This window comes from Achromobacter sp. F4_2707 (genome assembly GCF_047501535.1).
Lineage (GTDB): Bacteria > Pseudomonadota > Gammaproteobacteria > Burkholderiales > Burkholderiaceae_B > Yanghanlia.
In genome coordinates, this window is the sequence record NZ_JAZDRJ010000008.1 from 1 (window position 1) to 56,943 (window position 56,943).

At 56.7% G+C, this 56,943-nt stretch carries 54 protein-coding genes, 1 other RNA gene and 3 pseudogenes (1 of these 58 only partly in view); 42 read left to right on the plus strand and 16 right to left on the minus strand.

Annotation, left to right across the window (positions count from 1 at the left end; genetic code table 11):
* Positions 1-175: 175 nt before the first annotated feature.
* Together VRY85_RS09000 and VRY85_RS09005 are read left to right on the plus strand one after the other, a co-directional pair.
* On the plus strand, positions 176-523 hold the full coding sequence (locus VRY85_RS09000) for a cupin domain-containing protein (RefSeq protein ID WP_414598259.1): 348 nt from the start codon (positions 176-178) through the stop codon (positions 521-523).
* Positions 524-617: 94 nt separating this feature from the next.
* Positions 618-1,049 (plus strand): hypothetical protein, encoded by a 432-nt coding sequence (locus VRY85_RS09005; RefSeq protein WP_414598260.1) that lies wholly within the window; start codon positions 618-620, stop codon positions 1,047-1,049.
* 228 nt (positions 1,050-1,277) lie between these two features.
* Here the strand turns inward: VRY85_RS09005 and VRY85_RS09010 are convergent.
* Positions 1,278-2,784 (minus strand): annotated as a pseudogene (locus tag VRY85_RS09010) (IS5 family transposase).
* Between the two features lie 126 nt (positions 2,785-2,910).
* On the opposite strand from VRY85_RS09010, the pseudogene VRY85_RS09015 reads away from it, so the two are divergent.
* Positions 2,911-3,108: pseudogene (locus VRY85_RS09015) on the plus strand (integrase core domain-containing protein); the annotation flags it as partial.
* Positions 3,109-3,202: 94 nt separating this feature from the next.
* Here VRY85_RS09015 and VRY85_RS09020 read toward each other — a convergent pair.
* Positions 3,203-4,186, minus strand: a complete 984-nt coding sequence (locus VRY85_RS09020; protein ID WP_414598261.1) for a restriction endonuclease — start codon at positions 4,184-4,186, stop codon at positions 3,203-3,205.
* Between the two features lie 48 nt (positions 4,187-4,234).
* Positions 4,235-4,756 (minus strand): hypothetical protein, encoded by a 522-nt coding sequence (locus tag VRY85_RS09025; RefSeq protein ID WP_414598262.1) that lies wholly within the window; start codon positions 4,754-4,756, stop codon positions 4,235-4,237.
* Between the two features lie 467 nt (positions 4,757-5,223).
* On the opposite strand from VRY85_RS09025, the pseudogene VRY85_RS09030 reads away from it, so the two are divergent.
* A pseudogene (locus VRY85_RS09030) lies at positions 5,224-5,494 on the plus strand (transposase); the annotation flags it as partial.
* A 305-nt stretch (positions 5,495-5,799) separates the two neighbouring features.
* On the opposite strand, the gene ssrA reads toward VRY85_RS09030, so the two are convergent.
* The 4 genes from ssrA to ompA form a co-directional block, all read right to left on the minus strand.
* Positions 5,800-6,163, minus strand: a transfer-messenger RNA (tmRNA) gene (gene ssrA / locus VRY85_RS09035).
* A 115-nt stretch (positions 6,164-6,278) separates the two neighbouring features.
* The gene (locus VRY85_RS09040) at positions 6,279-6,944 is read right to left on the minus strand and encodes an HAD family hydrolase (RefSeq protein ID WP_414598263.1); all 666 of its coding nucleotides are present in this window, start codon (positions 6,942-6,944) and stop codon (positions 6,279-6,281) included.
* On the minus strand, positions 6,941-7,681 hold the full coding sequence (gene ubiG, locus VRY85_RS09045) for a bifunctional 2-polyprenyl-6-hydroxyphenol methylase/3-demethylubiquinol 3-O-methyltransferase UbiG (protein WP_414598264.1): 741 nt from the start codon (positions 7,679-7,681) through the stop codon (positions 6,941-6,943). Before ubiG ends, VRY85_RS09040 begins: the two co-directional genes overlap by 4 nt.
* A 118-nt stretch (positions 7,682-7,799) precedes the next feature.
* Positions 7,800-8,384 carry an outer membrane protein OmpA gene (ompA, locus tag VRY85_RS09050; protein ID WP_414598265.1) on the minus strand — a complete coding sequence of 195 codons (585 nt, stop codon included), beginning with the start codon at positions 8,382-8,384 and terminating at the stop codon, positions 7,800-7,802.
* A 403-nt stretch (positions 8,385-8,787) separates the two neighbouring features.
* On the opposite strand from ompA, the gene gyrA reads away from it, so the two are divergent.
* From gyrA to cysM, 14 genes are all read left to right on the plus strand, one after another.
* Entirely contained in the window at positions 8,788-11,508 is a 2,721-nt protein-coding gene (gyrA, locus tag VRY85_RS09055) for a DNA gyrase subunit A (protein WP_414598266.1), read from the plus strand.
* Positions 11,505-12,635, plus strand: a complete 1,131-nt coding sequence (gene serC / locus VRY85_RS09060) for a 3-phosphoserine/phosphohydroxythreonine transaminase (RefSeq protein WP_414598267.1) — start codon at positions 11,505-11,507, stop codon at positions 12,633-12,635. Before gyrA ends, serC begins: the two co-directional genes overlap by 4 nt.
* A complete protein-coding gene (gene pheA / locus VRY85_RS09065) occupies positions 12,628-13,713 on the plus strand; it encodes a prephenate dehydratase (protein WP_414598268.1) in 1,086 nt (361 codons plus the stop codon). The genes serC and pheA overlap by 8 nt, the downstream gene beginning before the upstream one ends.
* A gap of 9 nt (positions 13,714-13,722) precedes the next feature.
* On the plus strand, positions 13,723-14,625 hold the full coding sequence (locus VRY85_RS09070; RefSeq protein ID WP_414598269.1) for a prephenate dehydrogenase: 903 nt from the start codon (positions 13,723-13,725) through the stop codon (positions 14,623-14,625).
* Positions 14,622-15,944: a 3-phosphoshikimate 1-carboxyvinyltransferase gene (gene aroA, locus VRY85_RS09075; RefSeq protein ID WP_414598270.1), complete on the plus strand. Its 1,323-nt coding sequence runs from the start codon at positions 14,622-14,624 to the stop codon at positions 15,942-15,944. Before VRY85_RS09070 ends, aroA begins: the two co-directional genes overlap by 4 nt.
* Entirely contained in the window at positions 15,941-16,609 is a 669-nt protein-coding gene (gene cmk, locus VRY85_RS09080) for a (d)CMP kinase (RefSeq protein WP_414598271.1), read from the plus strand. The genes aroA and cmk overlap by 4 nt, the downstream gene beginning before the upstream one ends.
* A gap of 167 nt (positions 16,610-16,776) precedes the next feature.
* Positions 16,777-18,492, plus strand: coding sequence for a 30S ribosomal protein S1 (rpsA, locus tag VRY85_RS09085; RefSeq protein WP_414598272.1), 1,716 nt, complete (start codon positions 16,777-16,779; stop codon positions 18,490-18,492).
* 4 nt (positions 18,493-18,496) lie between these two features.
* A complete protein-coding gene (locus VRY85_RS09090; protein ID WP_414598273.1) occupies positions 18,497-18,847 on the plus strand; it encodes an integration host factor subunit beta in 351 nt (116 codons plus the stop codon).
* A gap of 166 nt (positions 18,848-19,013) precedes the next feature.
* Positions 19,014-19,340 (plus strand): lipopolysaccharide assembly protein LapA domain-containing protein, encoded by a 327-nt coding sequence (locus VRY85_RS09095; protein ID WP_414598274.1) that lies wholly within the window; start codon positions 19,014-19,016, stop codon positions 19,338-19,340.
* A 27-nt stretch (positions 19,341-19,367) separates the two neighbouring features.
* The gene (lapB, locus tag VRY85_RS09100) at positions 19,368-20,654 is read left to right on the plus strand and encodes a lipopolysaccharide assembly protein LapB (protein ID WP_414598275.1); all 1,287 of its coding nucleotides are present in this window, start codon (positions 19,368-19,370) and stop codon (positions 20,652-20,654) included.
* Positions 20,651-21,580, plus strand: coding sequence for a D-glycero-beta-D-manno-heptose-7-phosphate kinase (gene rfaE1, locus VRY85_RS09105; protein WP_414598412.1), 930 nt, complete (start codon positions 20,651-20,653; stop codon positions 21,578-21,580). The genes lapB and rfaE1 overlap by 4 nt, the downstream gene beginning before the upstream one ends.
* Positions 21,577-22,566, plus strand: a complete 990-nt coding sequence (gene rfaD / locus VRY85_RS09110; RefSeq protein WP_414598276.1) for an ADP-glyceromanno-heptose 6-epimerase — start codon at positions 21,577-21,579, stop codon at positions 22,564-22,566. The genes rfaE1 and rfaD overlap by 4 nt, the downstream gene beginning before the upstream one ends.
* Before the next feature lie 155 nt (positions 22,567-22,721).
* A complete protein-coding gene (locus VRY85_RS09115) occupies positions 22,722-23,210 on the plus strand; it encodes a ComEA family DNA-binding protein (protein WP_414598277.1) in 489 nt (162 codons plus the stop codon).
* Between the two features lie 87 nt (positions 23,211-23,297).
* A complete protein-coding gene (cysM, locus tag VRY85_RS09120; RefSeq protein ID WP_414598413.1) occupies positions 23,298-24,209 on the plus strand; it encodes a cysteine synthase CysM in 912 nt (303 codons plus the stop codon).
* Between the two features lie 61 nt (positions 24,210-24,270).
* Here cysM and mltB read toward each other — a convergent pair whose 3' ends face one another.
* The gene (gene mltB / locus VRY85_RS09125) at positions 24,271-25,497 is read right to left on the minus strand and encodes a lytic murein transglycosylase B (protein ID WP_414598278.1); all 1,227 of its coding nucleotides are present in this window, start codon (positions 25,495-25,497) and stop codon (positions 24,271-24,273) included.
* Positions 25,498-25,508: 11 nt separating this feature from the next.
* Here mltB and VRY85_RS09130 point away from each other — a divergent pair, with 11 nt between their 5' ends.
* The 7 genes from VRY85_RS09130 (at position 25,509) to VRY85_RS09160 (ending at position 32,080) form a co-directional block, all read left to right on the plus strand.
* On the plus strand, positions 25,509-26,435 hold the full coding sequence (locus VRY85_RS09130) for a histone deacetylase family protein (protein WP_414598279.1): 927 nt from the start codon (positions 25,509-25,511) through the stop codon (positions 26,433-26,435).
* Between the two features lie 115 nt (positions 26,436-26,550).
* Entirely contained in the window at positions 26,551-27,300 is a 750-nt protein-coding gene (locus tag VRY85_RS09135) for an electron transfer flavoprotein subunit beta/FixA family protein (protein ID WP_414598280.1), read from the plus strand.
* Positions 27,301-27,302: 2 nt separating this feature from the next.
* On the plus strand, positions 27,303-28,232 hold the full coding sequence (locus VRY85_RS09140) for an electron transfer flavoprotein subunit alpha/FixB family protein (protein WP_414598281.1): 930 nt from the start codon (positions 27,303-27,305) through the stop codon (positions 28,230-28,232).
* A 257-nt stretch (positions 28,233-28,489) separates the two neighbouring features.
* Complete coding sequence (locus VRY85_RS09145; RefSeq protein WP_414598282.1) at positions 28,490-30,310, plus strand: acyl-CoA dehydrogenase; 1,821 nt, start codon at positions 28,490-28,492, stop codon at positions 30,308-30,310.
* A gap of 170 nt (positions 30,311-30,480) precedes the next feature.
* Positions 30,481-30,699, plus strand: a complete 219-nt coding sequence (locus tag VRY85_RS09150) for a hypothetical protein (protein ID WP_414598283.1) — start codon at positions 30,481-30,483, stop codon at positions 30,697-30,699.
* A gap of 119 nt (positions 30,700-30,818) precedes the next feature.
* The gene (rplS, locus tag VRY85_RS09155) at positions 30,819-31,202 is read left to right on the plus strand and encodes a 50S ribosomal protein L19 (RefSeq protein ID WP_414598284.1); all 384 of its coding nucleotides are present in this window, start codon (positions 30,819-30,821) and stop codon (positions 31,200-31,202) included.
* A gap of 146 nt (positions 31,203-31,348) precedes the next feature.
* The gene (locus VRY85_RS09160) at positions 31,349-32,080 is read left to right on the plus strand and encodes an NUDIX hydrolase (protein ID WP_414598285.1); all 732 of its coding nucleotides are present in this window, start codon (positions 31,349-31,351) and stop codon (positions 32,078-32,080) included.
* 6 nt (positions 32,081-32,086) lie between these two features.
* On the opposite strand, the gene rsgA is transcribed toward VRY85_RS09160, so the two are convergent.
* Entirely contained in the window at positions 32,087-33,016 is a 930-nt protein-coding gene (rsgA, locus tag VRY85_RS09165; protein WP_414598286.1) for a ribosome small subunit-dependent GTPase A, read from the minus strand.
* Entirely contained in the window at positions 33,003-34,253 is a 1,251-nt protein-coding gene (locus VRY85_RS09170) for a M48 family metallopeptidase (protein ID WP_414598287.1), read from the minus strand. Before VRY85_RS09170 ends, rsgA begins: the two co-directional genes overlap by 14 nt.
* A 46-nt stretch (positions 34,254-34,299) precedes the next feature.
* Here VRY85_RS09170 and orn point away from each other — a divergent pair, with 46 nt between their 5' ends.
* From orn to VRY85_RS09200, 6 genes are read left to right on the plus strand one after another with little or no spacing between them, the layout of a single operon-like run.
* A complete protein-coding gene (gene orn, locus VRY85_RS09175) occupies positions 34,300-34,845 on the plus strand; it encodes an oligoribonuclease (protein ID WP_414598288.1) in 546 nt (181 codons plus the stop codon).
* A 17-nt stretch (positions 34,846-34,862) separates the two neighbouring features.
* Entirely contained in the window at positions 34,863-35,279 is a 417-nt protein-coding gene (acpS, locus tag VRY85_RS09180) for a holo-ACP synthase (RefSeq protein WP_414598289.1), read from the plus strand.
* Positions 35,280-35,281: 2 nt separating this feature from the next.
* Positions 35,282-36,334: a beta-N-acetylhexosaminidase gene (gene nagZ / locus VRY85_RS09185; RefSeq protein ID WP_414598290.1), complete on the plus strand. Its 1,053-nt coding sequence runs from the start codon at positions 35,282-35,284 to the stop codon at positions 36,332-36,334.
* A complete protein-coding gene (gene uvrC / locus VRY85_RS09190; RefSeq protein ID WP_414598291.1) occupies positions 36,297-38,123 on the plus strand; it encodes an excinuclease ABC subunit UvrC in 1,827 nt (608 codons plus the stop codon). Before nagZ ends, uvrC begins: the two co-directional genes overlap by 38 nt.
* Positions 38,124-38,158: 35 nt before the next feature.
* Entirely contained in the window at positions 38,159-38,737 is a 579-nt protein-coding gene (gene pgsA, locus VRY85_RS09195) for a CDP-diacylglycerol--glycerol-3-phosphate 3-phosphatidyltransferase (RefSeq protein ID WP_414598292.1), read from the plus strand.
* A gap of 12 nt (positions 38,738-38,749) precedes the next feature.
* On the plus strand, positions 38,750-40,060 hold the full coding sequence (locus tag VRY85_RS09200; protein ID WP_414598293.1) for an MFS transporter: 1,311 nt from the start codon (positions 38,750-38,752) through the stop codon (positions 40,058-40,060).
* Here the strand turns inward: VRY85_RS09200 and queF are convergent.
* Positions 40,050-40,901: an NADPH-dependent 7-cyano-7-deazaguanine reductase QueF gene (gene queF, locus VRY85_RS09205; RefSeq protein ID WP_414598294.1), complete on the minus strand. Its 852-nt coding sequence runs from the start codon at positions 40,899-40,901 to the stop codon at positions 40,050-40,052. The genes VRY85_RS09200 and queF overlap by 11 nt on opposite strands.
* 253 nt (positions 40,902-41,154) lie before the next feature.
* Here queF and aceA point away from each other — a divergent pair, with 253 nt between their 5' ends.
* The 10 genes from aceA to VRY85_RS09255 all read left to right on the plus strand — a co-directional run bounded on the left by aceA (position 41,155) and on the right by VRY85_RS09255 (position 49,490).
* Positions 41,155-42,462 (plus strand): isocitrate lyase, encoded by a 1,308-nt coding sequence (gene aceA / locus VRY85_RS09210; RefSeq protein ID WP_414598295.1) that lies wholly within the window; start codon positions 41,155-41,157, stop codon positions 42,460-42,462.
* 238 nt (positions 42,463-42,700) lie between these two features.
* Positions 42,701-43,672, plus strand: a complete 972-nt coding sequence (locus VRY85_RS09215) for a hypothetical protein (protein ID WP_414598296.1) — start codon at positions 42,701-42,703, stop codon at positions 43,670-43,672.
* A 2-nt stretch (positions 43,673-43,674) separates the two neighbouring features.
* Positions 43,675-43,860 carry a cbb3-type cytochrome oxidase assembly protein CcoS gene (gene ccoS / locus VRY85_RS09220; RefSeq protein ID WP_414598297.1) on the plus strand — a complete coding sequence of 62 codons (186 nt, stop codon included), beginning with the start codon at positions 43,675-43,677 and terminating at the stop codon, positions 43,858-43,860.
* A gap of 186 nt (positions 43,861-44,046) precedes the next feature.
* Positions 44,047-45,546 (plus strand): cytochrome-c oxidase, cbb3-type subunit I, encoded by a 1,500-nt coding sequence (gene ccoN / locus VRY85_RS09225; protein WP_414598298.1) that lies wholly within the window; start codon positions 44,047-44,049, stop codon positions 45,544-45,546.
* A 13-nt stretch (positions 45,547-45,559) separates the two neighbouring features.
* A complete protein-coding gene (ccoO, locus tag VRY85_RS09230) occupies positions 45,560-46,255 on the plus strand; it encodes a cytochrome-c oxidase, cbb3-type subunit II (protein WP_414598299.1) in 696 nt (231 codons plus the stop codon).
* Positions 46,255-46,413 carry a cbb3-type cytochrome oxidase subunit 3 gene (locus VRY85_RS09235; RefSeq protein WP_414598414.1) on the plus strand — a complete coding sequence of 53 codons (159 nt, stop codon included), beginning with the start codon at positions 46,255-46,257 and terminating at the stop codon, positions 46,411-46,413. The genes ccoO and VRY85_RS09235 overlap by 1 nt, the downstream gene beginning before the upstream one ends.
* Positions 46,414-46,421: 8 nt before the next feature.
* On the plus strand, positions 46,422-47,351 hold the full coding sequence (gene ccoP, locus VRY85_RS09240) for a cytochrome-c oxidase, cbb3-type subunit III (protein ID WP_414598300.1): 930 nt from the start codon (positions 46,422-46,424) through the stop codon (positions 47,349-47,351).
* A gap of 28 nt (positions 47,352-47,379) precedes the next feature.
* Positions 47,380-48,885: a cytochrome c oxidase accessory protein CcoG gene (ccoG, locus tag VRY85_RS09245; protein ID WP_414598301.1), complete on the plus strand. Its 1,506-nt coding sequence runs from the start codon at positions 47,380-47,382 to the stop codon at positions 48,883-48,885.
* A gap of 54 nt (positions 48,886-48,939) precedes the next feature.
* On the plus strand, positions 48,940-49,146 hold the full coding sequence (locus VRY85_RS09250) for a FixH family protein (protein WP_414598302.1): 207 nt from the start codon (positions 48,940-48,942) through the stop codon (positions 49,144-49,146).
* 95 nt (positions 49,147-49,241) lie between these two features.
* Positions 49,242-49,490: a hypothetical protein gene (locus VRY85_RS09255; protein WP_414598303.1), complete on the plus strand. Its 249-nt coding sequence runs from the start codon at positions 49,242-49,244 to the stop codon at positions 49,488-49,490.
* Between the two features lie 25 nt (positions 49,491-49,515).
* Here VRY85_RS09255 and fnr read toward each other — a convergent pair whose 3' ends face one another.
* From fnr to VRY85_RS09275, 4 genes are all read right to left on the minus strand, one after another.
* Complete coding sequence (fnr, locus tag VRY85_RS09260) at positions 49,516-50,244, minus strand: fumarate/nitrate reduction transcriptional regulator Fnr (RefSeq protein ID WP_414598304.1); 729 nt, start codon at positions 50,242-50,244, stop codon at positions 49,516-49,518.
* 147 nt (positions 50,245-50,391) lie between these two features.
* On the minus strand, positions 50,392-51,321 hold the full coding sequence (locus tag VRY85_RS09265; protein WP_414598305.1) for a LysR substrate-binding domain-containing protein: 930 nt from the start codon (positions 51,319-51,321) through the stop codon (positions 50,392-50,394).
* Between the two features lie 33 nt (positions 51,322-51,354).
* Positions 51,355-51,693 (minus strand): type II toxin-antitoxin system PemK/MazF family toxin, encoded by a 339-nt coding sequence (locus VRY85_RS09270; RefSeq protein WP_414598306.1) that lies wholly within the window; start codon positions 51,691-51,693, stop codon positions 51,355-51,357.
* A 24-nt stretch (positions 51,694-51,717) separates the two neighbouring features.
* Positions 51,718-51,942: an AbrB/MazE/SpoVT family DNA-binding domain-containing protein gene (locus VRY85_RS09275; RefSeq protein WP_414598307.1), complete on the minus strand. Its 225-nt coding sequence runs from the start codon at positions 51,940-51,942 to the stop codon at positions 51,718-51,720.
* Between the two features lie 186 nt (positions 51,943-52,128).
* Here VRY85_RS09275 and clpB point away from each other — a divergent pair, with 186 nt between their 5' ends.
* Complete coding sequence (clpB, locus tag VRY85_RS09280; protein ID WP_414598308.1) at positions 52,129-54,717, plus strand: ATP-dependent chaperone ClpB; 2,589 nt, start codon at positions 52,129-52,131, stop codon at positions 54,715-54,717.
* A gap of 68 nt (positions 54,718-54,785) precedes the next feature.
* On the opposite strand, the gene glnE is transcribed toward clpB, so the two are convergent.
* Positions 54,786-56,943, minus strand: partial view of a bifunctional [glutamate--ammonia ligase]-adenylyl-L-tyrosine phosphorylase/[glutamate--ammonia-ligase] adenylyltransferase gene (glnE, locus tag VRY85_RS09285; RefSeq protein ID WP_414598309.1) — the 3' portion only. 638 nt of this gene lie beyond the right edge of the window; the window shows 2,158 of its 2,796 coding nt (coding positions 639-2,796); the start codon falls outside the window, past its right edge — the gene reads right to left on this strand; it ends in the stop codon at positions 54,786-54,788.

Sequence of the window (56,943 nt, forward strand, 5' to 3'; positions counted from 1 at the left end):
CCATACGCGTGACTGGAACCCGGTCGGTGAGGTGTGGTTAAACCCGCCGAAGGAACATGCCGCAGCGCCTCAAGAATTGAATCACGCGGCATGAAGAAAACGGACATCATTGTTGACAAACACCGGGAACAGCGCTGTCATGGGAGCGACCGTTCTGTCCCGTTCGGAGCCATTCATGAAACCAGTACGCAACCTGTTCGATGCAATGCCCCAGGCAGATGTTTCAGAGGAAACATTCACCGACCTGCTGGCGGTTCCCGGTCTGAGGGTTGAGCGCATTGTGTCCCAGGGCCAAATTAGCCCGCCGGGATTCTGGTACGAGCAGGATTGGGACGAATGGGTGATGATTATCGAAGGCGAAGCGCATTTGCAGGTGGAAGGGCAAGAAAACCCTCTGCGCCTGAAAGTCGGCGACCACGTCTGGTTACCAGCCGGGCGCCGACACCGCGTGGTTTACACCCGCCAGCAGCCGCCGACTATCTGGCTGGCCGTGCACCGCGGCATGTCCCCGGGTTCCGATTGAGGAGCAGCCCATTTTTTGGGTTCTTCACGCATGTCCGGGGAACGCGGCCTTTATCTTCAGGAAGAAGTAATCCGTGTCGCGTGCGGGCGATGTCTTGACGATCAATGATGAGCCATTCGATTTTGAGCCGCTGCCGGTCGGCGCCACGCTCCCGGCCGAAGCCAAATTCGAGCAGGCCCGCGAAGCCAAACTCTCTGAAATTAACTCAGCGTTCAACGCGGCGGCCGCGGCGCTCACCGATGGCTACCCCGAAGCAGAGCGCACGACCTGGGCCACTCAGCAGAAAGAAGCGCTGGCCTGGGGGGCGGACCCTGCAGCGCCCACGCCATATCTCGATGGTCTGGCCGCCGCGCGAGGCATCCTCGCCGAAGAAATGCGGCAGAAGACGCTCGACCAGACCCAGCTTTTCATGGTGGCCAGCCAGCAACTGGTAGGCACCCGGCAGCGACTGCGCGACCTTGCGTACGATGCAAAAACCCAGGTAGAGCTTGACGGCATAAAGTGGTCAAGCGCCGAAACCACCTGACTTTTGGATTTCCTATAGAACGGCCTCAATCATTTTCTTGGCTTCGCGGGCGATACCGCCGGCCGGTAATCCGAGCGCAGCACATAAGGAATCGAAGATGACATCAGCCCCCGCTAACAGACGTCTGAGCCATGCGCGAGCGCTTCGGAAATACCCTTTCGTTAATTCGTCAAACCTGATTTATTCATTTTCATCTGAATTTGCGTTTCGCTGAGCCATTTCCACGAGTCAAGCCCACGCTCCTAATCCTTTTTGCTGGCCGTTAGCCTGCTTTCCAAGTGCCCAATCACGCAAGCCCTGCCAGTTTTGACTCGATACAGGCTGTTTTTGCAGGCGCAAAAAAAGGTGCCACAGGAAGGAAATACCCTTTCGGGCGATCATCCTCAGCAACCATTTCAGGTTATAGCACGCTGCACAGAGCACAGCGTGGAGCCTGTCGCCCTGTTCGCCTTTGAGGTGGCAGCGTTTCATTCGGTGATCAGCCTTCAAGTGCCCAATAACGGGTTCTACTGCCTGCCGTCGCTTGAGTTGTTTGCGTTCCTGGCTCGTCAGTCGTGTCGGTTTGCCACGATCGATGCACGATGCGCAAGTTCGGGTTTTCAGCTTCGACACCCCGGTAGCCCAGATCCACAAACGCGGTGGTCGGTTTAATGCCGCAATCCTGCATCAGAATAGTGGCCTGTTCTATCTGGGCGTTCAGGGTGTGGCCGTCGTAGGGGTTGCCGTGGAAGGCACGGGCGCCCACGATCAGGTTGCCTTTAAAGGTGCTGGCGATGCCGACCTTCACTCCGAACTCGTAGGGCTGGCGCGCTTTGCCCTTGCTGATACAGCTCACTTCGGGAGCATGCCAGGCGTACAACTTGGGTTGACCGTTCTGGGTCGTGCGCTGGGCGCTTTGGGCAATCAGTCGATTGGCTTTGTCGATACTTTCCCGGAGCGCAGCCTGGACCGTTAAGGCAAGCGTGCTGGCCTTGCGTTCGATCTCCCGCGCCAGTCGGCCCACAATGGTTCGCTGGCGGCGAATCACCCGGCGCATACGTTTGAACTGCCGTGCATGAGCATAGCGCCCCGCTTGGCGGCTGAGCGCCGGGCCTTCCTTAGCGAAAGTCTGCTTCAACGCGATACCCGCTTCTTTGGCGTGCGCTACCAGCTTGGTACGAGCCACTTCCAGCAACCGACTGTCTGTGGGATGCGCAATGGCTTTTTCTTGCACAGTGGAGTCGACAATGACTCGACTCAGTTCCTGAGGCTTGATCAGTTTTAGCTCGACTGCTGCGTTAATGGTCTGAGCCAACAATTCCTCAACGCCTTCGTCGCCGAGCAGTTTACGGAATTTGACCAGGGTGCTGGCATCACACGGCACACGATCTTCGTAATACGCCTGACCACTGAAGAACTGCCAGCGAGGCGTGTCCGCCCAACGCGCCACAACCCCTTCATCGGATTCATCGAAAGCGTGTTTCAGATACAGCAGGGAAATCATTACGCGCAACGGTATCCGCGGGCGGCCCGCCTTGCTGTCCTTGCTGACCCGCTGAGGTTTCTCACCGAACAAATCCAGATCGTGCATGGGCACTTCGGCACGCGCTTTGCGCATAAACAAGTGCGAAACGTTTGCTTCAAGCTCCTGCCAGGGCATACGCGAAGCCAACACTGACAGTGGATGACGCAAGTCAATCATCTGATCAATACGGGCGCGAAAGAAATCGTCGGTGGCAGGGCAAGCAAACATCATGGAAAACTCCCAGAAAACAGCCTCCATTGGATACCAAACTGGGAGTTCTGGCTATTGGGAAAAGGGCTGAAAGCGAGTGTTTATAAGGGGTGGAGGGGTTATTCAGGGTCGACCACTTAGTACATGCCCGACTTCCTAAGCACTCAGCTACTGCAATGGGGTGTTGACGAGAAGTTGGAAACAGTTCTGATGGAACCCGGCAAACCATGGCAAAACGGCACGAATGAGTGCTTCAACGGAAAGTTCCGCGACGAATGCCTGTCGATGGAGTGGTTCCGAACCCGATTAGAAGCCCGGATCGTAATGGAGGATTGGCGTTGCCACTGAGCAGAAGCTGTTGGGCCATTGCAGGCCCATAGGGGTCAGTAGGGTATCTACTCGAACAGATCAAGTGACGGGAAGCTCACCGGATGCCTCCTCATGCACAAAGAGCTTCAAGCTTCTCAGGCAGTTCGTCATGATGTAATAGCTGCACTCCTGTGCGTTCAGCAACTTTGCGAGCCGATGGAGTGTACGTTGAATTTGATACGACGAAAGCGTAGTCACAATCGTAAAAGCTTTTTGCTGCGAACACCTCCTGCACTGCTTTGTTGCCGACAGTTGACGCGTACAGTTTGCATTGGATGACGATGCGCACGCCATCTCGCGCAGCGATGACGTCCGCTCCCTGATCGCCCGAGCCTTTTGTCACTTGAACCTCCCAGTCACACTCTTCAACGATATTGCCGACGAATGTCTCGTAGTCATGCCCTGACATTGTTGTCAGATCGTTCAGATATGTACGGGAATCATCCGCATCTATCAAGTCGTCCAGATACTCCACCCACGCTTCAACCACTTTGCTGTTCGACAGGTCGTTTAGAAGGTCATACCGTCCTGTGAAGTTCGCAAATTCTGGAATGGGATGGTCAAGCGGTAAAAGCACCACAGTTACAAAATATTCACACTCCTTAAGCCAGCCATCTTCATGCAAAATGCCATAATCATCTTTATAAGTATTCTGCGCTCTTTTACGCCTGAGTGTCGCCATGTGAGGCTGAATTTTCGCGAGTGCTATTGCTTGCACGAGTGTTTTCTCTACGCAAGATTCAAATTCGCCCACTTTTTTTGGAGTAAGCATAGACTCACTCGCTGCGCGGGACAAGTGGGCTTTCAGCGTATCTGCACTCGTTATTCCCAGCGAGTCGATGAGTTCGTTGCACATTGAGACCAGATTTTGTCGATTGTAAGGTAGGAGTAAGGGGTTGGTGAGTAAATACGCCCCTACTAAGGCTGCCCCCAAGATCGCCAAAATTACCGAAAATGTTCCCGGGTTTGCGAGAGCTAGCTCACCGAGCCTTAATAGAACGATAATAGCGAATCCAATTCCCAGTAGCCGTATAACACCCATTACGATATCCAATCAGCTGAACCTAATATCTTTACCGCCTCAAGTAAAATGATGATGACACTAGTGTGTGCTTATTCCGCACGCATCCATGAAGGTTGTCGTAGACGCAGTCGACCCAGAGACTCCTATAGCTTCTGAGAACTTTTGTCCACTTGGTAAAACGACACCGACGAGGATCTTTGATCTTGCCGCTTGAATCTGCTTCAGCACCGTCAATACCTCAGCGGCGTAATCGTTATCGGATACTATGATCTGCGTATAATTTTCATTTCTGCGATACCAGCTCGCATTGAATCGAATCGGGTCGGCACTATCTACTTTTAATATCAGCGTCACTACTGACGAATTGTTAGCAGTCTCATTCCTCGTCTGAGGAGATTTTTCCAGTAACGCCATTTCAGTGCCGGAGGAATCACATTCAAAAATCAAAGGATGGAAGTCGTTATCAGATGTGAGAAATGCTTTTTTGCCAGTTTCTGAAAAAAGATCGTCCTCTACTTTCACGTACCAGTTGCGAGCGCTAGCTGCCGAAATTGTCGAGAAAACTAGCCCAACAAGCAGTAATGCCTTGGTAATGCTCATACAAACACTCATTGTCTCTCCTCCTGACGTCGAAAACTGAGGTCAATCTTATACCAAGTAGCATATAGTTTCCATTTGTACTGTTTTTATTTTTTTCCCCCATCGCAGTCATCTGTCAAGCGTAGAAAAGGTCGGCGACCGACAATTTTTTGTCTTAACAATTATTTCACTAGTCCAGTGGCTGAGTGCTTTATCACGAGGGCGTTCGCTCCCCTATACTAGGGGGCGAATGGGGGGCACGAATCCGCTTGTACGGGCAGCACCCTCCCGTCTTTTGTCTACCTGAACGGTAGGACGGCGGTTCAGCTTGCTGAACGCTAACTGTGTCCTGAACTGCAAGGCGGCCCGCACAGGTTGCAGGAATCCTACTTTCCCTCATCCGTTGAACGCGACTACGACTACGGTTCCGGCCGTAAGCTCCCCCTGAGAGTAGACGTTAGTCGGTAGAATTTCGGAGCCTCCCTGATATGGAGACTCCCTTGAAGAAAAGCAGATTTACGGAAAGCCAGATTGTGGCGGTGTTGAAAGAAGGCGAAGCGGGCCTGCCGGTGGCGGAGCTGTGCCGCAAGCACGGCATCAGTTCGGCCACCTATTACAACTGGAAGAGCAAGTACGCGGGCGTTGAAGTCTCCGAGCTGCAACGCTTGCGGGAGCTGGAAGCGGAGAATGCTCGGCTTAAGCGCATGTATGCCGACTTGGCGCTGGAGAACGCAGCGATCAAGGATGTGCTGAATCGAAAATCCTGACGCCGTCAGCCAGGCGCGAAGTGGTCGAACAATTGGTGCAAGCCAAACTCTCGATTACACACACGCTTGTCAGATTGCAGGCCTATCGCGGGCGGCGTACTACAAGAGGTGAATCTAACCGGGTTTTGAGGAGGCTTCAGTTCCGGTGTTTGTCAACAATGATGTCCGTTTTCTTCATGCTGCATGACGCAATTCTTGGGGCGCTGTGATATGGATCAAGCAACCCAAAAACAGCCCAAAAAAAAGCCAGCTTCTGAGGCTGGCTAATTTTTAAGTGCTTGATTTTACAAGGGTATTTGGTGGAGCCGGGGGGAATTGAACCCCCGTCCGCAAGCCCTCCGCAGGCAGTTCTACATGTGTAGTCGATACATTTTAAGTTTTAACCTCGGTGCATGCCTATCGACAGGCCCTACCTTGGCGATTCACTGGATTTAAGAAGCTGCCTCGTGACTCGACAGATTCCGATTCTTTGTGAATGACGCTGCTGTAGGTTTTACCCTACCTGACCCAAAGACAAATCAGTGCAGCGGCTCACCGCTTAAGCGGCTAGAGCGAAACGCTCGTCGTTGGCGTTTATGGTTTTCCAGTGGATTTACGAGCTTACTGGTGCTCGACATGCCCTACGCTGTTTCGTGACCCACGTCGAAGCCAGATCGGCCCCATGTGAAATCAGTATTGCAGTACTTATTGTATATCAAACCGGATATTTTTCATAGTGTGAAAGATCTCCGTAACGTGGAATACCCACTTGCTTGGTTAGTACATATTCTCGCAGATTAGTTCCGTGCCCAATTCTCAATGACATCCCAGAGTTGTTCGGGGCGTTGAGCGATGGCGGTGGCATTCCACGTTTGTACGGCAGTTTCGTTGCCGCAATAGCCATAGGCGGCGACTACGGTTGCCATGCCTGCTGCATGCCCGGCCACGATGTCGCGTTGGTCGTCGCCAATATAGATGGCGTTGCCGGGATCAAAGCCTGTTTTTTCGGCAGCATGAAGCAAAGGGGCAGGGTGGGGCTTGGGGTGTGGGGTGGTGTCGCCACCGACCGTGATCGCGCAATTCCGATACAGACCCAGATGAACCACTAAGGGCACGGCAAGATATTCCAGCTTGTTGGTGACAATGCCCCACGTGTAGCCATTACTTTGCAGGTTGCCCAGCAGTTCGCGAATCCCCGGAAACAGAGCCGCGTGTGTGGTCATACCTTGCTCGTACTCAGCCAAGAATTCGTCGCGTGTGGCGTCGTACTCTGGGTGGTCGGGCGTCATGCCGAGGCTTGCTTTCAGCAGGCCACGGGCGCCGTGTGATGCATATTCGCGGTAGGAGTCCACGGGCAATGCTTCTAGCCCGCGGCGCGCGCGCAGCACGTTGGCGGCTGCGCCTAGGTCTGGGGCGGTGTCGGCCAAAGTACCGTCAAAGTCGAATAGCACAAGTTTATTCATTGACCAGGCTCCTCTTTACGGGTGGCAAGCAGGTAGTTGACAGAAGTATCGCCCGACAGCGAATAGATTTTCGTAAGCGGGTTGTACTCCAGGCCGGCAAAGGCGTGAGCCGCGAGACCGGCCTTGCGTGTGGCGGCGGTCAGTTCGCTGGGTTTGATGAAGCTTTCAAAATTGTGCGTACCGGCCGGCAGCAGCCGCAAGATGTATTCCGCACCCACGATGGCGAACAGAAACGATTTGGGGTTGCGGTTAATGGTGGAAAAGAACACCCAACCGCCGGGTTTGACCAGGTTGGCGCAGGCTTGCACGATGGAGCCGGGGTCCGGTACGTGCTCCAGCATTTCCATGCAAGTGACAATGTCGAACTGGCCTGGATGGCGAGCGGCCATCTCTTCAGCGCTGATAAGCTGGTAATCGACCTTGATGCCGGACTCCAGGCCATGCAGGCGAGCGACCTTGAGCGATTTATCTGCCAGGTCGATGCCGGTGACTTCCGCTCCTTCCTGAGCCATGCTTTCGGAAAGAATACCGCCGCCGCAGCCGACGTCAAGAATTTTCTTGCCGGCCAATGGCCCGGTGTGCTGGCGAATCCAGCCCAGCCGCAAGGGGTTGATGGCATGCAGCGGTTTGAATTCGCTTTCAGGGTCCCACCAGCGAGAGGCCAGGGCGCTGAACTTGTCGAGTTCGGCCTGATCGGCATTGAGGGAGGAGTCGGATTTCTGAGCGGTGACGTTCATGTTGTAGCCTTTCACGTTCGGGCCCGGCCGGTTATTGTCGGCCTTGAAATGAATAAGGGCTCCGCAAGCGGAGCCCTTATTGTAGTCGTGAAAGCCGCCGACGTTGGCGGCATCGCGATTAGCGGCGGGTGCCGACGATCTCGATTTCTACACGACGGTTCTGTGCACGACCTTCGCGGGTGGCGTTGTCGGCGATGGGGCTGGTTTCGCCCTTGCCTTCGGTGTAGATACGATCAGCAGGGATGCCCTTGCCGACCAGGTAGTTCTTAACGGAGTTGGCACGGCGCTCGGACAGGCCCTGGTTGTACTGCTCGCTACCGATGGAGTCGGTGTGACCGACAGCGATCAGGGTTTCGAGGTTCAGGGTTTCGACCTGTGCAGCGACTTGGTCAAGAACCTGACGGCCTTCAGGCTTCAGAGTGTCTTTGTCGAAGTCGAAGAACGTATCAGCATTCAGGACAACCTTGGTGGCGGTAGGAGCCACAACAGGCGTTTCAGCAGCAGCAACAGGAACGCCGTCGCAGCCGGGGATGCCGGTGGCGGGTGTCCAGAAGGCATTGCGCCAGCAGAGTTCGTTGGTGCCGTTCATCCAAACGTCGCCAAATGCGCTACGCCAGTTGTCAACGGTTTGAGCGGATACTGCACTGGTAGCCGTAGCGGCTGCGAAAGCGAGTGCCAATGCGATTTTGGAGGGTTTGTTCATGTTTCTCCTCGTTTGAGCTTAATGCTGGTAAGTGACCGCAGCGAACCCCCGCCGCATATCAAGAAAACGGTGCCAGTATAGCAATGCGATGATGCAATCAAAGCACTACGCTGGGTTCCATACGTTGTTAGGCCGAATCTTACGGCATTTCTCCTGAGTTGTTTCAGACTTGACCGGCCAGAACCCCGATATGGAGGGTTTTATCCAGGTTCTGGGGCTTACTTGTTGGTTTTAGGCAACAGCTTAAAAGTCCCGGCTGGTTTGAAAAGGGTGGCAAACGAAGCACCCTGGCTGAGGGGCATATGGCATGCCAGATCGGTTGTAACGCCTCTGAGTGATAGAATCTACTATTCGCCCGCGTGCGGCCGTTTTACGTTTTTCAAGAGAAAGAGACACAAGCTCAATGGATTCCTTCGCTAAGGAAACGCTTCCGATATCGCTCGAAGAAGAAATGCGGCGCAGCTACCTCGATTACGCGATGAGCGTAATTGTGGGGCGCGCGTTGCCGGATGTCCGTGACGGCCTCAAACCGGTACATCGGCGCGTGCTGTTCGCCATGCACGAACTCAACAACGATTGGAATCGCCCCTATAAGAAGTCAGCCCGTATTGTGGGTGACGTTATCGGTAAGTATCACCCGCATGGTGACTTAGCCGTTTACGAGACGATCGTCCGCATGGCTCAGGATTTTTCCCTGCGCTATATGTTGGTCGACGGCCAAGGTAACTTTGGTTCGGTTGACGGCGACAGTGCCGCGGCCATGCGTTATACCGAAGTTCGACTCTCAAAGATCGCCCATGAACTGTTGGCCGATATCGACCAGGAAACGGTGGATTTTGGCCCCAACTACGATGGCAGTGAGCACGAACCTCTGCTGCTCCCGTCGCGGCTGCCTAACCTGCTGGTCAACGGCAGCTCGGGTATTGCCGTGGGTATGGCGACCAATATCCCCCCGCATAATCTGGCGGAAGTGGTCGACGGCTGTTTGTTCGCCCTGCGTAACCCCGAGTGCACCATCGACGAGCTGATGGAAATCATTCCGGCGCCCGACTTCCCCACAGGCGGCATTATTTACGGCATGTCCGGGGTGCGGGAAGGCTATCGTACAGGTCGTGGCCGGGTGGTCATGCGGGCCACCACGCACTTTGAAGATATTGAACGGGGTAATCGCCAGGCCATTGTGGTGGATTCCCTTCCTTATCAGGTCAATAAAAAGACGCTGCAGGAAAAGATTGCGGAACTCGTCAACGAGAAGCGCATCGAGGGCATTTCCGATATTCGCGACGAGTCCGACAAGGACGGCATGCGTTTGGTGATTGAGCTCAAGCGCGGTGAAGTGCCTGAAGTCATTCTGAATAATCTGTATAAGAATACGCAGCTTCAGGATACGTTCGGCATGAACCTGGTGGCTCTGGTTGATGGCCAGCCCCGCTTGCTGAATCTGAAGCAGATGGTCGATTACTTCCTCTCGCATCGCCGGGAAGTTGTAACGCGCCGTACTGTGTTCCAGTTGCGCAAGGCCCGTGAGCGCGGCCATGTGCTGGAAGGCCTGGCTGTGGCCCTGGCCAATATCGACGATTTCATTGCCATCATTAAAGCGGCTCCCACACCGCCTGTGGCTCGCCAGGAACTCATGGCGCGTACTTGGGATTCTTCCCTGGTGCGCGAGATGCTACAGCGTGCCGATGAAGGCGAGACGGTGGGTGGGCGCGCGGCCTATCGGCCCGAGTCCCTGCCTGCGGCCTTTGGCTTGCAGGAAGACGGCTTGTACCGCCTGAGCGATGTGCAAGCTCAGGAAATCTTGAACATGCGTCTGCAGCGGCTGACCGGCCTGGAGCAAGACAAAATCGTCGATGAGTACCGTGACATCATGGCTACCATCGCCGATCTGCTGGATATTCTGGCGCGCCCGGAACGCATTACGCAGATCATTGCTGACGAACTGCAGGCAGTGAAGGCCGAATACTCCATCGGCACCAAGGATACGCGCCGTTCGGAGATTGAATTCAACGCGGCGGAGATCGATACCGAAGATCTCATCACGCCCATGGACATGGTCGTCACGCTGTCGCATACCGGCTATATCAAGAGTCAGCCGCTGTCTGAATACCGCTCTCAGCGTCGCGGCGGGCGCGGCAAGCAGGCCACGGCCATGAAGGAAGACGACTGGATCGACCAGCTCTTCATCGCCAATACGCACGACTTCCTGTTGTGCTTCTCCGACCGTGGCCGCGTGTACTGGCTGAAGGTCTGGGAAGTGCCGTCGGGTTCGCGTAATTCGCGTGGCCGCCCCATCGTCAATATGTTCCCATTGGCGGATGGTGAAAAAATCACCGTGGTGCTGAACGTTAAGGAATTCAGCGAAGATCAATTCGTCTTTATGGCGACTTCGCGCGGTGTGGTCAAAAAGACACCGCTGTCCGACTTCTCCAATCCCCGTAAGGCGGGCATCATCGCCGTGGCGCTCGACGAGGGCGACTTCCTGATCGGCGCCGACCTCACCGATGGCAAGCACGACGTCATGCTGTTCTCCGACGCCGGTAAGGCTGTGCGGTTCGACGAAAATGACGTGCGTCCCATGGGCCGTCCGGCGCGCGGTGTGCGCGGCATGACACTGGAAGAAGGGCAGTCGGTGATTGCTCTGCTCGTGGCGGGCGATGAAACGCAAACGGTGCTGACCGCCACGGAAAACGGCTTTGGCAAGCGCACGCCTATCACTGAGTACACGCGCCATGGCCGCGGCACCAAGGGCATGATTGCTATCCAGACCTCCGCCCGGAATGGCAATGTGGTGGGGGCCGTTCTGGTCGAGCCCGATGACGAAATCATGCTGATCACGACCGGTGGCGTCTTGGTTCGCACACGGGTGTCTGAAATCCGCGAAATGGGCCGGGCGACTCAGGGTGTGACACTTATCAGCGTGGACGACGGCAGTATGTTGTCCGGCGTGCGTCGCGTGGTTGAAAGCGATCTCGACGACGAGCCTGAAGCGGTGGAAGTGATTTCCGAGCAGGCCGACGGCGCAGAAGAGGCGCAAGCTGAAGGGGATGCTCAAGGGCCAGATGCCGGGGGTAGCACCGACGCTGAGGGCAGCACTGGCGAAGAACCCGGAGATGTCGAATGAGTCGGCCGTGGAACTTTTCTGCAGGGCCATCGGCCCTGCCACTAGAGGTGCTTGAACAAGCGGCCCGCGAAATGACCGACTGGCAAGGCAGCGGCATGTCAGTGATGGAAATGAGCCATCGCGGCAAGCATTTCACCCAGATCCGGGATGAAGCCGTAGCCGACCTGCGCGAGCTGCTCGCCGTGCCGGATGACTTTGAAGTCCTCTTCATGCAGGGTGGGGCGACCGCTGAAAATGCGATTGTCCCCATGAACCTGATAGGCAGAGGGGGGGCAGGCAAGGCAGATTACATTTTGTCCGGCTCGTGGTCGAACAAGTCGTACAAAGAGGCGCAGCGTTACGGGGATATCTCCATTGCTGCCAGTAGTGGCGACAGCGCAGTCGAGAAGGGTGTTGAGCAGGGGCCGTGGACATGGTTTCCGACACCGGAAAGCTGGAAAGTTCGGCCCGACGCAGCGTACCTACACTTATGCTGTAACGAAACCATTGGTGGCGTGGAGTTTTCCCAGTGGCCAGACATGGCCGATGTAGGCGCACCCGGTGTACCACTGGTGGTAGATGCGTCATCGAATTTCCTGTCGCGCCCGATTGATTTTTCCAAGGTGGGCATGGTGTACGCCGGCGCACAGAAAAACGCCGGGCCGGCCGGGGTGACCATTGTGCTGGTGCGAAAGGATCTCATCGGTCACGCTTTGCCCATCTGCCCATCCGCCTTTGATTACGCCAATGTGGCTCAGGCGGGCTCGATGTTCAATACGCCGCCTACCTACGCGATTTACATCGCAGGGCTGGTGTTCAAATGGCTCAAACGCAGCGGTGGCATCGCCGCTGTTGAAGCCGAAAACATCCGCAAAGCGCAAGCCTTGTACGGTTTTCTTGATGGGTCCGGCTTTTACCGGAATAACGTGCAGGCCGAGGTACGTTCGCGTATGAATGTGCCGTTCTTCCTTCAAGATGAAACTCTCAACACCGAGTTTCTCGCCCAGGCGGAAGCCCGCGGGCTGTTGCAGCTCAAGGGCCACAAAAGCGTGGGGGGCATGCGCGCTTCTATTTATAACGCCGTGCCTTTCGAAGGCGTGCAGGCATTGATTACCTTCTTGCAGGAATTCGAACGACAACATGGATAACACCTTGCTCGCCCGTTTGCAGCCTTTGCGTCAACGTATCGATGCGATTGACGAGCAATTGCTTGCCTTATTGAATGAGCGGGCTCGTGCAGCCCAGGAAGTGGGCGATATAAAGAAGGAATTCGACGTTGACGGGCCGGTGCTCAAGCCCGAGCGCGAAGCTTCCATTATCCGCTCCTTGCAAGCCCGCAATCCGGGGCCGTTCACATCGGAAGCGGTGGATGCCGTGTGGACACAGATCATCTCCACATGCCGGGGCTTGGAAAGTGTGCTGAATGTGGCCTATCTGGGGCCACAGGGCTCGTTTTCGGAACAGGCGGCGTTCGAGCACTTCGGTCACGCCATTGAGTCGGTGCGTTGCGATTCCTTTGACGAGGTCTTCCGCGCTGTGGAGGCGGGGCAGGCCGATGTCGGAGTGGTGCCGGTAGAGAATTCCACCGAAGGGGCAGTGAACCGTACGCTCGACCTGTTGCTGAACTCGCCGCTTAAGATCATTGGTGAGCGCTCCATCAAAATCCATCACAACCTGCTGACGAAAACCGGCACGATGGAAGGCGTGACGCGCATTGTCGCGCACCCCCAGGCGCTGGCGCAGTGTCGCGACTGGCTGATGCGCAACTATCCATCCATGACGCTTGACGCAGCACCCAGCAATAGCGAAGCGGCGCGAATGGCTTCGCAGGATTCCACCGTTGCGGCGATTGCGGGCGATTACGCTGCCCATGCTTGGGATCTCCTGGTTGTGTCGTCGGGTATTCAGGACGATCCTCAAAACCGTACACGGTTTCTTGCCGTGGGCAAGATCGAGACCCTGCCCACCGGAGACGATCAGACCAGCATTATCCTGGCGGTACCTAATCGCGCGGGAGCCGTTTACACCATGTTGGCGCCCTTGGCGGGTAATGGTGTGTCCATGACGCGCTTTGAGTCGCGTCCGGCGCGCACGGGGCAGTGGGAATACTATTTCTATGTCGATATGCTGGGCCATCGGAACGACCCCAAAGTGAGCAAGGCATTGAGCGAACTCAAGCAAGAGGTTGCTTTTTTCAAGGAGCTTGGCTCCTACCCTCGACAATAAGAGGGCGGTATGCATGAACGACAACAGCCGGTCGGGGGCGAGCCCCGGCCTGTGCTTGCCGTCATTGGTGTTGGGCTGATAGGCGGCTCATTTGCCGCTGCCTTGCGTAAGGCGGGCGCCGTGGGGCGCGTGCTCGGCGTAGGGCGCAACCGAAAATCCTTACAACAGGCGGTTGAGCTGGGCCTGATTGATGCTGAGGCGTCGCTTGAGCAGGCGGCGCGCGAAGCCGACATTATTCTGTTGGCCGTTCCGGTGGGCGCTACGCAGGCGGTACTTGAAGCGCTGCGGCCCAGTTTGCGCGATCACACCCTGATTACGGACGCCGGCAGTACCAAACTTGGTGTGGTCGAGGCCGCGCGCGCAGCTCTGGGCGAACGCATTGGGCAGTTTGTGCCTGGGCATCCGATTGCGGGAGCTGAAAAAACGGGGCCGGCCGCCGCTGTGGCAGATCTGTATCAGGGCCGTACTGTGGTGCTGACACCGATCGACGAAAACCCTATGCAGGCCAGGCGGCGGTTGACCCGCTTATGGGAAGCCTGCGGAGCGCGTGTGATTGTGATGGAGCCCGAGACGCACGACTTGGTGCTCGCTTCGGTCAGCCACGTCCCTCATTTTCTTTCGTCAGTTTTCATGTGGCAGGTGGCCAGCGCGGAAAATTCCGATTTGCGCATGGAGCTGGCGGGCAGTGGTTTTCGTGACTTTACGCGGATTGCAGCGGGGTCTCCCGAAATGTGGCGCGATATTTTTCTGTCCAATCGGCCGGCGATGCTGTCCGAATTGGGTGAGGTCAGAAAGGCCCTGGATCACGCCGAGCAGGCGTTGCAGGCGGGGGATGCCACACAACTTCATGATTTCCTGGAGCGGGCGGCGCTGGCGCGGCGCTTCTGGGGCAGCAGGAGTGGACTCAAATGACACAACGACCCGAACAATTGGCTTTGGCGCCGGTCACGCGTGCGCAAGGCACCATGACGTTGCCGGGCTCCAAAAGCATCTCTAACCGTGCGCTGTTGCTGGCAGCGCTGGCCCAGGGGCGCACCGTGTTGCGCGGCTTGCTGGATTCTGATGATACCCGGGTCATGCTCGATGCGTTGGGCAAATTGGGTATTCAGTTGGAGCAAACAGCAGCAGGCTTGGTCGTGCACGGTGCACCCCGTTTTCCGGTGGAAAAGGCTGAGCTGTTCATGGGCAATGCCGGCACGGCAATCCGCCCATTAACCGCAGCTCTGGCTGTGCAAGGCGGCGATTACCGACTGTCCGGTGTGCCGCGCATGCATGAGCGCCCCATTGGCGACCTGGTCAATGCCTTGCGCATGCTGGGCGCGGATATTTCTTACTTAGGGAACGAAGGTTATCCGCCGCTGCACATCGGGCGAGGGCAGCCGGATCCCACGCAACCCGCGCGCGTCAAAGGCAATGTCTCCAGCCAGTTCCTGACTGCGCTGCTGATGGCCGCGCCATTGCTGGCCAATACCGCGGCAAGCCCCGTCGTAATTGAAGTGGAAGGCGAGCTGATTTCCCAGCCGTACATTCTGATTACCTTGAACCTGATGGCGCGTTTTGGCGTACAAGTGGAGCGAGATGGCTGGCAGCGGTTCACCATACCCGCTGGAGCGCAGTATCGGTCTCCAGGCGAATACACGATAGAAGGTGATGCTTCCTCTGCTTCGTATTTCATGGCCTTGGGCGCTATCGGTGGTGGGCCGTTGCGTATTCTAGGGGCGGGTGCCGACAGCATTCAGGGCGACATGGCTTTTGCAGAAGTTGTGCAAGCCATGGGCGCAAAAATTGAAATGGCGAAGGACTCCATCGAGGTTTCCGGCGTTGAAGTGGCCGCAGGTGAGCGTTTGCGCGCTTTCGACCGGGATTTCAACCTGATCCCTGATGCCGCCATGACGGCGGCGGCCATGGCCTTATACGCGGATGGCCCTTGCACACTGCGCAACATTGCTAGCTGGCGGGTCAAGGAAACCGATAGGATTGACGCCATGCATGCTGAACTAGCCAAATTGGGGGCGCAGGTGGAGTCGGGCCCCGACTGGCTGACGGTACACCCCATTAAGCCCGGCGGCTGGCGTAGCGCAAATATCGAAACCTACGACGACCACCGCATGGCCATGTGCTTTTCGCTTGCGGCTTTTGGCGGGGTGCCTGTAACGATTCTCGACCCGGCTTGCGTTGGAAAAACCTTTCCTGAATACTTTAGTGTTTATCAGCAGCTGGTACAGCCATGATTAAGCAAATAGCGCCCGTCATCACGATTGACGGCCCGACCGCATCCGGTAAAGGCACGATTGCCAGCAGAGTGGCCCGGCACCTTGGGTGGGATGTTCTGGACAGTGGCGCGCTTTACCGCCTGACTGCGCTAGATGTGCTGCGTACTGGCGGGCAGGCCGATGATGTCGAGGGCGTTGCAGAAATTGCGCGCAACCTCGACGTTAACTTTCGTGAAGGGCGTATCCTGTTAAGGGGTGAGGATGTCACCGAGGCGATTCGCGAAGAGGCCGTGGGGAATCTGGCTTCGCGTATTGCTTCTTACCCGCCGGTGCGGGAGGCCCTGCTACAGCGTCAGCGCGATTTTCTCCGCCCGCCCGGGCTTGTGGCGGATGGCCGCGACATGGGCACAGTGATATTTCCCGACGCACCACTCAAGATTTTCTTGGTTGCTACAGCCGAGGCGAGGGCGGAAAGGCGCTATAAACAGTTGAAGGAAAAGGGCTTTCCGGTTAAAATGACCGACCTTTTGGAAGATATGCGTGCGCGCGATGAACGCGATTCGAATCGGGCGAGTGCACCACTTGTTGCTGCGCCCGATGCAATCACCATTGATTCGTCGCATTTGAGTATCGACCAAACCGTTGAAATGGTACTCGACCTCTGGTCGAAAAGCAGTATTTGACCTTTGGTCAAAAACGGGAGGCGCCAAATAAATTTGGTGCGTTCTAAGGCGTCTTGCCGCAAGGCTGCTGGGCAAATAATGTCCACTTTGCACAAGGCGATTTTTTATTAACTCCACTGGGGCGACCCGGTGTGTTTTTACCGGCCATCCTGGCCAACGGATCACTCATGTCCACCATTAATCTGGAAGCCGCACTGGGCGGCGAAAGCTTTGCCGATCTTTTCAACGAAACCATCAAAAACCAGGACATGAAGTCCGGTGAGGTGATTTCGGCTGAAGTCGTGCGTATTGATCACAACTTTGTCGTAGTCAATGCAGGTCTCAAGTCCGAGGCGCTGATTCCCCTTGAAGAGTTCCTGAACGATCAGGGCGAACTCGAGGTTGAAGAGGGCGATTTCGTTTCTGTCGCCATCGATTCTTTGGAAAACGGCTATGGCGACACCATTCTGTCGCGCGACCGCGCCAAGCGCCTGTCGGCCTGGCTGCAGCTCGAGCAAGCGCTGGAATCCGGCGAACTGGTCAACGGCACGATCACCGGCAAGGTCAAGGGCGGTCTCACCGTCATGACCAACGCTATCCGCGCCTTCCTGCCTGGCTCTTTGGTGGATCTGCGTCCTGTTAAGGACACCACCCCCTACGAAGGCAAGACCCTCGAATTCAAGGTCATCAAGCTCGATCGCAAGCGCAACAACGTTGTGCTGTCGCGCCGTGCAGTGCTGGAAGCCAGCATGGGCGAAGAGCGCGAGAAGCTGCTCGAAACGCTGCACGAAGGTGCCATCGTCAAGGGCGTGGTCAAGAACATCACCGACTACGGTGCGTTTATCGACCTGGGCGGCATCGACGGCTTGCTGCACATCACCGACATGGCATGGCGCCGTGTGCGTCACCCCTCCGAAGTCCTGCAAGTGGGTCAGGATGTCGAAGCCAAGGTTCTCAAGTTCGACCAAGAAAAGAGCCGCGTCTCGCTGGGCGTCAAGCAGTTGGGCGAAGATCCCTGGATCGGCCTGGCTCGCCGCTACCCGCAAGGTACCCGCCTGTTCGGCAAGGTCACCAACCTCACTGATTACGGCGCGTTCGTCGAAGTCGAAGACGGTATCGAAGGCCTGGTGCACGTGTCCGAAATGGACTGGACCAACAAGAACGTCGATCCGCGCAAGGTTGTCACCCTGGGCGAAGAAGTCGAAGTCATGGTTCTGGAAATCGACGAAGACCGTCGTCGCATTTCGCTGGGCATGAAACAGTGCCGCGCCAACCCGTGGGAAGAGTTCTCCATCAACTTCAAGCGTGGCGACAAAGTCCACGGCGCCATCAAGTCGATCACCGACTTCGGCGTGTTTGTTGGTCTGCCTGGCGGCATCGACGGCCTGGTTCACCTGTCCGATCTGTCCTGGAGCGAATCCGGCGAAGAAGCCGTACGCAACTACAAGAAGGGCGATGAAATCGACGCCGTGGTTCTGGCTATCGACACCGACAAAGAGCGCATCTCTCTGGGTGTTAAGCAGTTGGAAGGCGACCCCTTCAACAACTACGTCGCTACTTACGACAAGGGCGCTGTAGTTCAGGGCGTGGTCAAATCGGTTGAGCCCAAGGGCGCTGTCGTAACGCTTTCCGTGGATGTCGAAGGCTATCTGCGTGCTTCTGAAATGGCGGCAGGTCGCGTTGAAGACGCTACCACCGTTCTGAAGGAAGGCGACGAGATCGAAACCATGATCCTTAACGTCGATCGCAAGACTCGTTCGATTCAGCTGTCGATCAAGGCCCGCGAAAGCGCCGAGACCGCCAGCACCATCCAGCGTATGTCCGAAGCCAGCGCATCGTCCGGTACCACCAACCTGGGCGCTCTGCTGAAGGCTAAGCTTGATCAAGCTCGCGACGACGGTTGATTGCGTGACCAAGTCTGAGTTGATTGCGATACTCGCTGGCCGCTATCCGCAGTTGGCGGTTCGCGACACGGATATTGCGGTCAAGACCATGCTTGAGGCGATGACTCAAGCATTGGTCGCAGGGCAACGTATCGAGATTCGAGGCTTTGGCAGTTTTTCCCTGTCAGAGCGTTCGCCACGAATCGGGCGTAACCCCAAGTCCGGAGAAAAAGTGATGGTGCCTGCCAAGCACGTACCTCACTTCAAGGCGGGCAAGGAATTACGCGAGCGTGTTGACTCAGCCTGGCGCGAAGCGTCAGCCGAGGAAACCGATAATCAACGATCGAATCTCGACCGCCATATCAGTGAGTACTGACCACATGCTTATGCGCCTGCCTCGCCTTTCCGGGCGGGGCGGAGTACGGAAAACCGTAAGTACGGCACTTTAGTACTTGTGGCATGGCTGAGAAGCCCCGGTTCATTCGACCGGGGTTTTTCTTTTCCTCGTACAATTGACGCATTCTGCATTCCTGGAGTTTCCTATGCGGTATCTGGTCTGGATTCTGCGGCTGGCTGTATTTGTCGTTGTTTTGCTGTTCGCGCTCAAGAACACAAGGCCTGTCGATGTCAGCTTCTTCGCCGATCACGTGGTTACCGATGTACCGCTGATCGTTGTCATGCTGACGGTGTTTGTGCTGGGGGCGCTGTTTGGCGTGCTTATCACTGCCCCTGTCATTGTGCGCCGTCGCCGCGAAGCGGCACGTTTGCGCCGTGAGCTGGCTCGTCTTGAAGACAAGCACAAACAGCCCGCTGCGCCACAGGAAGCTGCCGCAGCGCCTGAAACGGTAGCGCCGCTGGCGCCACTGTAAGTCGTCTGCCTCAAAGAGAGTAAACACGTGGATTTTCAAACTTGGTGGCTCATTTTCGTGCCGCTGTTATTCGCCCTGGGCTGGATCGCCGCAAGGGTGGACTTCCGGCAAATGCTGTCCGAAACGCGCTCCCTGCCAAGCTCCTATTTCAAAGGTTTGAATTTTCTTTTGAACGAAGAGCCCGATCGCGCCATTGACGCCTTCGTGGAAGTCGCCAAACTCGACCCTGAAACCACCGAACTGCATTTTGCGTTAGGCAGCTTGTTTCGGCGCCGGGGCGAAATGGAGCGGGCCATACGGGTGCATCAGAGCCTGCTGTCGCGCTCTGATCTCCCCCAGGCTGACCGCGAAGCCGCACAGCACGAACTCGCTCAGGATTTTCTCAAAGCAGGCATGCTGGATCGCGCTGAGCAGGCTTTCGAGGCAGTGCTCGATACGCGCTATGCCGTACCCGCTGTACGGGCGTTGATACGCATTTATGAGTCGGTGCATGACTGGCCACGCGCTATTGATTCCGTTAAGCGGCTGCGGGCGCTGGTGGATGAGCCCGTCCCGCAGCTGGTTCATTACCATTGTGAGATGGCCGAAGCCGCCATGGCGACCAAGCCTCCCCATATGGAACGCGCCGAACAGGCGCTTGATGCCGCGGACAACGCAGCACGGGAATTGCGCAAGGAAGAAGGCAGTGCGGCATCTGAGGTGCGCATTGCTATTCTGCGAGCACGGCTGGCCGCTTTGCGTGGCAGTGTGGAAGATGAATGCACCCATCTGACATCGGTGCTGGACATCGCTCCGGGCTATGCCAGTCTGGTAGCCGCCGATATGCTGGAAGCGTATCGGAAGCTCGGCCAGGCCCCAGAAGGCTTGCAATTGCTGCGCGATCACTACACACGCCATCCGGCGCTGGATGTCTTCAATGTCGTGTTCCGTGAAATCCGCAGCCAGCAAGGCCATAGGCTGGCCTGGGCGTTTGCTCGCGAAGCGCTGCGGGCACAGCCTTCCATGTTGGGTTTAGATCGTTTGCTGGAAGTCGAGCTGGCGGCGGGTGAAAAGAGGCCGCTTGATTACGCCAACCAGAAGGGCGAGGGGCGCGGTGATGCCGCCCCTGCCCAGGTGGATCCATCTGCCGTGCTCGAAATTGCCGCCGGGGCCGATTTCACTTTGCTGCGTTCAATCATTCACCGTCATACGCAGCGCCTCGACCGCTACGCTTGCCAGACATGTGGTTTTGAAGCGCGGCATTTTTATTGGCAATGTCCGGGCTGTAACTCTTGGGAAACGTATCAGCCCCGACGCCTTGAAGAAATAAAATAATGAGCTTTCCGGTAGAGCGCGCAGGCGCTGTAAAAATATTGGTGATCGGTGATGTCATGCTGGATCGCTATTGGTTTGGCGAGGTCGATCGCATTTCCCCAGAGGCGCCTGTTCCCGTGGTGCGCGTTGCGCGCCGTGAAGACCGGCTGGGTGGTGCCGCCAACGTCGCTCGCAATATCTGCGCGCTCGGAGCGCAGGCCACCCTCATGGGGTTGGTAGGCGCAGACGAGGCAGGAGAACGTGTTGCATCGTTGGCGAGAGACGAAGGTATTGACGCGCGGTTGGTGGTCGATGCTTCCATGCCCACCACACTGAAAATGCGGGTGATGGGGCGTCAGCAGCAGCTTTTGCGGGTCGACTTTGAGGAGCGCCCCAACGATGGTGGCTTGGACACTCTGATACAAGACATGCGCAGCATTGTGGCGGGCCACGATATCGTGGTGCTGTCTGATTATGCTAAAGGCTGTTTGGATAGAGTCCAGGAGCTCATCAAGGTTTGCCGCGAAGCGGGGGTGCCGGTTCTGGTCGATCCCAAAGGTCATGAGTACGCACGCTACACAGGGGCGACCATGATCACCCCCAACCGCTTGGAAATGTCGCAGGCCGTGGGGGCTTGGAACGACGAAGCCGATCTCGAATCCCGCGCTCAGGCGCTGCGGGCCAAGCTTGAACTGGAAGCCTTGCTGATCACGCGCTCCGAACAGGGCATGACCTTGTTTTCAGAGCAAGGCCGGCATCATATCGACGCCCAGGCTCATGAGGTTTTCGATGTGTCAGGCGCCGGCGATACGGTGCTGGCTACATTGGCGGTGGCGCGCGCTGCCGGTCTGGGCTGGCAGTCAGCAGTGTATTGGGCCAACCGTGCCGGAGGCATTGTGGTTGGCAAATTGGGGACGTCTGTCGTTACAGCAGGAGAACTATCATGATCGTAGTCACCGGAGGCGCTGGCTTCATTGGCAGCAATCTTGTTCGCGGCCTGAATCGTCGTGGGTATACCGACATTCTGGTGGTGGACGATCTGACGGAAGGCGATAAATTCCGCAACCTGGTGGGCTGCGAAATTTCCGACTATCAGCACAAGGATGATTTCCGCCTGCGGGTTCGCCAGGGAGATCTGTCCCGCGTGGAAGCCGTGTTGCATCAGGGGGCGTGTTCCGATACGACGGAGCGCAATGGCCACTACATGATGGACAACAACTACCGCGTCACGCTGGAACTGTTTGAATTGTGTCAGCAGCAGCGCATCCCTTTTGTCTACGCATCATCGGCTGCTGTCTATGGCGCCGGGCCTGTGTATGCCGAAGACCCGACTAATGAAGGGCCGTTGAACGTCTACGGCTATTCCAAGTATTTGTTCGATCAGGTGCTGAGGCGGCGTATGCGGGAACTCGCAGCACCGGTGGTGGGGCTACGCTATTTCAACGTATACGGCCCTCAGGAACAGCATAAGGGCCGCATGGCTTCGGTTGCCTTCCATAACTTCAATGAGTTCCAGAAAGATGGCCACGTGCGGCTATTTGGTGGTTGGGATGGTTACGGCGATGGCGGGCAGATGCGCGACTTTATTCACGTTGATGATGTTGTGGCAGTGAATCTGCACTTTATCGACCACCCCGAGGTGTCAGGCATTTTCAACTGCGGCACGGGCCGTGCACAGCCATTCAACGATGTGGCCTCCAGCGTGGTCAATACCATTCGTCGGCAGGCGGGTGAAGCGCCGCTCAGCCTCGAAGAGCAGGTCAAGCAAGGGCTGCTGCGCTATATTCCCTTCCCCGACGACCTCAAGGGGCGCTACCAGAGTCACACGCAGGCCGATCTCACGCAGTTGCGGGCAGCAGGCTATGACAAGCCCTTCCGAGATGTGCAGACGGGTGTGGCGCAGTATGTGGAGCGTTTGCTAGCGCAGCAATAAGTAAGAGTCATAAGGTTCTGTGCGTATCTCTACTCATGGACAACTTCTGGGGCCGGGCATGTTCAGTGTCCGGCCCTTGTTCCATCATGGAGCTGAAGTCCGGGCTGCCGGCAATCCCGCTTGCAGCGATCGGCTTCCTTTTCAGGAGTCCATTTATGAATCCGTTTATGGAACCTACCGTTGCATCGCCTCAACCCACTGGCTGGAAGCGTCCGTCTCGTCGTATCCGGCGGCATGTCGCTGGTGCACAGTCGCCTGTGCGTCGGCCTGCCGGCAACCCGGCCCGGCAAGAGTCCGGCACAAAAAAACCATGTCGTGCTGTCAACGCCGTCCTGCGCAGCTTGCTGCTGGTCGGCACACTGATGCTGCCCGGCATGGCTTCAGCGGTGGACATCAATGTCGCCACGCCCGAGCAGCTTCAAGGTATCAAAGGAATCGGCCCAAAAACTGCGGCTGTCATTATTGAAGAGCGTGAACGGGGCGGCCGTTTTGAGTCAATAGAGGACGTTTCAGAACGCGTAAAAGGTATTGGCCCTAAAAAGGCGGCATCACTGCTTGCAGCCGGCCTGACGGTAGGGGCGAGTGGAGCTGAACCGGGCAAAAAGGCTGCGGATAACACCCGTGGCAGCACTCGCAGCCGCTAAGGTTCTCTACGAACCCTTTGCTCGCAGGCGCGCCCGCTCTGGCGGGCGCAAAATCCCTGTGTAGAGCAGGCGGAGCGGTGTATGATTTTGCCCATGAAAACCTATCCTACTATCGAAGACATTATCGGTTCGACCCCGCTGGTACGCCTGCAACGGCTGCCCGGAGAAGCGGGCGACCCGCGCGGCAACATTATTTTGGCCAAACTGGAGGGCAACAACCCAGCAGGTTCGGTGAAAGACAGGCCTGCATTCTCCATGATTCGCGAAGCCGAGGCGCGTGGTGAAATCAAGCCGGGTGACACGCTTATTGAAGCCACCAGCGGTAATACCGGCATTGCTTTGGCCATGGCGGCTGCTGTGCGTGGTTATCGCATGGTACTCATCATGCCAGATAATCTTTCTGTGGAACGCCGCGCATCCATGACTGCCTATGGCGCCGAGCTCATTCTTACCAAGGCGGAAGAAGGCGGCATGGAATACGCCCGTGATCTCGCCACCAAGATGCAGGCCGAAGGCAAGGGTAAGGTGCTTGATCAGTTCGCCAACCCTGATAACCCCGTTGCTCACGTTCAGGGCACGGGTCCTGAGATCTGGGAACAGACGGAAGGGCGGGTGACGCATTTTGTGAGCGCCATGGGCACCACCGGCACCATTATGGGGGTGAGCGAATATTTGAAGTCGCGCAATCCCGCTATTCAAGTTGTGGGAGCACAGCCGGCGGAAGGCTCTCAGATCCCCGGGATACGTAAGTGGCCAGAAGAGTATCTGCCACGCATTTACCAGCCCCAGAGAGTCGATGCCTTTGAATCTATCAGTCAGGCGGAGGCTGAAAACATGGCGCGTCGCCTAGCGGCCGAAGAGGGCATTTTCGGTGGTATTTCCTCAGCAGGTGCGCTGGTCGCCGCACTGCGGGTGGCGCAACGCGTGGAAAACTCCACCATTGTGTTTATCGTTTGCGATCGTGGCGATCGTTACCTTTCAACCGGCGTGTTCAATTAACACGGTCACAATAAGCGGGCGCGCTGGATGGGGCGCCCGCTTATTAAGCATCAATTTTTTCTTATTGCGCTGCTGGCGTCGTCTGCATGCGGCGCTCAATTTCTTGGGCCAGGTCAGCCACCGAGCTGGCGTAGAAATAGCTGCGGTTATAGTGGGTGAGAGCAAAGAAGTTGGGTGTGCCGACGCGGTATTCCACCGTATTTCGGGGTTCATCCACCAAATTCACCATTCCCAATTGATGTTGCTGCCAAGAACTCGGCTGCGCACCGGGCTGTAGCCGGGCGCCGGAAGATTCCAGCTGCTGCCAGCTTAGGGTGGGCGTTAAGCCGCCTGTAACCAAGCGCTGAGCGTCGGCCGGCGGGGTAACCGGCGCAAATACCGGCACATTCGGTTGCCAGCCATGCAGACGAAGGAAGCGGGCCACCGAAGCGATGGCATCAGGTGTGCTGGTATGCAGGTCGATTCGGCCGTCATGATCGCCATCCGTGGCGTAGCGCATGAGACTACCCGGCATGAACTGAGGCAAGCCCATTGCGCCTGCGAACGAGCCGGTCACGTGCCGGGCATTAAGCTTGCCCTGGTAATCCAGCGCGATGAGGTCGGCGAGCTGATTGCGGAACATATGGGCGCGTTCGGGGCGACTGGCGTCTGGATAGCGGAACCCAAGCGTAGCCAGGGCATCCAGGACGCGAAAATCGCCAGTATGGCGGCCATACAAGGTCTCTACGCCGATAATCGCGACAATGATGGATGCGGGCACACCATAGGCTTGTTCCGTACGCGCCAGATCGCTCGCGTGTTGGCGCCAGAAGCGTTCCCCGTTACCGATGCGTATGGGTTCCACGAAGCGGTTGCGATACGTGACCCAACTGCGGCGGATGCGCGTCTTGGAAGGAGACATCAGACGAGCTGCGGTGGCGTTGTAGCGCGCATCCAACAGCAATGCCTGCACGTGTTCCAAGGGCACCCCGCGCAGTTTTGCGACCTCTACAGAAAATTCTTGAATATCGGCTTCTAGCTGACCGCTTGCGGTGACGAAGGGGCGACTTGAGGCGTCGGAGCGGCCAGCCTGGATATCGGGAAGGGAAACGGGTGGGGCGAGATCGGCGACTGAGCGGTTGAGGCTCTGTGGCGCGGAGGGCGGGCTAACCTGATCGCCGGCTTGTTGATGCTGCCCACTTACGGGTGGGCTAGGGGCGGCGACAGGCTCAAGCGATTGCTGACTTGCGCAAGCAGTTGTGAGTAAAGCTGGAAGGACTGCTTGCAAAATGCGGGAACGTCTGAACATAATCGACCTTTATGGAGACACTATACATTACTAGCCCGACGTGCAGGCAGCACGAAATGGGAAGCTGGCATCCGGAATGTCCTGAACGGGTGGATGTCATCAACGATCATCTGCTTTCCAGCGGCATCCTGCCTCTTCTTGAGGCTGCCGACAATCCGCGTCCTGCCACCGAGGCTGAGATTCTACGCGTTCATACGCAAGCTCACCTTGATCATCTCAAAAAATTGTCTCCGGCTTCAGGGTATGCAGCCGTCGATGGCGATACTTCCATGAATCCACACACCCTGGCGGCCGCTTTTCAGGCTGCGGGCGCGGGGATTGCTGCGGTGGACGCCGTCATGGCGGGCAAGGCGGTTTCAGCCTTCTGCAATGTGCGGCCGCCCGGCCATCATGCCGAATCCGGGCGTGCCATGGGGTTTTGCTTCTTCAACAATGTGGCCGTGGCTGCGGCACACGCGCTGGAACATCATGGTTTGTCGCGGGTGGCTGTCATTGATTTTGACGTACATCACGGTAATGGCACGGAAGACATCTTCTACGATGAGCCGCGTGTCATGATGTGCAGCTTTTATCAGCACCCGTTTTATCCCAATAGCCGGCGCGAGGGCGAGCGCGACCACATGGTGAACGTGCCGGTTGATGCCTACACCACGGGTTTCGATCTGCGTCAGATTGTGAGTGACATCTGGTTGCCAAGGTTGCGGGAGTTTGAGCCCGAGTTGATTCTGGTTTCGGCCGGTTTTGATGCCCACCGGGAAGATGAAATGGGGCAGTTGGGCATGGTGGAATCAGACTACGCTTGGATCACCGATCAACTGGTGAACGTTGCAGAAAGCTGCTCTCAGGGCCGCATTATCAGCATGCTGGAAGGGGGCTACAACCTGTCCGCCCTTGGCCGCAGTGCGGTCGCTCATATCAGGTCGCTGTCAAAGTTGTAGAATAAGCCTTTTTGCAAGAATACAAAGCCAGGTGCGGGTGGCCGCTATTAACGAGGCGGGCGCGGGATCTGTTTGCCAAATTTTTATTGCTAGTGAAATCCTTGGAGGATGCTCGATGAAGGTGTTAGTACCCGTCAAGCGCGTCGTTGACTACAACGTCAAGGTGCGTGTGAAATCAGACCAAAGCGGTGTGGATATCGCTAACGTGAAGATGTCCATGAACCCGTTCGATGAAATCGCGGTGGAAGAAGCCACTCGCCTGAAGGAAAAAGGCGTGGCGACTGAAGTGATAGCTGTCTCTTGCGGCGTCGCACAATCGCAGGAAACCCTGCGCACCGCCATGGCCATTGGTGCCGATCGCGGCATCCTGGCGCAAACCGATGCTGAATTGCAGCCTTTGGCCGTTGCCAAGCTGCTGAAGGCTCTGGTTGACAAAGAACAGCCACAGTTGGTGATTCTCGGCAAACAGGCGATCGATGACGACGCCAACCAAACCGGTCAGATGCTGGCCGCGCTGCTCGATTGGCCGCAAGCCACGTTCGCCAGCAAGGTTGAAGTCGACGGCGATAAGGTGCAGGTCACCCGCGAAGTCGACGGTGGTCTCGAAACGCTGTCGCTGTCGCTGCCAGCCATCGTTACGACCGACTTGCGTCTGAACGAGCCGCGCTACGTCACTTTGCCCAACATCATGAAGGCAAAGAAAAAGCCCTTGGAAACCGTTACCCCTGAAGACCTCGGCGTCGATGTTGCGCCGCGTCTGAAGACGCTCAAGGTCGTTGAGCCGGCTGAGCGCAAGGCTGGCATCATGGTGCCCGACGTGGCAACGCTGGTAGACAAACTCAAGAATGAAGCGAAGGTGGTTTGATCATGACGAATTTGGTTATTGCTGAACACGACAACGCTCAACTGAAGGCTGCTACGCTGAGCGCTGTGGCTGCTGCTGCCGCTATCGGTGGCGATATCCACATTCTGGTGGCCGGCAGCGGCGCCCAGGCTGTGGCTGATGAGGCTGCCAAAGTGGCAGGTGTGTCTAAGGTTATTCTCGCCGACGGCGCTCAGCTTGAGCATGGTCTGGCGGAAAACGTTGCGGCTCAGGTGCTGGAAATCGCTGGCAACTACAGCCACATCCTGTTCCCTGCTACCGCAGCGGGCAAAAACGTCGCACCGCGTGTGGCCGCCAAGCTTGACGTCGCACAAATCTCCGATATCGTTGCCGTCGAGTCTGCCGACACTTTCCAGCGCCCCATCTATGCGGGTAACGCCATTGCCACCGTGCAGTCAGCCGATAGCGTGAAAGTCATCACCGTGCGCACCACCGCGTTTGACGCTGTGGCCGCAGAAGGTGGCAGCGCAGCGATCGAGAATGCAGGTGCTGTGGCCGACTCCGGTAAATCGTCTTTCGTAGGCCGTGAAATCGCCAAGAGCGATCGTCCGGAACTGGCAGGCGCTTCCATCGTGGTTTCCGGTGGTCGTGGCTTGGGCAGTGCTGAAAACTTCAAAATTCTGGATGCACTGGCCGACAAACTCGGCGCTGCTGTGGGTGCCTCGCGCGCTGCAGTGGATGCTGGTTACGCGCCCAACGACTGGCAGGTTGGCCAGACCGGGAAGATCGTCGCACCGCAGCTTTACGTTGCCGTCGGCATTTCCGGCGCCATCCAGCATTTGGCCGGCATGAAAGACTCCAAGGTCATCGTAGCCATCAATAAAGATGCCGAAGCTCCCATCTTCGGTGTGTCCGACTACGGCCTTGTGGCAGACCTGTTTACTGCCGTTCCAGAGCTGACCGAAGCGCTGTAAAATTTTTGGTCGTCTCTGGTGGAACCCGGGGCAGCTTGCGCGGGGTTCCACCCAAAAAAAACCTGCAGAAGCTACGTGCCCTGCAGGTTTTTTTTCGCCTGTCTGTTGAGACAGGATAAACAGAGACTGCCCTAGGCCCTCACGGTAAGGCGTGAGCGCAGTAGTATCATGTGCGAGGCAGTCGTAATATAAGATTAATCCAATTTAAAAAGTATTCAGCCCTGGCCCGGCTTGGCCGGAAGGGCAAGCGAGGCATCATGACTTATCAAGCACCCGTTGAAGACGTTCGTTTTATATTCAAGGAATTGGCCGATCTCGAAGGTGTTCTGGCCTTGCCTGCACATGCGGAACTGGATGGCGAAACGATTGATGCCGTGCTGCATGAAAATGCGCGTTTTGTTGAGGAAGTCATTGCTCCGCTGAACCAGCAGGGAGACCTGCAACCCGCGCGTTGGGAAGAAGGTCAGGTATATACGACGCCCGGCTTTAAAGAAGCATTTCAGGAATTTGGCCAAGGGGGCTGGCAGGGGCTGCAGCACGATTCTGAATGGGGCGGGCAGGGCTTGCCTCGGTTGTTGAGTGCTGCGACAAGCGAAGCCCTGAACGCCGCTAACGTCGCTTTTGCTTTGTGCCCGATGCTGACGGACGGCGTTATTGAGGCGCTGACTATGGTGGGCACGCCGGAACAACGCCAACGTTATATTCCTCCCATGCTGGAGGGCCGCTGGACAGGCACCATGAATCTGACCGAGCCGCAGGCCGGTTCCGATCTGGCCATGCTGACGGCGCGGGCTTTGCCCCAGGAAGATGGCAGCTACCGTCTGCACGGCGAAAAAATCTTTATCACCTACGGCGACCACGATATGGCCGAGAACATCGTCCATCTGGTCTTGGCTCGCACGCCCAATGCGCCTAAAGGCGTGAAGGGGATTTCGCTCTTTATCGTTCCCAAGTTCCTGGTGAATGATGATGGTTCGCTGGGTGCGCGCAACGATATCTGGTGCGCTTCGCTTGAACATAAGTTGGGTATACACGGCAGCCCGACTGCCGTGCTGCTATACGGTTCGGGTAAGGGCGAGGTCGGAGAAGGGGCGGTCGGTTATTTGGTGGGCGAGGAAAATCGCGGCCTGGAATACATGTTCATCATGATGAACGCGGCTCGTTATGCCGTAGGCATGCAAGGCGTGGCGGTCAGTGAAAGGGCGTTGCAGCGGGCCGAGGCCTACGCGGCAGAGCGTATTCAAGGGCAGGCCGTGGAAGGCTCGGCAGGCCCAGTATCGATTAACCGGCACCCCGATGTTCAACGCATGTTGCTGACCATGCGCGCCCTGACGGAAGGGGCCCGGGCCACGGCGCTGTGCGCCGCTGCGCTGGTAGATAAAGCGGCCGGTCACCCCGATAGCGCGGAGCGGGCGCGCTGCGCAGCGGTGTACGAGTACCTGGTTCCGGTGGTAAAGGCATTCTCTACAGAATCTGCAATTGAAGTGGCTTCCTTGGGCGTGCAGGTACATGGCGGCATGGGGTATATCGAAGAAACTGGGGCCGCCCAGTATTACCGGGATGCCCGGATTCTTTCCATTTACGAAGGTACGACGGCTATCCAAGCAAATGATTTCCTCGGTCGTAAGGTGTTGCGTGATGGCGGCAGCGTGGCCCTGGCTGTTGCCGCGCAGATGCGCCAGACCTTGGCTGAACTGGATGCAGCAGCAGCGGAAAACACCAAGCACTCACAGGCGCTGGGGGTGATCCGGCAGCGGCTGGACGAAGCTGTTACCGCCTACGAGGCGGCGGTGGCTCATGTGCTGAAACATGCGCGAGAGCACGTAAGAGGCGTGTTCATGGGCAGCGTGCCTTTGCTCATGCTGGCAGGGCTGGTACATGGCGGCTGGCAGTTGGCGCGTTCTGCTTTGGCAGTTCATCGGTTTGAGCTGGCGGGCGATGCCAGCAACTTTCATCAACGCAAGTTTGCGACAGCGCTGTTTCATGCTGCACAGTTGTTGCCGCGAGCCCAGGCCTACCGCGATGCGGTTCTGGCAGGCGATATTGCTGCCGATTACGCCGCAACCGTGTTTCAGTAACAGGCATTTGGGCATGAGCTACACCCCAAGGGTTGGGTACTTCCAACTTTTGGGGTGTTTTTTTATGTGTGGCGTGACTCGGCTGTTGCATGACCGCATCATGCCTCTTGCTCCAAATGCTGGTTTTATATACAGTACCTATATACTGGACAAAAAAACAGGGTTACTCCATGAAAACCTATAAATCAGCAGCTCCCTTTAAATGGCCATTTCCTCCTGCACCTAAAGCCCAGGGCAAGGCACCCGGGAAAAGCAGTGTAAAAAAGCATAAAACGGCCGTACCAGGCACACTTAGCCGTAAAGGCATGTTGGTAGATGTCGTTATGGTTATTTGCTGGGGCGCAAGTATTCCCGGTCTCATGTGGTTGGGCGCTGCGGGTGGCTTCTAAATTGCGGCTTTTCAAACTGGTGGTTCTCCTGCTAGAATAACGGGCTATTTCCTCATCCTCTGGCAAGGCCTAATAAATTCCAAGTCCGGCTTTGCATACGATGAATTTTGGAGTTAACCGTGAATCTCATCGAAATCCTTGAACAGGAAGAAATCCAGCGCCTGACCGGTGGTAATCAGCACCCCGAATTCGGCCCTGGCGACACCGTTGTTGTGAACGTCAATGTGGTTGAAGGCACGCGCAAGCGTGTGCAGGCTTACGAAGGTGTGGTAATCGGCCGCCGCAACCGTGGCCTGAACTCTTCCTTCATTGTGCGCAAGATCTCTTCCGGTGAAGCAGTGGAACGAACCTTCCAGCTGTACTCGCCCCAGATCGCCAGCATCGAAGTCAAGCGCCGTGGCGATGTCCGCCGTGCTAAACTGTACTATCTGCGCAACCGTTCTGGTAAGGCTGCCCGCATCAAGGAAAAGCTGGTTCGTTCCAGCAAAAAGACTGCCGCATAAATATACGCACGTATATATCAGCTCAGTCCCAAACAAAGGCACCCAGAAACGGGTGCCTTTGTTATTTGTCGCCGGTCTGATTCCGGGCAAGGCTGGCCGCTGCGGGCGGTGAGCCCAAAATGCAGCAGGCGGCTAATTTTGGTGATATGGATCCTATCCCTCCTATTGTCTGGCCCCGACACGTGTCTGGGTTTGACCCTACGGCGCAACCTACCATACCTGTGCCGTCGCTGCCTGAGCTTTCACCGTCGTCGTTGCAGCTGCCTTTCATACGCAAAGCATTTTCCCAGCCAATTTCCTGGCAGGTCGAACCCGTCTTTACAAACTATTTTGATCTCGACACCAGCGGTCACAGCGACATCAAGCCGGCTGCGGTGTGTATCCCTCTATTGGAAAGCCCTGATGGCTTGCGTGTTTTATTTACACGTCGTGCGGCCAATTTGTACAGTCATGCAGGGCAGATCTGCTTTCCCGGGGGGCGTATTGAGCCCAGCGATCTTGATTACAAGCACACCGCCTTGCGCGAGACTTGGGAAGAAGTGGGCGTAGAGCCGCGTTTTATTGAACTTATCGGCAGTCAGCCGAGTTTCCTGACTTCCACGCGTTATACGATGAAGCCGGTTATTGGTGTGCTGCGGCCAGGCTATACCTTGACGCCTGATCACGGTGAAGTGGCGGAAATCTTCGATGTACCCCTGACGTCGCTACTCAGCCCCGCTTTACATCGTCTGCATGAAATCCGCCCGGAAGATGGCCTGCCACGTTATTTCTTTTCGGTCACCTGGGGTGATTACTTCATCTGGGGCGCCACGGCGGCCTTGATTCGCAATCTTTATCATTATCTGGCTGCGGCCGAAGCGGCAGGCCTTTCTGAATAAACCTGCTCAATAGTTGCTGCGGGCTTCATTTTCAGCCAGCAGACGGGTGTATAGAGCATGGCGCTCTGCTGCGATTTCACCGCGCTCAAGCGCCGTTAGTACGCCGCAGCCCGGCTCGTGGCGGTGGCTGCAATTGTAGAAACGGCAGTGTGTGATGGGGTCATGAAACTCCGGAAAGCCCCGCACAATGTCTTCCGCTTCCAGATGTTGCAAACCAAAGGCTTGGAACCCGGGTGAGTCGATAAGGTCGCCCCCTCCTGGCAGGCGATACAAGCGTGTAGCCGTAGTGGTGTGTTTGCCTGCCCCCAGTGCTTGGGAGTGTTCTTGGGTGGCGGCTTGGGCATCAGGCACCAGCGCGTTGAGCAAGGTAGATTTTCCCATGGCGCTTTGCCCCAGCAACAAGCTGGAATGGCCTTGCAGCAAAGGCATCAGCGTATTCTGAGTGGCTTGGGCATCCATGGCGTTGGTTTCGATTATGGGCACTCCCAGGTTGCGAAACTGCGCCAGTTGGCGGCGGGCCATGTCTGCGGATGGCAGGTCGGCCTTGTTGAGAATAATAATCGGCTCGATGTCGGCGCTCCATGCGCCCACCAGCGCCCGGCCAGCTAAGTCGGTAGAAAACAGGGGCTCCGGCGCCACCACAATCAGCAAACGGTCGACATTGGCCGCGAATTGTTTGCTGCGCATGTCATCGGAACGATAAAGCAGGTTGCGGCGCTCCAGTATGCGTTCAATGCTGCCTTCTTCGCCTTGCGGTGTAATGATGACGTAGTCGCCGACTGTTGCGCCGCCTTTTTTACCTCGCGGGAAACATTTTCTAATGCTGCCATCGTCCAGTTCGACCATGTAGTGACGGCCGTGCGACGAAATAATGCGCCCCTGCTGTTCCGCGACAGACGTGTTGGAAGGCGCTGGGTTTTTCTTAGTGTGCCGCATGTTGCAGATGCTCGATACGTTGGGTAGCAGGAGGGTGGCTGTCATAAAACGCCGAGTGCAGCGGGTCAGGCGTCAGGGTGGCGGCGTTGTCGTCGTACAGCTTAACCAATGCCGAAACCAGAGCTTGGCGAGACGATTGCCCGGCAGCGTAGCGGTCGGCCTGGTATTCATCGCGCCGTGAAAGCCAGGCTGTCAGCGGCGTGAGCCAGAAGGTGAAAACAGGCATGGCCAGGAAAAACAGAACCAGGGCCAGTGCATCGTTGGCGCGACCCAGTTGCGGTGTGACGCCTAAGCCCTCGTAAAACCATACCTGAGTCGACAGCCAGGCCAGCACCAGAAAGAATACCAAGGCAAAGCCGAAGGACAGCACCATGCGCCGGATAATGTGGCGATGCTTGAAATGGCCGAGTTCATGAGCCAGTACCGCTTCAATTTCATCGGCATTCAGGCGCGACAGCAGGGTGTCGAAGAACACGATGCGTCGGGATTTTCCAAAGCCGGTGAAGTAGGCATTGCCGTGAGCCGAACGTTTGGAGCCGTCCATCACGAACAGACCGTCCACGGAGAAGCCGCCGCGCTCCATGAGGCGCTCAATGCGATCGGAGATATCTGGGTTGTCTAGCGGCGTGAACTTATTGAACATCGGCGCAATGACGGTGGGAAACAGCCAGATCAGCAGGAAATTGAATACCACCCAGATGCCCCACGCCCACCATGCCCAGGCCGTGCCGGTATTGCCCATGACCCACAGCACCGCTGCCGCCAAGGGCAGGCCGAAAAGCAGCGACAGCAATAATGTTTTAAGGCTGTCCAGGATGAAGAGGCGGGGCGTCATGCGGTTGAAGCCGAAGCGCTGTTCCAGCCGGAATTTGTTGTAGAAGGCGAAGGGCAGGCCGATAACACCCATGATGGCGAACACCACCGACAACAGAGCAAGCTGGCGCAGCATATCGCCGTCGATCAGCCTGCCCAGCAGAGAGTCGATGAACTGCAGGCCCCCCAACAAGGTAAACCCTAGCAGCACGACCACTTCCACTAGGCGTTCCACCATGAGAACGCGCATCTTCGCCACCGTGTAATCGGCAGCCCGCTGATGGCTATACAGGCTGATGCGTTCGCGGAAAGCATCGGGTATGTGGTCGCGGTGCAGGCGCACATGGCGGACCTGCCGGGAAGCGAGCCAGAGCCGAAGCAATACGTCGATAAGAAGGAAGGCGACAAACAGTAAAGTGAACATGTGGGCAGCTTATGCGAAAATCTCTTTTTTCATTAAAGGATTATATGTGGTGGCCAAAGAACAGCGCCTGGTCTGGATAGACATGGAAATGACCGGGCTCGACCCGGAGAAAGAACGCATCATCGAATTAGCAGCAGTTGTCACCGAGCCGGACCTCACGGTGGTGGCTGAAGGGCCGGTGTTGGTTGTGCATCAACCGGATTCCCTGCTGGATGCCATGGATAAATGGAATCAGTCCACGCATGGCAAGACGGGGCTGATCGACAAAGTGAAAGCGTCTACCTTGAGCGAGGCCGAGGCAGAAGAGCGTATGCTGGCGTTCCTGGCTGAACACGTGCCGGCGGGTAAGTCGCCCATGTGTGGCAACACGATCGGCCAAGACCGCCGTTTCATGGTCAAATACATGCCGAAACTGGAAGCGTTTTTCCACTATCGAAACCTTGATGTAAGCACCCTGAAGGAACTGGCCTTGCGCTGGAAGCCCGAGGTCTATCGTAGTTTCGTCAAGCAAGCCCGTCATGAGGCCTTGGCAGACATTTACGAATCCATCTCCGAGCTCAAGCATTATCGCGAGCATTTCATAAAAGTCTAATGTCAGAAGGGGCGGCTATGTTGACGCAAGCAGGGAATGCGCGCATCGCAGGCATTGGCCTGGATCTTCTTCGGTTAGATCGTGCGCAGCGCGTATTTGATCGTCATCCGCAGCGGTTTGTGCAACGTATACTCGGCCCTGATGAACTTTTTGTTTTTCAGCGGCGTTATCAGCGCGACCCGCGGCGTGGGGTGCGTTATCTGGCAACCCGGTTTGCGGCCAAAGAGGCTTTTTCCAAAGCCATTGGCCTGGGCATGCGCATGCCCATGGCCTGGTCGCGTATGCAAACCTTGAACGCACCCGGTGGGCGGCCTTACGTCAAGCTGTCAGAACCTTTACAGAGCTGGTATGCGCAGCGCTTTGGCCAGGCCCATGTGTCTGTCACCGATGAACATGACATCGTCGCCGCCTACGTAGTAGTGGAAGCCCTTTAATCATGAGCACACCTTCGTTTGTCTTACCGCCCGGCCCGGTCATGGTCGATGTTGCCGGGCCTAGCCTGACGGACCACGAACGCGAGCGCCTGCGGCACCCCCTGGTTGGGGGTGTCATCCTGTTTTCTCGTAACTTTACCGACCGGGCCGCACTGACGGCCTTGTGCGCTGAAATTCATGCGCTACGTGAAGAGCCTTTGCTGATAGCAGTTGATCACGAAGGAGGGCGGGTGCAGCGCTTCCGGGCCGACGGTTTTACCGCTTTGCCTTGCATGCGCGACCTTGGCTCCTTATGGGACGCCAACCAGCAAGCCGCCATGCGAGCGGCTACGGCGGTGGGCTATGTGTTGGCGGCCGAGCTGCGCGCCTGCGGGGTGGATCTCAGCTTCACGCCTGTGCTGGATCTCGACTACGGTGTCAGCAAGGTGATTGGCGATCGTGCATTTCATCGTGATCCGGCTGTGGTGGCTATGCTGGCCAGGGGCTTGATTCAGGGCCTGGGCGGTGCGGGCATGGCGGCTTGCGGCAAGCATTTTCCAGGTCATGGCGCAGTGGAGGCCGACTCCCACCATGAGATTCCTGTCGATGAGCGCAGCTTGGATCGTATACTGGAAGAAGACGCCGCACCTTATGCTTGGTTGGGAGATCTCGTGCTGCCCTCGGTGATGCCGGCCCACGTGATTTACCCTCAGGTTGATAGTGCTCCGGCAGGGTTTTCGGCTGTGTGGGTGCAGCAGATATTGCGGCAGCGTTTGGGCTACGATGGTGTGGTGTTTTCTGATGATCTCACCATGGAAGGCGCCACCGTTGCGGGGGATATTCTGGCCAGAGCGAATGCGGCGCTGCAAGCCGGTTGCGATATGGTGCTGGTGTGCAACCGCCCCGATCTCGCTGACGACTTGCTTGCCCGCCTGGACTTCCAGCTGCCCTCCGATTCCGTAAACCGGTTGCGTCGGCTCCGGCCGAAAGCTGCAGCGCCTGACTGGGACACTCTGCAGCGCGATGCACGATACCAGCATGCCCGACGAATTCGATCTGAAATCCTTTCTGTCTGACCTGCCCAACTTGCCGGGCGTCTACCGTCATCTTGATGCCCAGGGCGAGGTGCTTTATGTGGGTAAGGCTCGCGATCTCAAGCGGCGCGTGAGTTCGTACTTTCAGAAAACGTCTTCCAACAGCCCGCGCATCGCCCACATGGTGGCGCGGGTGGCAAGGGTGGAAGTCACGGTTACGCGTAGCGAAGCCGAAGCGTTGCTGCTTGAAAATAACCTGATCAAGCGCCTGAAGCCCCGTTACAACATTCTGTTTCGGGACGATAAATCCTACCCGTACTTAATGTTTAGCGGGCACGAATATGCTCGCATTGCCTATTATCGCGGGGCAACCAGCCGCAAAGGGCGCTTTTTCGGCCCATACCCCAACAGCTGGGCAGTGCGCGAAACCCTACAAATTTTGCAGAAGGTTTTCCGGTTGCGAAGTTGCGAAGACAGTGTCTTTGCTAACCGCTCGCGCCCCTGTTTGCTGTATCAGATCGGGCGCTGCTCCGCACCTTGTGTGGGGCATATCTCTCTAGCCGATTATCAGGCAGATGTCGAACGCGCCATCAGTTTTCTCGATGGTCATGCTGATGATGTACTGAAGGATATCGAAGCTCGCATGTTTGCGGCTTCCGAACGCCTGGATTTCGAGCAGGCGGCGGTATTGCGCGACCAAATGGGAGCGCTGTCGAGGGTGTTGCAGCAGCAATCCATGGAACAGGTCGGCCAGGACGACGTTGACATCATTGGTGTGGTGGCCCTGGGCGGGCGCACATGTGTGAACCTGGCAATGGTGCGCGGGGGCAGGCATCTGGGCGACAAAGCGTTTTTTCCTTCACACACGGTGGATGACAGCCCGGCGGATGTCTTGGCGGCTTTTGTGGCTCAGCACTATATCGATACCAAGATGCCGCCTGTGCTGGTGTGTTCCCACAAGTTGCCCGATGCAAATCTGCTAACCCTGCTGGCCGAACAGACCGGGGTCAAAGCGCGCTTCATCATTCGCCCACAGGGGCTGCGTAAAACTTGGTTAGAGCAAGTTGTGAAAAACGCCGAACTTGCGCTGATGCGTTCCCTGAGCGAATCCAGCGCCCGCGAGGCGCGCACGCTGGATCTGGCCGAAACCCTTGCATTGGATACCGATGCGGCCTTCTTGCAGGCTTTGCGTGTGGAATGTTTTGACATCAGCCATACGGCGGGCGAGGCAACGCAAGCATCGTGCGTGGTGTATCAGCACCATGATATGCAGCCATCCATGTATCGGCGCTACAACATTGCAGGCATTACGCCTGGCGACGATTATGCCGCCATGCGCCAGGTGCTGTCGCGCCGCTTTACGCGGGTGGCTGATGGCGATGCGCCTTTGCCCGATGTCGTGCTGATTGACGGAGGCAAGGGGCAGGTGGAAGTTGCGCGACAGGTATTTGTTGAGCTGGGATTGGACACCAGTGTGCTGGTGGGGGTGGCTAAAGGGGAAGGGCGCAAGGTAGGCCTGGAAACCTTGATTTTCGCCGATGATCGGGAACCGCTTTTGCTTGGCGTAGAATCACCCGCTCTGTTGCTGATAGCGCAGATTCGCGACGAGGCCCATCGCTTCGCCATCACAGGTATGCGAGCCCGCCGCGCTAAGGCGCGCACGGTTTCGCGCTTGGAGGAAATAGAAGGGGTGGGGGCTCGGCGGCGGCAACGACTGCTGGCTCGCTTCGGCGGTTTTTCCGGTGTCGTCGATGCCAGCATTGATGACCTTCGTTCAGTTGAGGGTATCTCTGCCGAACTGGCTGAACGCATCTATCATGCCTTGCGATGAGCAGGCTCCACCCAGCTTGAGGTAGTATCTCACCTATGCCATTTAATCTGCCTATTGCCCTTACGTGGTTGCGCATTGCGATGATTCCCCTCATCGTCGCGCTCTACTACATCCCCGTTAGCTGGATGCCAGAAACCGTACGCGACGCGGTGGGGGCGGCATTCTTCATTGTCGCTGCGCTTACCGACTGGTTCGATGGCTGGCTGGCGCGGCGCTGGAATCAAACGTCCAGTTTTGGCGCCTTTCTTGACCCCGTCGCCGACAAACTCATGGTTTGTGCGGCTTTGCTCATTTTGCTCAACCTTGATCGGGTCGATGCATTTATCGCTCTCATCATTATTGGGCGCGAGATCACGATTTCCGCTTTGCGTGAGTGGATGGCCAAAATCGGCGCCAGCGGCAGCGTTGCAGTGCACAGGTTGGGCAAGTTCAAAACAGCAGCACAGATGGTGGCGATTCCCTGCCTGCTTTATTGGCAGCCTCTGTACGGTATTCCCACCGATCTCGTCGGGCAGGCGCTTATCGTTGTGGCGGCGGTACTCACTGTCTGGTCAATGTGTTATTACCTGAAGCGGGCATGGCCGGAAATCCGTAACCGTACAGGGCAATCATAGGAGCGTGTGGCAATGAGTGCGTCGGCCCAAGGAATGGTGTCCATGACCAGCGCCATGATCAGGCGGCGCGACTGGTCCGTTATTTCCTTGGTGGGCGCAGCGCATGCTTGTTCGCATTTCTTTCAGCTTGTGCTGCCAACGTTGTATTTGTCGTTGGCGGCCGAGTATGGATACGACTTTGCCCAACTCGGGTTGCTGGCCTCTATTTTCTTTTTGCTGTCGTCCATCGGCCAGGCATCTTCCGGTTTTGTGGTCGATCGTGTCGGGCCTGCGCCCGTACTGCATTTTGGCTTGGCTTGTTTCGTTATCTCGGGTCTGCTAATAGCCAGCTCGAATGGTTATGCCATGCTGGTGGCGGCCGCTGTCATTGGTGGCATTGGTAATTCCGTCTTTCACCCGGTCGATTATTCCATCTTGAATCACCGGGTCAGTTCGCAACGCCTGGGCCATGGCTACAGTGCCCATGGGCTGACCGGCAATCTGGGCTGGGCGCTGGCGCCTGTATATATGGCGGCTTTTATTTATCTGGCCGATTGGCGTACGGCTGCGGTGGCGGCCGCGGCGCTGGTGGCGGTAGTGCTGGCCATCACATGGTTGGGCCGGAACACGCTTTCAGGCCATAACGAAACGCCTGTGTCGAGCGAAGCCGCAGAATCTGGGCGTGAATCACAGACGGCGCCGCGTTCGTCCTCTGAAGATCTTTCCCAACAAAGCATAGGCCGCACTTTGCACACCCTACTGATGCAGCCTGCTTTGTGGGGGGCATTCTTGTTTTTCGCCTTTTCATCGATTTCCCTTTCTGCCATCCAGAACTACACCATACCCATGTTAGGTACGGTATACGGGGTTGATAAAGTGCTGGCGGGCTCGGCCTTGTCGGGTTATATGGTTGCCGGCGCGATTGGCATGGTGGCCGGAGGGTTTCTAGTGTCCAGCACGCCGCGCAGTGAATTCACCGTATTCGGTTCTTTGGTATTGGCTGCCGCCTGCTTCGCATTGCTGGCGACGGGTTGGGTAGGGCCGTTCATGGCTTTAGGGTTAGTGGCTCTGGCCGGCTTCTGTTCCGGCGTGGCGGGCCCCTCACGCGATATGCTGATTCGTCGTGTTGCGCCCAAAGGGGCAACCGGTACGGTCTACGGGTTGGTGTATTCGGGCATGGATATTGGCGCCTCACTGGCGCCTGTAGGCTTTGGGCTGATGCTGGATGCAGGGTTGGCGCGTGGCCCTTGGATGGGTGCAGCGGCCAGTTTTATCGCTGCGGCTCTGCTGGCCGTGGCAGTGGGCCGGGCAGCCGCCGGCCGTTCACGTGCCGTTATTGCCTAGGGGTGCGCTCGTCGCCCACTTCAACAGGGTGGCTGCTGCGCCAAGGGTTGATATCCAGCCCACCACGGCGCGTGTAGCGCGCCATCACAAACAGTGCCTCAGGTTCCAGTGCCTGCCATAAATCGCAATACATACGTTCTACGCAGTGTTCGTGGAATTCGGTATGGCGCCTGAAAGACACAATGTATTTGAGCAGGCTTTCCGGGTCGAGGCGGGGGCCGGTGTAACGCACTTGCACACTGCCCCAATCGGGTTGGTTGGTGACCGGGCAGTTCGACTTTAAAAGATGGCTGACCAGGGTTTCAGTCACCACTGGGCCGTCAGACGCCCTACGCAGTAGGGTGGGGTCAGGCGTGTAGCGGTCGATTTCAATATCCAGATCATCCAGGCAGCGGCCCTCCAGCGGTCGGCAATGAGCTTGCAGCGACGCAAGATCGTCTTGCAAATGTACTGCCACTTGCGCCTCTGCCACTCGGCTCAGATCTGCTTGCATGGTCGCTGCAACTTCAGCGGCGCTGGCGTAGCGGCTCTCATTGAACGAGTTCAGATAGAGCTTGAACGATTTTGATTCGATCAGGTGCGGGCTGTCGGCGGGGACGATAAAGCGTGCCAAGGTGGCGCGCGGCAGCCCGCGTTGATTCAGCCAAGACACTTCATAAGCGTTCCAGATGTCGGCGCCGTACCAGGTGCCGGGCAGCGTCAAACTGGCGCGGTTAGGTGCGCGCTCAATGGGAAACAGCAATGAAGCATCGTAGGCTTGGGGGTAGGCGACCTCGCGCCCAAGCGTGGTTTGGCTCAGTGGGGAGTCAGGCATATCAAGGTATTGTCGGGAAAAGGTCATTTTAGCCTTTCCGGTTTTTCCCGCTTTGTGAAAAGGCGCTTTCATAATATGGAAAATGGATTTTGCAATGCAGTGCTCTGCTTTTCATTCTGAGTAATTTCGTTTTGTATGGTGAAATGCAAAGAAAAAGTTATTGATTTATAAGGTAAAAAAAGTATGTCTTATATAAGATAAAAGTGTGGTGTGCGCTGCAACATACGCGTAGAATTTTTCTCATCGATCTTCATCTTTTATATGACTAAGGAGAAACATCATGAGTTCACGCGAAACGGAAATCCGTAATCTGCAGCGCCAATGGGCGGAGGACCCACGTTGGCAAGGGATTAAGCGCGGCTATACCGCTGAAGAAGTGGTTAACCTGCGCGGTTCGGTGGTGGTGGAGCAGACTCTCGCCCGCCGTGGTGCAGAGAAGCTCTGGAAGTTGCTGCACGAAGAACCCTTCATCAACTCCCTGGGCGCCATGAGTGGCAACCAGGCCATGCAGCAGGTCAAAGCGGGTTTGAAGGCGATTTACCTGTCGGGCTGGCAGGTGGCGGGTGATGCCAACTTGGCCGGCGAAATGTACCCCGACCAATCTCTGTACCCCATCAATTCCGTGCCGCAAGTCGTTCGCCGCATCAATAATGCATTAACTCGTTGCGACCAGATCCAATGGTCGGAAGGCAAGCAACCGGGTGACGAAGGCTATATCGATTACTTCGCACCTATTGTGGCCGATGCAGAAGCAGGCTTTGGTGGTGTGCTGAACGCCTTCGAATTGATGAAGTCCATGATCGAAGCCGGTGCTGCGGGCGTGCACTTTGAAGATCAGCTGGCTGCCGTTAAGAAATGCGGCCACATGGGCGGCAAGGTGCTGGTGCCAACCCGCGAAGCTGTGTCCAAGCTCGTGGCAGCGCGCTTGGCTGCAGACGTAATGGGTGTGCCGACTCTGCTGCTGGCGCGCACCGATGCTGACGCTGCCGATTTGGTGACAAGCGATATTGACGAAAACGACCGCCCCTTTATCACGGGTGAACGCACGACCGAGGGCTTCTTCCGCACTCGCGCTGGTATCGAGCAAGCGATTTCTCGTGGTCTGGCTTATGCTCCCTACGCTGACTTGATCTGGTGCGAAACTTCCACGCCCAACCTGGAATACGCGCGTCAGTTCGCTGAAGCCATCCACCGTCAGTTCCCGGGCAAGCTGTTGGCCTATAACTGCTCGCCTTCCTTTAACTGGAAGAAGAACATTGACGACGATACTATCGCGCGCTTCCAGCGTGAACTGGGCGCCATGGGCTATCGCTACCAGTTCATTACACTGGCAGGCTTCCACTCCCTGAACTACGGTATGTTCGAACTCGCACATGGTTATGCCCGCCGCAACATGAGCGCTTTCGTCGAACTGCAGCAAAAAGAGTTTGCCGCCGCGGAAAAAGGTTTCACCGCTGTCCGCCACCAGCGCGAAGTGGGTACGGGCTACTTCGATGCCGTTACACAGGCTATTGAGGGCGGTAAGTCGTCCACCACGGCTCTGACCGGCTCGACTGAAGAAGAACAGTTCGACACCGCCCACGCCTGACGTGGGAGAAACGGGCTGAGGTTGGCTGGTACGGCTTTAGCCCGTGTGGAACAGGGTAAATATAAGAGTGACCTCCTGGCGTAAGACAAGGCGCCGGGAGGTTTTTTTTTATGAAGGATTGCTGTCCGGTTTAGAGCTGAGAAGTTACACGATTAGTGAAGCGGAGCAAGGGGTGGGGCGCGAAGGCCGTTGATCTAGATCAAGAAGGAGGGCCGGCGAAAAAGGTATAGTGCTGCTCATGCGCGCGATGTCTATTTTTTCTCCACCGCTGGAAATGTCGGATGCTGACCGGCTCCGTCGCCGGCATATGCTAGCCCGCTTGGGCCTAGCTTGGCTTGCTATGATGCAAGTCATGATGTTCGCGTTTCCGGGCTATCTGCGCCACGAGGGTATGGCGCCCGACAATCTTCAATTGCTTGATCAGGCCATCTTCCTGATGAACTGGATCAGCCTGCTTCTTACCGTTCCCGTGGTTTTGTACTGTGCTCAGCCGGTGTGGGCTGGGGCACTCAGCCGCCTGGCACAAAAAGAAGTCACCATGGATGTACCTGTCGCCCTGGGGATTATCGTTGCATTCATTCCCAGCGCCTACGCGACATGGGCGGGTAAGGGTGAAGTCTACTTCGACTCCGTTGTGATGTTCGTGGCATTTCTGCTCACGGCACGCTATCTTGAGTTCTGTGCGCGTCAGGCCGTGGAAACCGGCGGGGCACACAGCGCCATTGAATCCTTTCGCGCTTCGGCTTCCGAGCGCGCCAATCGCGTTGCGTTCTGGTTTGTCACCATTCAAGTTGCCCTGGCGGTTGTGTCGGGTGCGGTGTGGTGGTTTTATATTGATCCCAGCCATGCCGTTCCGGTACTGGTCGCCATGTTCGTCATGAGCTGTCCTTGTGCGATGGCCATGGCAGTCCCTTCCTCTGTGTCCGCTGCGCATGCTTCACTGGCCGCGCGCGGGCCTGTCTCCGATTCTGAAGTTGCTGAGCTGGTCCGGGTGACCGGGCGTGTCACACGGCAGAACCTCTATGGTTCGGTTGTCTGGCATTTGCTCATGACGCCGCTGGCAGCGATTGGGCTGGTGGCTCCTTGGGTGGCTGCGCTCAGCATGCTGCTGTCATCCCTGGCGGTTGCGGGGAATGCATGGCGCATGTATCGCCGCCAACTGCGGGCTGTCAGCCAGCCGGAGTGGTCCGGCGCGGTTGCCCAGGGCTGATCATGACAGCTTCTCTTTTTCTGTTGTTGCCAATCGGGCTCGCGTTTGTGGCTTTGATCGGCGGGATGTTCTGGTGGGCGATTTTTTCCGGCCAGTTCGACGACACGCAAAAAGGAGGGGAGTCCATCCTTATGGATGACGACTCGCCAAAGGCTTCGGAAACGCCGCCTGGAGACGAGCGGCGCTGAAGGTGGGGCGAAAGCTCTTAGCGTATAAAGCTGTTTTGACAAGATTCGCCTCAGGTCAAGTGTCCTGTGGTGGGGAAGCATCAAGCCCAGTCTTGCGAGAAGGGCATTGATGTAAATCAAGGCTATAGGCTTGGCCATGCGAGATCATGCTCGCGATTGTTTTTCATAATTAATGAGGGGAAGCTCATGGGTACTTCCGATACGCTCGGGAAACAGCCTGAAGTCTTCAACTACGGTGTAGTCAGGCAATTTGCCATCATGACCGTAGTTTGGGGCGTCGTAGGCATGGCTGTCGGTGTGTGGATTGCCGCACAACTGATCTGGCCGCAATTGAATTTCGACATTCCGTGGTTGAGTTATGGCCGCTTGCGGCCATTGCACACGAACGCAGTGATTTTTGCGTTTGGCGGGAGCGCGCTGTTTGCGACTTCCTACTATGTGGTGCAACGTACCAGCCAGGCTCGCCTGTTCTGTGACAAGCTTGCCGCTTTCACATTCTGGGGCTGGCAGGCTGTTATTGTGGCGGCTGTAATTACTTTGCCTCTGGGCATTACTTCCACCAAGGAATACGCCGAACTCGAATGGCCTATCGACATCCTGATCGCTCTGGTCTGGGTTTCCTTCGCTATTGTGTTCTTCGGCACCATTGTTAAGCGCCGGGTCAAGCACATCTATGTGGCGAACTGGTTCTTCGGCTCTTACATCATTACCATCGCCGTACTGCACATTTTCAATAACATCCAGATGCCCGTCACGTTGTGGAAGTCCTATTCCGCATACGCAGGCGTGCAGGATGCCATGGTGCAGTGGTGGTATGGTCACAACGCCGTGGGCTTCTTCCTGACCACCAGCTTCCTGGGCATGATGTACTACTTCGTTCCCAAACAGGCTGAGCGTCCCATCTTCTCGTATCGCCTCTCGATTGTGCACTTCTGGGCGCTGGCCTTCACGTATATGTGGGCAGGGCCGCACCACCTGATGTACACCTCGTTGCCCGACTGGACCCAATACCTGGGCTCCGCTCTGTCACTGATTCTGCTGGCTCCATCCTGGGGTGGCATGATCAACGGCATCATGACGATGTCCGGCGCATGGCACAAGCTGCGCACCGACCCCATCCTGAAGTTCCTGGTGGTGTCGCTGTCGTTCTACGGCATGTCCACGTTTGAAGGTTCCATGATGTCCATCCGCACAGTGAATGCGCTGTCGCACTACACTGACTGGACGGTCGGCCACGTGCACTCTGGTGCATTGGGCTGGGTGGCAATGATCACCATTGGTTCCCTGTACTACCTGATTCCGCGCCTGTTCGGCCGTACCAGCATGTACAGCACAAAGGCCATTGAGGTTCACTTCTGGATCGCAACCCTGGGCGTGGTGCTGTATATCGCCGCCATGTGGATTGCTGGTGTGATGCAAGGCCTGATGTGGCGCGCTACGAGCCCCGACGGCACGCTGACCTACTCCTTTGTTGAGGCGGTTAAGGCAACTTACCCGTTCTACGCGATCCGTCTGTTGGGCGGCCTGATGTTCTTGGCTGGCATTGTCATCATGCTCTGGAACACACTCATGACCGTACGCATTGGCGTCAAGGGCGTGAACCCCGAGGTTCCCCTGTACAGCCCCGATGCACGTGACCCTGCGCTGCGTATCCCGCCCGCGAGCACGACACCGGCCACCGCCTAGGAGAATTTCAAAAATGGCGCAAGAAAAAACCAAATTCTTTTCGCACAAGTTGGTAGAAACCAACGTGGGCTGGCTGATGTTCTTCAGCTTCCTGGTCATCTCCTTTGCTGGCCTGGCCCAAATTGTGCCGCTGTTCTTCCAGCACTCCACCACCGTGGCGACCGAGGGCGTGGAGCCCTACGACCCGCTGCGGTTGGTCGGGCGCGACATCTATATCCGCGAGGGTTGCGTTGGGTGTCACTCGCAGCAAATCCGTATGCTCAGCTCGGAAGTGCAGCGTTATGGCCCTTACTCTCTGGCAGGTGAGGGTGTGTACGAGCACCCCTTCCTGTGGGGTTCCAAGCGCACCGGCCCTGACCTCGCCCGCGTAGGTCAGCGTTACTCTGATGATTGGCACCGCGTTCACTTGCGCGATCCTCGCGCTGTGGTTGCGGAATCCAATATGCCGGCCTATCCGTGGCTGCAGCACAACACCGTTGAGGGCACCAACGTATCCGCTCGTATGCGTGCGTTGACTCGCCTGGGTGTGCCCTATACGGAAGAGCAAATCGAAGCGGCCCCCGAGGCACTGGTAGGCAAGACGGAAGAAGACGCCATCGTTGCCTATCTGCAGGGGTTGGGTGTGGCTGGCCGTGCAGCGGCTGAGCGCGCCGTGCTCCAGGGCGGCGAACGGCCTGCGGACATCACCGCTCAAGGAGATCAGCAATGATCGCAATCATCAATGCTCTTGCCACCATTCTGGCAATGATTACCTTCCTTGGTATTTGCTGGTGGGCATTCTCGCGCGGCCGGGCACAGGCGAACCGCGAAGCGGCCATGCTGCCTTTCGCTTTGCCTGATGAAGGCACCACGGATAAAAAGAATTAGGAGCTTCCATGAACGATTTTGTAAGTAGCTTCTGGAGCTACTGGATTGCAACTCTGGCCCTTGGTGGTGTCGTATTCTGTCTAATCCTGCTGTTTTCGCAGCGGGTTTGGCTGAAGCGCGAGATCGACCAGGTCGAAGACACTGGCCATGTCTGGGACGGTGACCTCACTGAACTGAACAATCCGATTCCACGCTGGTGGACTATCATGTTCATTCTGCTGTGTGTGGTTGCCCTGGGAATGTTCGTCTTGTATCCGGCACTGGGTTTCGGCCCAGGTGTAACGGGCTACAGTTCCGCTCGTGAAGTACGGGCTAACCAGATCGAGTTGCAGGAACGTATTGCTCCGATCTATGCGCGTTACGCAGAAATGTCCTTCGAAGATGTGGCGAAGGACGCGGAAGCACGTGAGATCGGCCAACGTTTGTTCCTGAATAACTGTGCTCAGTGCCATGGTTCCGATGCGCGTGGTGCGGCCAGCTTTCCCAATTTGGCTGATAACGACTGGATCTGGGGCGGCGAACCGGAGCAGATCATTCACACGATTACGGAAGGCCGTCACGGCATGATGCCGCCATGGGGTTCTCAGCTCAGCCCGTCCGAAGCGTCCGATACCGCTCAGTACGTTCGCTCTTTGTCCGGCCTGGCTCACGATCCCATGCGCATCGTGGCTGGTAAGCGTCATTTTGATGCGTTCTGCGTGGCTTGCCATGGTGCCGACGGCACAGGTAATACCGCCCTGGGCGCCCCCAATCTGACCGACAATATCTGGCTGCACGGCAGTTCAGAAGCCTCCATCGTTCAGACTATTCTGAATGGGCGTGAGAACATCATGCCGCCTCAGAAGAACCTGATGACCGAAGATCAGATTCGCCTGCTGGCGGCCTGGGTCTGGGGGCTGTCGAATAACGATGGCAATGTTGTTGCCGCCGCTAACTGAAGCATTTAATCCAAGGTAAACACAAGTAATGAGTAGTCAGGATCCCACCGTCAAGCCCCGCAACGAAGGTCAAGAGGACGCCCCTAAATGGCAGCCTCAACCGATCTCAAGGCCGGGGGGTGGGTCCTCACCCGTAGTTGAAAAAGCCCTGGCCGACGTACGGAATAAAATCTATCCGCGTTCGGTCACGGGCTATTTCGCTAAATGGCGTGTTGCGCTCGTTTACTTTACGCAGATTATTTTCTACGGGCTGCCCTGGTTGCAATGGAATGACCGCCAGGCTGTTCTATTTGATCTGGGCGCTCGCAAGTTTTATATCTTCGGCATGGTGCTGTGGCCGCAAGACATCATTTACCTGACTGTCTTGCTGGTGCTTTCAGCATTCTCGCTGTTTTTATTTACGGCGTTGGCAGGCCGGCTATTCTGTGGTTACGCCTGTCCTCAAACCGTTTATACCGAAATATTCATGTGGGTCGAGCGCAAGGTCGAAGGCGACCGGTTGGCCCGCATTCGGCTTGATGAAGCCCCCTGGAGCCTGCGCAAGTTCCGCGTCAAAGCCACGAAACACATTCTGTGGGTGCTGATTGCGCTGTGGACGGGCTTTACATTCATCGGTTATTTCGCACCTATTCGCGAACTGCTGCTGGGTGTGTTTGCCGGAACTCTGGGTTTCTGGCAGTGGTTCTGGATGTTCTTCTACGGCTTTGCCACCTGGGGCAATGCCGGTTTCATGCGCGAACAAGTCTGCAAGTACATGTGTCCCTACGCTCGTTTTCAGAGCGTTATGGTTGACGAAGACACGTTCGTTGTCACCTACGACTATGTGCGCGGGGAGCCGCGTGGCGGTCGCTCTCGCCGGATTGATCACAAAGAAGCCGGCATGGGAGATTGCGTAGACTGTAGTCTGTGCGTGCAGGTCTGTCCCACCGGTATCGATATCCGCGAAGGCATGCAATACATGTGTATCGGGTGCGGCGCCTGTGTAGATGCCTGTGATACCGTCATGGACAAAATGGAGTACCCCCGAGGCCTGATCCGTTACACGTCGGGGAACGCCATTAAGGAAGGTCTGACACAGCAGCAAGTACGCAAGCGCACCTTGCGCCCGCGCACGATGGTCTATACCGCCATTTTGGGCGTTATCTTCATCGCCTTCATGGTGTCTCTGGCGACACGCACTACCTTGCGGTTTGATGTGATCCGTGACCGAGGGGCTTTGGGTCGTGAGGTGCCGGGCGGCATGATTGAAAACGTGTACCGCCTTCAGATCATCAATACGGCGGAAGAGCCGTTGACCTTGTCGTTGTCCGCGTCCGGTGTGCCCGAAATCGTGGTGACAACAACCGACGGCGATAAAACTTCTACGGTAGAAATCCCAGCGGCATCCAATAGGCTGGTACCTATTGTGGTACGGATGCCGGTTGGTCAGGCGGAGCCAGGCTTGCACAATATCGAATTTCGCGCGAGTGCGACATCGGAGCAGGGCCGGGAGATCGAGGCTGTTGAACCGTCTAGTTTTTACGTTCCCAATTGATATCAACATTGAAAACCGATATCGTATTAATTAAACCTCAAACAAGCACGTGGCATGAAAGACACTGATCAAGCGAAGCCCTGGTATCGCGAACCCTGGCCCTGGATTCTCATGGCAGGTCCCGCCCTAGCCATTATTGGGTGTGCGATCACCATTTATCTGGCTTTCCAGAATTTTTCAGATCAGGAAATCCGTGATGGTGGGGTAAAGCGAGGTCTCGTGGTGACCAAACCTCAGGTAGAAACTAAGGCTCAACCCTGAATGTGCGCGAATTCAAGGTTCGTTATCTACAGCAGCGCTAAGCTGTTTGTTAGGGGAATTACGCCCTTGGCGTTGAAGAAGCAGGAGACCGCTCTATGAAATGGCGTTCATTGATGTGGATAATGTGGCCTTCTTTTCTGGTCGCTGCGATGATGACCTTTTTTGTGTTCGCCTTCATAGACCCTCTGGATCTCGTGATTTTCGGGCATATCGAGACCAGCCGTATGCAGGCTTACACAATAGGTTTTTTCTTTTTCTGGGTGATGGCCGCGCTGTCCAGCACACTGACGCTTAAAATCGCGCCACGTCCGCGTGAGTACGATGAATTCGGCGACCCTTTATAGGGCGCCTGGGGCGGCGTAATCGCGCTTAGCCGCAGTCGCTGCCGGAAAGGCTGCGCAGGGCCTGGATATCAAGAATATGGACTTCTCGCTGGCGAATTTGTAGCAGGCCTTCGCGCGCAAAGCGTGAAAACAGCCTGCTGACGGTTTCGAGAGTCAGGCCGAGATAGTTGCCGATTTCTTCACGGCTCATGCGAAGTACAAACTCATAGGGCGAATAGCCCAAGGCGGAAAGCCGATGCGACAGGTTTAGTAAAAAGGCTGCCAGTCGTTGTTCCGAACGTAAAGACCCCAGCGACATCACCAATTGGTGAGAACGGTTGATTTCCTTGCTCATCAACCTGCGAAACTGCTGTTGCAGGGCAGGGAAATGCAGCGAAAGCTGATCCATGTCGTCAATGCGAATCACACAGACCTCGCTGTCTTCCAGAGCGATAGCATGGGAAACATGAGTGTTGTTTACCAAGCCGTCCATGCCGAGAATCTCGCCGGGTAGCAGGAAGCCGGTGATCTGTACTTGGCCAGCAGCGTCTTCAAGTTGAGTTTTAAGTGTGCCAGACCGGATACCGTAGACTGCTTCGGTTTTGTCGCCCAGGTGAAAGAGAGCCGAACCCTTGGGCACGCGAATGCGCTCCCGGATAAGCTCATCAAGCCTCGCGACATCGTTGCGTGCCATACCTAAAGGAAAGCACAGTTCGCTCAACATACAGGTTGAGCAACGGGTGGAGTCGGAAGTTACACTAATTCGCTTTTGCATACGTCAGGTTGCCCTTGCGGGCGCACAGCGGCTCGCCAGTGCTGTTTGATATAGATCAAGTATAAAGGATAGCCGGGTGCCTGTCCCGATTGTCATGTTGGTGGTTTTATGCTAGGAGGCGCAGCTTTTGATTTCCGCCCATCTGTGTTACTCGGGCGTTTGTTTGTTTAAGCCGCCGTTCCAGTACGTGGGCGAAGAGTAGTGCCCTTTGAGCATATCCAAGAATAAGCGCAGCCTTTGAGGTAGATGTTTGCGTTCAGGCATCAGGGCAAATATACCATTTACAGGTGCAGCATATTCGTCGAGTACCGTAATCAGATGGCCGGCTTCAATATCTTCCTGAACCTCCCAAAGCGAGCGCCAAGCCAGCCCCATGCCAGCAAGTGTCCACTGATGCAGAACTGAGCCGTCGCTGCATGCAAGGTTGCCCTTTACCCGAATGGCGCGTACTTGGCCGTTTTGAGTCAGTAGCCAGCCTTTGGCTTGGTTGCCTTGTTGGCCGAAAGATAGGCAGTTGTGTTCCAGCAGGTCATCGGGCGAATTAGGGCGGCCGTTGCGCTGGAGGTATGAAGGCGAGGCGACTATGACACGCTTGTTGTCTGCCAGCCGAACGCCCACTATGCGGGAATCCTCCAGCTCGCCTATACGGATGGCGCAATCGTAGCCTTCGTCGATGAGATCGACTAATCGATCGCTGAGATCCAAGCTAATACTGACATCTGGGTAGGAAGCGGTGAAGTCGGGCAGAAGCGGGGCGACATGGCGGCGCCCGAACCCTGCGGGGGCGCTGACGCGCAGGTGGCCGGACGGGCGCACGCTGCCTTGCGATATACGTGACTCCAAGTCGTTCAGCTCGCGCAGGATGCGCTGAGCCTCTTCTAAGAATAGACTCCCTTCGGATGTCAGCGACATGCTGCGTGTGGAGCGCACCAGCAACTTGATACCCAGCCGCGCCTCTAATGCATTGATGCGGCGGCCTATCATGGCGGGGGCGACACCTTCCTGCCGCGCAGCGGCGGACAGGCTGCCCAGTGCGGCGACGGCCACAAAGCTTTCAAGCTGCTTGAAACGGCTCATGGGGCGTGTGAGTGAATAGGTGATGGCCTGGGTTTAACCCGGCAGAATCAGCGCAGTGAGCTTGGCTCGCACAGCCGCCAGCTCTTCGGGGCTAGCGCGACCCTGATGGCTGATTTTTATACCCGGCCAGCCCAGGCTTTTGACCTGATCTGCTAGGGTGCAATGACCTTCAATGGAGGCTAGGGCGACCTCAAACGGATAGCCTTTGGTTTGAGATGTAATGGCGCAGCACAGCATCAGACCGGATTTTTTGTTGTAGAGGGAAGGGCTGATGACCAGCGCAGGTTTGTAGTCAGGACCGGTATGCCGGGGCGGCATTTCGAAATGAATGTGAACGATGTCACCGGCTTCCGGGGTATAGCGTTTGCTCATGGTGTTTCAAGGCCTAGGTGGGTGCTACATTGAGCCGTAATCGATTTCTTCGTGGGTATTGGCGGGCTTGATCGCTCCTACCAATTGCCCGAGCGTGTACTCCTCGGAACGAATTGGCTGGAGAATCAGACAATCGCGTTCGACGCGCATTTCCATCAGGTCATCGACTCCGACTCGCAGGCTTTTGAGCATGGAGGAAGGCAGGCGAATAGCCGCGCTGTTTCCCCATTTGCGGATGACACCACGCATGTTGACTCCTGTTTCAAAATATGGCTGGCAACAGCTTAACAAGTTTCGACTCTGTGTCAACACTGTCTGATATGTCATAGCCCCGCAGCAGATGAGCGTGCCAGTGCCGCCTTGAAAAAGACGCGAATGGCCGCACATTTAAAGCATCCATATATATAGTGACATCCCACCGGGGCAGACACAGTCATGAGATTCGACAAACTTACTACACGTTTTCAGCAGGCCGTTGCCGATGCGCAAAGCCTAGCCTTGAGAAATGATAACCCTTACATTGAGCCGGCTCATTTGCTGGCTGCATTACTTAGCGACACTAACAGCGGCAGTTCCAGTTTGCTGGCGCGCGCAGGAGTGGCCGTCAATCGCGTCATACCCGCGCTGAATCAGCTGATTGAAGGCTTTCCGCAAGTGCAGGGAGCCGACGGTAATATCCAGATCAGTCGCGAATTGCAGGCGGCGCTGGTCCGCACTGAAAAAGAAGCAATGCAGCGAGGCGATGACTACATCGCTAGCGAGCTGTTTCTTTTGGCCATGGCCGACGACAAGGGCGAGGCGGGTCGTATTTTGCGTGAGGCGGGCCTGCAACGTAAGGCGCTTGAAGCGGCGATCGACGACGTACGCGGAGGCAGTTCCATTACTGACCCGGCGGGAGAGCAAAATCGTCAGGCGTTAGAGAAATATACGACTGACCTGACAGAACGCGCCCGTCAGGGCAAGCTCGACCCGGTTATTGGGCGGGATGATGAGATCCGTCGTGCCATACAGATTCTGCAGCGTCGCACTAAAAACAACCCGGTGCTCATTGGCGAACCCGGCGTGGGTAAAACCGCCATTGTGGAAGGGCTGGCGCAGCGCATCGTCAATAACGAAGTGCCTGAAACGCTTAAGGGCAAGCGAGTGTTGTCGCTTGACCTAGCCGCTTTGCTGGCCGGTGCCAAGTATCGTGGTGAGTTCGAAGAGCGGTTGAAGGCGGTGCTCAAGGAGCTGTCTCAGGACGACGGCATGAACATTGTGTTCATTGACGAGCTGCACACCATGGTGGGGGCCGGTAAGGCCGAGGGCGCGATGGACGCCGGCAATATGCTTAAACCGGCATTGTCGCGTGGTGAACTGCACTGTATTGGCGCAACAACGCTGGATGAATACCGCAAATACATCGAGAAAGATGCAGCGCTGGAACGTCGTTTCCAGAAAGTGCTGGTGTCCGAACCCGATGTGGAATCCACCATTGCCATTTTGCGCGGTTTGCAGGAACGCTATGAGCTGCACCACGGCGTGGCGATTACCGACCCGGCGATTGTGGCAGCGGCGGAACTGTCTCACCGTTACATCACGGATCGCTTCCTGCCCGACAAGGCCATCGATTTAATCGACGAGGCCGCAGCCCGTATCCGGATGGAAATTGATTCCAAGCCGGAAGTCATGGACAAGCTTGATCGACGCATCATTCAGCTCAAGATCGAACGTGAGGCGGTGAAAAAAGACACGGATGATGCATCGCAGCGCCGTCTGCAGGCGATTGAGGAAGAACTCGTCAAGCTGCAACGCGAATACAACGATTATGAGGAAATCTGGAAGGCTGAAAAGGCGGCCGTTCAGGGTTCACAGTCCATTAAGGAAGAAATCGAGCGTCTGCGAGCAGAAATGGCGGAAATGCAGCGCAAGGGGCAGTTCGACAAGCTGGCCGAGCTCCAATATGGGCGTCTGCCGGAGCTTGAAAGTCGCCTGAAAGCGGCTGAGGCAGATAAACAGGAGAGCATAGAAAAGCCCAAACTGCTGCGCACTGAAGTGGGTACCGAGGAAATTGCCGAAGTCGTTTCGCGAGCAACGGGCATTCCGGTGGCGAAAATGATGCAGGGCGAGCGCCAAAAGCTGTTGCAGATGGAAGAGCACCTGCATAACCGCGTGGTGGGGCAAGATGAAGCCGTAAGGTTGGTAGCAGACGCCATTCGTCGCTCGCGCGCCGGGCTGTCTGATCCGTCACGCCCCTATGGGTCTTTCCTGTTCCTGGGGCCGACCGGTGTGGGCAAAACAGAGCTGACCAAGGCGCTGGCGAGTTTCCTGTTCGATTCGGAAGATCACATGATCCGTATCGACATGAGTGAATTCATGGAAAAGCATTCGGTTGCACGCCTGATTGGTGCGCCTCCGGGTTATGTGGGGTATGAAGAAGGTGGTTATCTGACTGAGGCCGTACGTCGCAAGCCCTATAGCGTGGTTCTATTGGATGAGGTGGAAAAAGCCCACCCCGACGTATTCAACGTTTTGCTGCAAGTGCTGGACGATGGGCGTCTGACCGATGGCCAGGGGCGCACGGTGGATTTCCGCAACACCGTCATTATCATGACTTCCAACCTGGGGTCGCAGCACATCCAGAGCATGGCCGGTCAGCCTTATGATGTGGTGAAGGAAGTGATCTGGACGGAGCTCAAGCAAAGCTTCCGCCCCGAGTTCCTCAACCGCATTGATGAAGTGGTGGTGTTCCATTCCTTGGATCCCAAGCACATCGAGTCGATTGCTCGCATTCAATTGCAGCGTCTGGCGGAACGTCTGGCACAGCGTGAAATGACGCTGGAAGTCACCGATGCCGCCGTGGCGCAACTGGCTCGCGCAGGCTTCGATCCGGTATTCGGGGCGCGGCCTTTGAAGCGTGCGATTCAGCAGCATATTGAGAACCCTGTCGCGCGACTGGTGCTGGATGGAACATTTGGCGAAAAAGATGTGATTCCGGTCGATTGGCAGGATGATAAGTTCGTGTTCGAACGCACTTTGCAGTAAAAGTGGTCAAAAGGGGTCTGTCCCGGTTTTGGTTTGCAAAACCGGGACAGACCCCTTTTATTTTTTGCTCACTGTTCAAGGACCAGATTCCACAATTTCTGAACAGCGGCGCGTTCTTGCACCAACTGGTCGCTTGGTACGCGCGCTTTTTCTGCTCCTTGCAGGCGCAGCGCGTGCTGACGGCGGCGCAGCAGGCGGTAGGCGTCAGCGACTTGCCCGGCCAGGTCGTCAGGGATCAGCCCAGCTTGGGCGGCCAGGCCTAGCAGTGCGATATTGCCCAGGTTGCCTAGCAGTTCAGGGTGTTTGTGGGCATGCAAAAGAACCAGATATTGAGTGATGAACTCAATATCCACCATGCCGCCTGGGTCGTGCTTCACATCGAAGTCATCACTGTGGTTGGGGTGGCCAGCCCGTATTTTTCCGCGCATTTCGCGCACCGCAGCCCGCAGTGGTTCGGCTTCGCGTATGCGCAACAAGATATCGCGCCGTACCGCTTCAAAGCGCTCCCCCAGCGTGGGGTCGCCCGCGCAGTAGCGTGCCCGGGTAAGAGCTTGATGTTCCCATATCCAGGCGTGCTCACGCTGATAACGTGCGAAACCGTCCATGGAGATGGCCAGCAGACCCGCATCGCCATCGGGGCGCAGGCGCAGGTCGATTTCATAGAGCCGGCCGGATGAGGTCATGGCGGACAGCCACGACACCATGCGGCGTCCGAGTTTCACGTAACGTTCAACGGCTTCGTCGTCTGGGTCGTCATACAGGAAGACGAGATCCAGGTCGGAGGCGTAACCGATTTCTTTGCCGCCGAGTTTGCCGTAGGCTATGACAGCGAAGCGGGGCGGGCCGAAGTGGGTGGCGCCGCGTGGCTGAACCAGAGGCCAGGCGCGTTGAATGGTTTCGTCCAGTAGCAGATCGGCCAGGGCCGACAAGTGATCGGCCAGCGTTTCGACGGTCAAAAGTCCCTCAAGATCCTGAGCCAGCAATTGAAAGCTGATCTGGTGTTGCAGGTCGCGCATGAGGTTCATCTGCTGCTCGACATCGGGCCTGCCATCAGGCAGCAGGCAGGCGTCAAGCTCGCGCGCCAGTTGTGTGCGGATCTCCTTGAAGTCGGGCTCTTGCATTAGGGAGCGCCACTCGATCAGGCTATCAAGCAGCACGGGAAAGCGGTTCAGGTATTGCGAGGCCCAGGGGCTGGCGCTGACGATGCGTGTAACCCGCGCCAGGGTTTCCGGGTATTCGGCCAGCAAGGCCATATAGGCGCTGCGTTGGGCTATGTGCTCCACCAGGTCGAACAAGCGCGTTGCGGTGGTGGCAGGGCTGTCTGTGTCGGCAGCGGCAGCCAGCAGCGCTGGGAGTAATGTGTTCAGCCGCTTGTGGCTGACATTAGGCAGGCTGCGGATGCGGGGGCTGGCCAGCATGGCGTTCATTCTTTCGCATACCGCCTGAGCTTGTTCCCCCATGTGCTGGTGAATAAAGTCAGTCATGTCTTGGTCGCCAGCTGCCGGGGCGGTTGTTTTTGCCGGATCAGGCACGGGTGCAGACTTCGCCGTGGCGTCTGCCGGAGTGTGGGACATTCCCGCAATGCGGAAAGCATCCTGAAAGGCGGCGCTGACCTGACGACGGTGGGCGTGCAACGTGTGTTCGAACTCATCCAGGCTCATGCCCATTGCGGTAGCCAGCCCATTTTGCAGTTCTGCAGTGCGAGGTAGAAGATGAGTTTGTTCATCTTCCCGATATTGCAGCATGTGCTCTACCCGGCGCAAAAAGCCGTAGGCATCCTTCAGCTTGGTGGCCATGGTGCTGTCAATCACGCCGGAGGCCTGCTGGCTTTGCAGTGCGGCAAGCAGATTGGCACGCTGCAAAGACGGCAGACGACCGCCGCGAATCAGCTGTGTCAATTGCACGACGAACTCAATTTCGCGGATGCCGCCTTCGCCCAGTTTGATATTGTGGGTGACATCGACACCGCTACGCGCTAGTGCGCGTCGCTGCCAATCCTGGCGAATGCGTTCGCGCAGTTCGCGCAGTGCCGATAGGGCATCGAAATCGAAGTATTTGCGGTAAACGAAAGGCGTGCGCAGGGCTTCCAGTTGCTGCCATTGCGCCATGGGGGAGCTGTTTTCAAAGGCTTTAAGCCGTAAGGTGCGGGCCTTGATCCAGGCGTAGCGTTCCCATTCCCGCCCTTGAGCAACCAAGTAATTTTCCAGCGCTGCCAGGCTCCAGGCC

Bases quoted from the DNA above. Each gene is read 5' to 3' on its own strand.
- VRY85_RS09040 (WP_414598263.1), bottom strand. From the start codon at position 6,944: ATGAATAAACTTGTGCTATTCGACTTTGACGGTACTTTGGCCGACACC.
- uvrC (WP_414598291.1), top strand. From the start codon at position 36,297: ATGCCCGACGAATTCGATCTGAAATCCTTTCTGTCTGACCTGCCCAAC.
- serC (WP_414598267.1), top strand. From the start codon at position 11,505: ATGAGTCGGCCGTGGAACTTTTCTGCAGGGCCATCGGCCCTGCCACTA.
- acpS (WP_414598289.1), top strand. From the start codon at position 34,863: ATGTTGACGCAAGCAGGGAATGCGCGCATCGCAGGCATTGGCCTGGAT.
- VRY85_RS09150 (WP_414598283.1), top strand. From the start codon at position 30,481: ATGAAAACCTATAAATCAGCAGCTCCCTTTAAATGGCCATTTCCTCCT.
- VRY85_RS09130 (WP_414598279.1), top strand. From the start codon at position 25,509: ATGGAGACACTATACATTACTAGCCCGACGTGCAGGCAGCACGAAATG.
- nagZ (WP_414598290.1), top strand. From the start codon at position 35,282: ATGAGCACACCTTCGTTTGTCTTACCGCCCGGCCCGGTCATGGTCGAT.
- VRY85_RS09135 (WP_414598280.1), top strand. From the start codon at position 26,551: ATGAAGGTGTTAGTACCCGTCAAGCGCGTCGTTGACTACAACGTCAAG.
- fnr (WP_414598304.1), bottom strand. From the start codon at position 50,244: ATGCAAAAGCGAATTAGTGTAACTTCCGACTCCACCCGTTGCTCAACC.
- pheA (WP_414598268.1), top strand. From the start codon at position 12,628: ATGGATAACACCTTGCTCGCCCGTTTGCAGCCTTTGCGTCAACGTATC.
- VRY85_RS09265 (WP_414598305.1), bottom strand. From the start codon at position 51,321: ATGAGCCGTTTCAAGCAGCTTGAAAGCTTTGTGGCCGTCGCCGCACTG.
- ccoN (WP_414598298.1), top strand. From the start codon at position 44,047: ATGGGTACTTCCGATACGCTCGGGAAACAGCCTGAAGTCTTCAACTAC.
- mltB (WP_414598278.1), bottom strand. From the start codon at position 25,497: ATGTTCAGACGTTCCCGCATTTTGCAAGCAGTCCTTCCAGCTTTACTC.
- VRY85_RS09115 (WP_414598277.1), top strand. From the start codon at position 22,722: ATGAATCCGTTTATGGAACCTACCGTTGCATCGCCTCAACCCACTGGC.
- ccoG (WP_414598301.1), top strand. From the start codon at position 47,380: ATGAGTAGTCAGGATCCCACCGTCAAGCCCCGCAACGAAGGTCAAGAG.
- aceA (WP_414598295.1), top strand. From the start codon at position 41,155: ATGAGTTCACGCGAAACGGAAATCCGTAATCTGCAGCGCCAATGGGCG.
- VRY85_RS09275 (WP_414598307.1), bottom strand. From the start codon at position 51,942: ATGCGTGGTGTCATCCGCAAATGGGGAAACAGCGCGGCTATTCGCCTG.
- VRY85_RS09160 (WP_414598285.1), top strand. From the start codon at position 31,349: ATGGATCCTATCCCTCCTATTGTCTGGCCCCGACACGTGTCTGGGTTT.
- ccoP (WP_414598300.1), top strand. From the start codon at position 46,422: ATGAACGATTTTGTAAGTAGCTTCTGGAGCTACTGGATTGCAACTCTG.
- gyrA (WP_414598266.1), top strand. From the start codon at position 8,788: ATGGATTCCTTCGCTAAGGAAACGCTTCCGATATCGCTCGAAGAAGAA.
- VRY85_RS09095 (WP_414598274.1), top strand. From the start codon at position 19,014: ATGCGGTATCTGGTCTGGATTCTGCGGCTGGCTGTATTTGTCGTTGTT.
- VRY85_RS09070 (WP_414598269.1), top strand. From the start codon at position 13,723: ATGCATGAACGACAACAGCCGGTCGGGGGCGAGCCCCGGCCTGTGCTT.
- rfaD (WP_414598276.1), top strand. From the start codon at position 21,577: ATGATCGTAGTCACCGGAGGCGCTGGCTTCATTGGCAGCAATCTTGTT.
- VRY85_RS09200 (WP_414598293.1), top strand. From the start codon at position 38,750: ATGAGTGCGTCGGCCCAAGGAATGGTGTCCATGACCAGCGCCATGATC.
- queF (WP_414598294.1), bottom strand. From the start codon at position 40,901: ATGACCTTTTCCCGACAATACCTTGATATGCCTGACTCCCCACTGAGC.
- cmk (WP_414598271.1), top strand. From the start codon at position 15,941: ATGATTAAGCAAATAGCGCCCGTCATCACGATTGACGGCCCGACCGCA.
- VRY85_RS09215 (WP_414598296.1), top strand. From the start codon at position 42,701: ATGCGCGCGATGTCTATTTTTTCTCCACCGCTGGAAATGTCGGATGCT.
- aroA (WP_414598270.1), top strand. From the start codon at position 14,622: ATGACACAACGACCCGAACAATTGGCTTTGGCGCCGGTCACGCGTGCG.
- VRY85_RS09145 (WP_414598282.1), top strand. From the start codon at position 28,490: ATGACTTATCAAGCACCCGTTGAAGACGTTCGTTTTATATTCAAGGAA.
- clpB (WP_414598308.1), top strand. From the start codon at position 52,129: ATGAGATTCGACAAACTTACTACACGTTTTCAGCAGGCCGTTGCCGAT.
- VRY85_RS09000 (WP_414598259.1), top strand. From the start codon at position 176: ATGAAACCAGTACGCAACCTGTTCGATGCAATGCCCCAGGCAGATGTT.
- VRY85_RS09140 (WP_414598281.1), top strand. From the start codon at position 27,303: ATGACGAATTTGGTTATTGCTGAACACGACAACGCTCAACTGAAGGCT.
- rpsA (WP_414598272.1), top strand. From the start codon at position 16,777: ATGTCCACCATTAATCTGGAAGCCGCACTGGGCGGCGAAAGCTTTGCC.
- ubiG (WP_414598264.1), bottom strand. From the start codon at position 7,681: ATGAACGTCACCGCTCAGAAATCCGACTCCTCCCTCAATGCCGATCAG.
- rsgA (WP_414598286.1), bottom strand. From the start codon at position 33,016: ATGCGGCACACTAAGAAAAACCCAGCGCCTTCCAACACGTCTGTCGCG.
- ompA (WP_414598265.1), bottom strand. From the start codon at position 8,384: ATGAACAAACCCTCCAAAATCGCATTGGCACTCGCTTTCGCAGCCGCT.
- VRY85_RS09170 (WP_414598287.1), bottom strand. From the start codon at position 34,253: ATGTTCACTTTACTGTTTGTCGCCTTCCTTCTTATCGACGTATTGCTT.
- VRY85_RS09270 (WP_414598306.1), bottom strand. From the start codon at position 51,693: ATGAGCAAACGCTATACCCCGGAAGCCGGTGACATCGTTCACATTCAT.
- ccoO (WP_414598299.1), top strand. From the start codon at position 45,560: ATGGCGCAAGAAAAAACCAAATTCTTTTCGCACAAGTTGGTAGAAACC.
- ccoS (WP_414598297.1), top strand. From the start codon at position 43,675: ATGACAGCTTCTCTTTTTCTGTTGTTGCCAATCGGGCTCGCGTTTGTG.
- VRY85_RS09025 (WP_414598262.1), bottom strand. From the start codon at position 4,756: ATGAGCATTACCAAGGCATTACTGCTTGTTGGGCTAGTTTTCTCGACA.
- VRY85_RS09250 (WP_414598302.1), top strand. From the start codon at position 48,940: ATGAAAGACACTGATCAAGCGAAGCCCTGGTATCGCGAACCCTGGCCC.
- VRY85_RS09255 (WP_414598303.1), top strand. From the start codon at position 49,242: ATGAAATGGCGTTCATTGATGTGGATAATGTGGCCTTCTTTTCTGGTC.
- pgsA (WP_414598292.1), top strand. From the start codon at position 38,159: ATGCCATTTAATCTGCCTATTGCCCTTACGTGGTTGCGCATTGCGATG.